This window comes from Tenacibaculum adriaticum, from assembly GCF_008124875.1.
Classification (GTDB): Bacteria; Bacteroidota; Bacteroidia; order Flavobacteriales; family Flavobacteriaceae; genus Polaribacter; species Polaribacter adriaticus.
Window position 1 is genome coordinate 489,572 of the sequence record NZ_VNIA01000003.1, and the last position, 57,671, is coordinate 547,242.

Consider the following 57,671-nt stretch of genomic DNA (forward strand, 5'->3'; position numbering starts at 1 on the left):
CGTTAAGAAATATACCACTTCAAACTGAGTAGGATCTTGAGTTCCTAATACTTGTGGGGTAACATCGGCTTGTAGATCGAAACTGTTGAAACCGTCTCCGTCGGTATCACAGAAATTAATGTTTGCTGCAGGATTGGCTAGGGAAGGTTCATAAACTCCAATGTTAAAAGTACCTTCTAATTTTGTTTGATTTCCGCAATCATCTGTGAGTGTTACAGTAAGTAAGTATGTACCACTATCGGTTATGTTTAAATTATTAAGTATTAAATCTGATGTGTTTGATACTGAGATAACTGTTGTTCCATTATCAAAAGTCCAATCATAATTAATATTACTGCCAGTTACAGTCTCAGGGGAAATAGTAATAGATTCTCCTATGCAGTATTGTAAGTTTTGGTTGTTTATTACTTGATTAGTAGTTACGTCAATAATTTCTATGGGTAATAATAATGAAGATAAAAATGGAGGTAATCCTTGACTAGCAGTTGCAGAACCTAGATTAATACTTCTATGAGAATAATTACAGGCTGCCCCTAACTCTTCAGGGTTGTTAATTATACTAATATTATTAGAATTATCACTTGTCCAATATATTTTATTATCAGGGCCTAATTGTAATGCGCCTCTTGTATTGAAGTAATTATGGACTAAAAATCTAGAATTGTTAATCTGAAAAATAGATGGTAGAGTAACATCGAATTGAAATAAATTTTCATCAGAAGGTTCAAAAGATCCAGTTGAAATATATAATCTTTTACTAGAAGTTGAAAATTCAACACCATATGCATCACCATTAATTTCAAGTCGTCTAGAATTACTAACAATCCCTGTCTCATCATCAAAATCAAAAAGAAAAGTTCCCGACCCCATACTAGCTGAGACCAATTTTTTGCCATCTGGAGAAACTTTTAAATAACCTCTTGGATCAACAGTAGATAAACCTGAAATTGAACTTATGATTGGATTATCAATATCAACACCATTGTCATCTATTTTAAAAGCATAAAAAGTATTACTAACTAATGATATTACCCAAAAAGTATTGCATTCTTTAGCTCTAACTGCAGTTACTTTTTCAGTCCATATGGTTGCTTGAGATTTAGCAAGGTCTACAGGGCCTGAAATAATATCTCCTAATCCACCATTCTCTGTCATATCGATGGTATAGTACCAAAACCCTGAATTTCCACTAGATTGAGCTCCTACAACAAATAAATAATAAGTATTTGGCCGTCCTGGAGCAGGAACTGTTAAAGCCGATTGAGAACTTGATGCATCTCCTTTTAATAATTGCCCTCCGTTAGCCACATCCGAAAAAGGCATCGGTTGATTATTTCTATTCCATATTGTTAAATTTTGAGCATCAGGGTTTGGAGCTCCAACATAAAATAATAAGTTACCGTTTGCGTTAGAGAATGAAGAACATCCTTCAGTAGTGTTTAATTGACTTCCATTCACAGGTAAAGGATTGCCCGAATTAAAATCTAATGCGGCATTATGACCAAAATACCAGTAATTTGCTTCGTTTTGAGAATACAGTATAAATGAAGCAAATAGAAAAGTAGTAAATAATAATTTTTTCATTAAGCTTGGAGTTGTGAAAACCAAATTTAATGAAAAATACTACAAATCTCTCTTTTTTAGGATGCTATATGAGAGGAAAATAAAAATGAATGTCCAGATTAAGACAATAATTATATTTAAAAAACTTACCGAATAATCCTTAACTACTTGTTCGCCTATTTGCTTAGCTACTGATTGTACTGCGCCTAAACGTGTAAAGGGTTCTTTTATTAGATTTTGCATTGCTTCCAACGGAAAAAATTGCATAATATCCCCGACTTTCTCTGTAGCATCAAATTTAAGATGGCGAAAATTCCAATATAAAAAACCTTTAAAAAGACTTTCAATGATTAACCAGATAATCATTCCTGCTACAGCAAAAGCAGAGCGTTTAATTAAAATTCCTAAAAATAATCCGAAAGAAAAGAAACCAACTAATTTTACAAAAAAAGCTAATAAGTATTCTAAATCTGAAAATATAATTCCGAACTCATTAAAATCAGAATAAATCAATCCTAAAACTAAAGAAACAACCAACACAAAAACAGTAGAAATTGCCGCAAAAACTACTACGGTATAAAATTTTGATAAAATGAATTCTTTTTTACTTAATCCATCTATTAAGTTTTGCTTCAGTGTTTTGTAGCTGTATTCATTAGCCATCATAGATACAATAACTAAAAGTAGAAAAAATTTAAAAGAAGCTGCCATATAGGTGTTAAAATGCCAGATATAAGGAAAGTTAAAAATTCCTTGTTCTGCTAAATGAAATTTTATAGGACCAATGTCAAATTTTATAGCAGCAATTAAGGCTATGGAAGTTAATAGGCCGAAATAAACAATTGATAAAACTCTACTAGCACGGTTATGTTTTAATTTATGAAATTCTATACTTAGAAGTCGTAGCATGATGATTTGTTTTGAGAGGTTAGTTATTGTTTGTTAGTTGCAAAAATTGCTGTTCTAAGCTTAGTTTTCGTCTTACTAAATGAGACACGGATATACCATTTTTAAAAAGATAGGCGTTAATTTCAGAGGCTAAAATTTCGTTTTCTAGTCTTGCAATTACTAGGTCGTCATCAACATTAACGGCAGCAACATCAAAATGGTTCTTTAATACATTAACAAGCTTTTCTTTGTCTCCATCAGTTTTTACTTCTATAACCCCGTTAGAAGCAATCATATTGTCTACACGTCCGTCATATAACTTTACACCATTTCTAATTACGACTACGTGGCTACATACTCTTTCAACTTCATCAAGTAGGTGGGAAGCGAGTAAAATTGTAGTTCCGTTTTTAGCAATTTTTCTAATAATCTCTCTTATTTCATGAATTCCTTGAGGGTCTAATCCGTTGGTGGGTTCGTCAAGAATTAATACTTCAGGATCGTTTAATAAAGCAGAAGCAATTGCTAAACGCTGTTTCATCCCTAATGAATAGGTTTTGAATTTACTATCTCTACGCTCGTATAAGTTAACAAGTTTTAGTTTTTCTTCAATTTTATCGTAAGGAACATCTTTGATTTTACAAATCAGTTTTAGATTTTGAACAGCTGACATATATGGGTAAAAATTAGGACGCTCAATAATAGCCCCTACTTTTTTTAAAGCTTCATGAGTTGATAAACTTCCATCGAACCAAGAAAATTCACCAGAATTCTTATTAACTACATTTAAAATAATGCCTAATGTGGTTGATTTACCACTTCCATTGGGACCTAAAATTCCGTAAACATTTCCTTTTTTAATGTCAAAAGAAAGGTTATTAACCGCGTGTACCCGACTATATTTTTTGTCGAGATTTTTGATAGAGAGTATTGTTTCCAAAGATATACTTGTTTAGTCAATTTTATATTCGACGAACAAGATACCAAAATGTTACGGGAATTTATTAAAAGGTTAAAAAGTAGATTTATTTATAGATAAATAATCTTAATAAGTATCAAAATCAATATCATCCAAATTCTCAAAGTCGTTAAATTTATCATCGAACTCATCATCAAATTCGTCGTCAAAATCATTTTCTAATTTGTCTGCCGTAAATTCTTTTTTTGGAGCTTCATCAGGAATATTTCCTATAGATAGTAAGATTTTAGCTTCTGAAGTAATTTCATCAGATTGTTCTAATACTTCAACATAGAACGTCCACATTTGTAAGAAATCATAAACGTAAATTAACTTATCGCTTTCATTAGGAAGTGTTTCGTTTAGGGTACAGGTAGCCATAGAAACACCTTCTCCAGCTTCAGCCATATTAAATAACGGAATTTCTTCTCCTTGATTCCATTCGTTATCTGATCGGTAAAAAGAAGCCATTTCTTGTCCGTTAAAGCCAAAAGCTTTGGCAATAGTAAAGTGTAAATCTTCTAACGATTGCTTTTCATCAACCAAAAGGGTTCTAATAACGTCTTCTTTTGTATCTAAAATTACGCGGACTTTGTACATTTTGTGGTTTTTTAGAGAGGACAAAAATACGATAAATATTATGTATTTTTACTTTTGTAAAATACTTCTAATGAATAAAATTGAAACACTCAAAAAACTAAATAGTTACAATAAAAATACCTTAATGGAAACGCTAGAAATTGTGTTTACAGATGTTGGAGATGATTTTTTGACAGCAAAAATGCCTGTAAATTCAAGAGTATATCAGCCATATGGAATTTTACATGGCGGAGCAACGGCAGCTTTAGCAGAAACAGTAGGAAGTTCGGCTTCGGCAATGTTTGTAGATGCTAGTAAAAAAGTTGTAAAAGGGTTGGAGTTGAGTATTAATCATTTGAAGAGCAAAAAAGAAGGATTTATTTTTGCAACTGCTCGTCAAATTCATAAAGGAAGAACTACACATTTATGGGAAATTAAAATTATTGATGAAGAAGGGAATTTAATTTCTATTTGTAAGTTAACAAACATTGTTTTAGATAAAAAATAATGCGGTTTGTAAGAAAATCTCTGAAAATATTTTTGTGGATCTTTATTTTGGCAATTACCTTTTTGTATTGGTTTTTTGTAACTTTTTCAACACCTAAATCAACTTTAGAGATTCTTAAAGATTATAATAAAAGTGGTGTTAGTCCCATAGTTACCCAAGAAAATTTTAGAGGATTTGAATACAGAAAATTAACGATTCAAAAAGATACAACTTTACCTATATTAGTTTTTGTTCATGGAGCTATTGGTTCTATTCGAGATTTTGAACAATATATTTTAGATTCTGCTATTAGAGCAAAAGCTAATATTATTGCATATGATAGAGTTGGGTATAATTATCAAGATAAAAATACAGTACAAGAAAGTATTGCTTTTGAACGTGATATGTTGTTGGATATTATTAATCCGTTAAAAAAAGAAAAAGTGATTTTGGTTGGATACTCTTATGGAGGGCCTATTGTGTTAGCGGTTAAAGAAAAAGTTAAAGAAGTTATATTACTAGCACCAGCAATTTATAGTTCTGAAGAAACTATGCCTTGGTTGTTAAATTTTTATAAGTGGAATTTAACAAAATGGTTAGTTCCTGATATTTGGAAAGAAGCTTCCAAAGAAAAAATATCACATAAAAAAGATTTGCAAAATTTTGAAGTAGATTGGCAAAATAATCCAAATTCAATTGTAAGTGTTCACGGAACTAAAGATTGGATTGTCCCTTTTTCAAATTCGAAAAAGTTACAAGAAAAATATGATGAAGATCGATTCAAATTACTGGAAATAGATGGTGTTGGACATGGTTTTGTGTGGACGAATTATAATGAAATAAAAGAACAAATTTTAAAGAGTTTAAATTGAAAATTTTTAAAAGAATAAAAACGTCAGTAGAAGAGAAATTGCCGTGCGTGGCTTATAGAAAGCCAAATGAAATGGTTATTTCAGCTTTCTTTCAGAAGGATAATAAGCTGCATACAACGGAGAACTATGTAGAAAGCGGTTTTGTTTTTGCTCCGTTTAATGATGAAGATTCTTCAATTCTAATTCCTACTGATTTTTCAGAATTTATTAAAGAAGAGATTAATTTTGAAATTAATTTGAAGCAAAAAAAGATTTTTCCTTCGGATGAAGTTTCGAGAGATTTTCATATTAAATTGGTTAAAAAAGGAGTTGCAGCGATTAAAGATAATCAGTTTGTAAAAGTTGTTTTATCGAGAAAGGAAGTTGTCGACTTGGAAAATTTTGATGCTATTAAAACTTTTCAAAAATTATTGAAAACTTATAATAACGCTTTTGTTTATATGTGGTTTCATCCTAAAGTTGGACTTTGGTTAGGAGCTACACCAGAAACCTTAGTTAAAATTAATGAACAGTTTTTTGAAACGATGTCTTTGGCAGGTACGCAAGAATATAAAGGAGATGAAAATGTAACTTGGCAGCCTAAAGAAATAGATGAGCAGCAGGTTGTAACAGATTATGTATTGGAAAAATTAAAGCCTATTTGTAAATCGGTTTCTGCTTCAGAAGTAGAGACGGTTAAAGCTGGAAATTTATTACATCTTAAAACGGGTATTTCGGGTAGGTTTGAAGGGAATCCATCAAAATTAATAACGATGCTACATCCTACACCCGCAGTTTGTGGTTTTCCAAAGGAAATAGCTAAAACCTTCATAATTGAAAACGAAGGGTATAATCGCGGTTTTTACACGGGTTTTTTAGGGGAATTGAACCTGTTTAATTCACAGTTGTTTGTCAATCTTCGTTGTATGGAAATTAAAAATAATTCCGCAAATATTTATGTGGGTGGTGGAATTACAAAAGAGAGTAATCCACAAAAAGAGTGGGAAGAAACAGTTGTAAAAGCACAAACGATGAAAATAGTTTTATAGGGGAAAACACTTTTTTTTATCTAATTGCTTTGTTGTTAGCTTTTTATTACTATTTTTATAAAAAGAAGAGAAATTGAGTTAAAATAATTGTTAAAAATCTATTTGCTATGCTATTTAATGAAAAAAAAAGAGAAACTGTGGTGTTGGACGACAAACTTAACAGTAGAGTAGGGCGTGTATTTGCGGCTACAAAACCTGGGTATGAAAGCTCAGATAATAAAGAATTTGAAACTTATAATTGCCAAGATTAGTTTGGTTGTTAAAAGATTGTATCAGTAGTATTAAAAAAACCACTAACTATATATAGTCAGCGGCTTTTCTTTGTGTAAATTGAATTTGAATTGAAAATGTAAGGTGTAAATTTTACGAGTTAACTCGTAAAATTTATGCCGAATGCTGTTACTTATTTTAAATATCTTCGAAAGAAACGTCTGTAAAACTTTCTGTAGACGTGTTTTCATTTACAGTTTCTTCTTTTTTGTAATCTTTTTGATGACGCTCACTGATAACTTCTCTTCCTTTTTCGTCAAGAATGTATTCAGTTGCTTTATTTAACATTTCTTGAAAATCTGCGAAATCTTCTTTGTATAAATAAATTTTATGTTTTTGATAATGGAAAGATCCATCATCATGTGTAAATTTTTTACTCTCAGTTACTGTTAAATAATAATCATCTGCTTTCGTAGATCTAACGTCAAAAAAATATGTTCTTCTTCCTGCTCTTAAAACCTGTGAAAAGATTTCTTCTTGTTCAACTCTCTCGCTCATAATTCGTTTCTTAAAATAGGGGTTGTTATGTTAAATTCTTCGAACAAATCTAACAAAATATTTTACGTGGCAATGTTAAAGCTTAAATTTCTTTTTCTAAAAGTTGTTGTTCGTACAACTCTTTATAGTATCCTTTAAGGGTTATTAGTTGATTATGAGTTCCTTGTTGAATGATTTTACCATCATCTAAAACGATAATTTTATCAGCGTTTTTAGCAGAAGAAACCCTGTGACTAATAATAAACGTAGTTTTGTTTTTAGAAACTCGTTCTAAATTAGATAATATTTTCTCTTCAGTTTCGGTGTCTACTGCAGATAAACAATCGTCAAAAATTAAAATCTCAGGGTTTTTAATAATGGCTCTAGCAATAGAGGTTCTTTGTTTTTGCCCTCCAGATAAAGTAACACCTCTTTCGCCTAAAATAGTTTTATAGCCATCTTTAAACTCTATTATATTATCATGTATAACAGCATTTTTTGCAGCAGTAATAATTTCTTCTTCTGTAGCGTCTTCTTTTCCGAATTTAATATTGTTTTCAATAGTATCTGAAAATAAAAACGGATCTTGTGGTACAAAGCCTATTTGATTTCTAAGGTCGTTTAAGTTGCACTCTTTTATCGGTATATTATCAATTAAAATAGTTCCTTCAGTGGTATCATATAAACGAGAAATTAAGTTTACTATAGATGATTTCCCGCTTCCTGTATTCCCTAAAATAGCAAGCGTTTCTCCTTTTTCTACAGTAAAATTTAAATTTTTTAATGCTGTTATATTGGTGTCATCATAGGTTAAAGAAACATTTTTAAAGTCTATTTTTCCTTTGATTTTTGTTGGATGGGTAACTTTATTTTCAATATCTGGTACATGTTGCAAAAATTCATTAATTCTTTGCTGCGAAGCTTCAGCCTGCTGAATAATTGAAGTTACCCAACCCACGATGGCAACTGGCCATGTAAGAATGTTTACATATAAAATAAATTCAGCAATTACTCCAATTTGAATTTCTCCAGCGATGTATTGTTGACCTCCAACATATAAAACGATAATATTGCTGATGCCAATTAGTAATACCATTAGCGGAAAAAATAGTGCTTGGATTTTAGATAAATCGATATTCTTTTCTTTAGCCTCGTCAGATAAATCATCAAAACCATCGATAACAACATTTTCTATAGCATATGATTTTACAACATTAATTCCTGAAAAAAATTCTTGATTAAACGTAGTTAACTTCGATAAATATTGTTGAACAATCGTGGTTTTTTTGTTAATTTGACGACTTAGGTAAAATATAGATACAGATAAAATAGGAAAAGGCAGTAAGGTGTACATGGTTAACTTTGGGTCGATTTGTATCATTTGAGTAAAACCAACCACAAATAATACAATCATATTTACCGTATACATAATGGCAGGCCCAAAATACATACGAACTTTAGAAACATCTTCAGAAATTCGATTCATTAAATCTCCTGTACGATTCTTTTTGTAAAAATTAAGTGATAGTTTTTGGTACTGCTGATAAATTTCATTTTTTAAATCAAATTCAATTAAACGAGAAGTAACAATAATTAATTGTCGCATCCAAAATGTAAAGACGCCTCCTAGTAAGGTTACCCCAACGATAAACAAAATATTGTATAGTAGTGTTTCTTTAACATCTGCCAAATCGGTAAGTTTTCCCGTTTGATAATCTTCTACAGCGTTCACAGAGTTTCGAATTATTTCAGGAATTTTTAATGCCAGTAATTTTGATAAAACGGTTATAAATAACCCTAATAATAAACGCCATTTATATTTTAGGAAGTATTTATTTAGGTATTGTAATGCTTTCAATGTTAAACTTTTATTTAAAGTAATGGTTATTTTTAATTATTAAATGTTCTAAATCAAACGATTTTATTTTCAATTGTTATAAATATTACAATTGAGGTGTCTTTTTTTGTTTGGTAATTACGAATTTCGTATTTTTGCCCTTGAAATTTTGAGGAAATACAAATTTCGCAATTTTAAAACAAATAATTTATGACATCAGAAATCATTGATACTAAAGACCTTAAGAACGATCCTGTTTTCGGGCAGTTATCTTTTAACGGTCACGAACAAATCGTTTTTTGCAACGACGAAGATACAGGATTAAAGGCAATAATTGGTATTCATAACACAACTTTAGGACCTGCCTTAGGAGGTACAAGAATGTGGCAATATAAAAGTGAATGGGATGCATTAAATGATGTATTACGTTTATCTCGTGGAATGACTTATAAGTCGGCAGTTACAGGTTTAAATCTTGGAGGTGGTAAGGCTGTAATTATAGGAGATGCAAAAACTCAAAAAAATGATGCGTTAATGCGTAAGTTTGGTGAGTTTGTTAATTCTTTAAGTGGAAAATATATCACTGCTGAAGATGTTGGTATGGAAACTCGTGATATGGATGTTATTCGCGAAGTAACTCCTCATGTTACAGGAGTGTCTGAAGCTATTGGTGGTTCAGGAAATCCATCACCAGTAACGGCTTATGGTGTTTATATGGGGATGAAAGCAGCTGCTAAATACAAATTCGGAACTGAAAATTTAGCAGGAAAGAAAGTATTAGTACAAGGTGTTGGGCATGTAGGTGAAACTTTAGTAAAACATATTACGGATGAAGGTGCTCAAGTTATCTTAAATGATATTAATGAAGCAAGTTTAGAAGAATTAAGTAAAAAGTACAATGCAAATGTTGCATTAGGTAATGATATTTACGATTTAGATATCGATATTTATGCACCATGTGCTTTAGGAGCAACTATTAATGATGCTACAATAGGGCAGTTAAACGCTCAAGTTATAGCAGGTGCTGCTAACAATCAGTTAGCTGATGAATTAAAGCATGGAAGATTGTTACGTGAAAGAGGAATTGCTTATGCGCCAGACTTCTTAATTAACGCTGGAGGAATTATTAATGTGTATGCAGAGTTAGAAGGGTATAGTAAAGAGGAAAGTTTACGTAAAACTGAAAATATTTACAATACTACGTTAGAAATTTTCAATTTATCAGAAAAAGAGAATATCACAACACATCAAGCCGCCTTTAATATTGCGCAAGCAAGAATTGATGCTCGTAAAAAAGAGCAAAATAGCTAGATAAAAAACAATAAATATTATATTTTTGCAGAGCGTTAGAAATTCATCTATCGCTCTTTTTTTTAAAGTTCTTTTATAATGATTAACAGAAGACATATTCGTGTTAAAGTAATGCAGTCTGTATATGCTATGCAGCAATCGCATAATGACGATTTAGTTAAAGAAGGAAAATTCTTGAAGCATAGTATTCAAAAGATGTTTGATTTATATGTGCTTAACCTCCAATTATTGGTAGAGGTACAAAAATTAGCGCGCAAAAGAATGGAATTATCTAAGAAGAAAATTCTTGCGACTAAAGAAGATTTACAGCCGAACACTAAATTTATTGACAATAAACTTATTAATCTGATTAGCGAAAGTGTTAGTTTAGAAGGATATGTTGAGTTGAATAAGTTAAATAATTGGGAATTAGACGATGAATATGTAAAGATCATTTGGGAAGAATTACAACAAAGTGAACTGTATAAAAAATACATGTCATCTTCTGAGGATAATTATAACACAGATAAAGATTTTGTTGTGGAATTTTTCAAAGAAATCATTGCACCTAACGAAAAATTAGATGATTATTACGAAGATAAAATGATCTCTTGGGTAGATGATATTCCGTTTGTAAATACATGGGTAGTAAAATCATTAAATAAACAGAGTCCTAAAAAAACTTTTATTTTAGGAAGTTTATATAAAGATAACGACGATAAAGAATTTGTATCTGATTTGTTTAACAAAACAATGTTGAATCAACATAAATATGAAGAAGATATTCGAGAAAAAACACCCAATTGGGAAGCAGATAGAATTGCAGATATTGACATGATTTTAATTAAAATGGCAATAACAGAATTTTTGCATTTTCCATCGATACCAAGTCGAGTAACTATTAATGAATACATTGAGTTGGCAAAAGATTATTCAACCAATAAAAGTGGATATTTTATTAATGGAGTTTTAGATAAACTATCTAAAGATTATACAGATTCTAATAAGATGATTAAAATAGGTAGAGGATTAATCTAATATTTTTACATAAATCTTACTTCAATTAAGAAATAGATTTAAATTATTTATTTTATTTTTACGAAAATTAAAAATCATTTTAAAATGAAAAAAATATCAGTAATAGCCACTTTTGCGGTAGTGGTAGGAATGTTGGTTTCTTGTGGTCAAGAAAATGCTTCTTCTAAAATTAAAAAAGAGAACGTTTTAAACGCTCAAAAAAGGGATAACGATATTAGCAAAGGTGCACCAGTGATTTCTTTCGATAGAGAAGAACATGATTTTGGTACCGTTAATGAAGGAGATATAGTTGAAACTTCTTTTATGGTAACGAATACAGGAAAATCTAATTTAGTAATTACAAATGCAAAAGCAACTTGTGGTTGTACAGTTCCTACGTGGCCAAAAGAACCTGTAGCCCCTGGTGAATCTGCAGAAATTAAAGTGAAATTTAATACTTCAGGTAAACGAAATAAACAAAGCAAAACAGTAACATTATATACGAATACAGCTAAAGGAACAGAAGCAGTAAAAATATCTGGTATGGTTACACCTAAAAAAGGAACCCCAACTAAACAGCTGAAAGAACCTAAAGATTTTAAATTAGTTAAATAAATGTTACAAGCAATTTTTTTACAAGCTGAGACTGGAGGTATTTTAAGTATGTTACCTTTTATAGCTATGATTGGTGTGTTATATTTTTTTATGATACGTCCGCAAATGGCACGACAAAAGAAAGAAAAATTATTTCAAGCAGAAATTAAGCAAGGAGCTCAAATTGTTACAACTAGTGGTATTCATGGAAGGATTTCTGAAATCAACGAAAAAAATGGAACTGTGGTTATTGAAACAGGAGCAGGAAAAATTAGATTTGAAAGATCTTCTATTTCTATGGAGTTGAGTAAAAAGCACGCAGAGAAATAAAACTAAAATACATTAATAAAAAGTGAGCAATTTTGCTCACTTTTTTGTTTTTAATTAGATTGCAGTAAAATATATTTCCTTTGGATAAAAAAATAAACATACCAAAAGTCTTTTTCGGGTTTTTATTAGCTTCTTTTTTCATGTGGTTGCTTATCAACTTGTCAAAAGAATATACAACAACAATTAGTTACGAAGTAGCTTATGTTAAATTAGCACAGAACAAAATTTTACAAGAAGATCCTGTTAAAGAAATAAACTTAAAAGTAAAAGGAAGCGGATTCAAGCTTATTTCTGCTAATTTTTCTAGAAGAAGATTAAAGCTTTTTGCAGATAAACTTAAATATGCATCCAAAGGACATTATTATTTTATTCCAGAAAATCAAGAAACAAGCATACAAGAACAATTGTATTCAGGTCTAATGTTAGAGAAAGTATTGCAAGATACAATTCATTTAAAATTAGGTAGTTTACAATCTAAAAAAGTACCTGTTGTTGCCGATGTAAACATCAATTATCAATTAGGATATGATTTAGCCACTCCAATTACTATGATTCCTGAAAGTATTACCATTTCAGGACCAGAGCTACAGTTAGCAAAAATAAATAGTGTAACGACAGAAAAGTTAGAATTGCAAGATCTTTCTAAAAACACTGAAAAAGAATTATTAATTAAATTGCCTTCAGATATAGAAAAAGTAAATATCAGTGACAAAGTCGTTAAAGTTAAAATAGAAGTTGATAAGTTTACTGAAGGTGAGTTTTTTGTCCCTTTTGAAGTAGAAAATGTTCCTTATGGTACTACTATAAATACGTTTCCAAAAAACGTAAAAGTAATTTTTAAAGTAGGCTTGAATAATTTTAATAAGATTTCGCCTAGTTCTTTTAAAGTTGTTTGTGATTATAGAACTTCTAAGGAAAGTGAATTATCTTATTTATTGCCAATACTAAAAACAAAGCCTGATTTAGTTTCATCGGTAAGAATCGTGCCAGATAAGATTGATTTTTTAACTCATAATTAATGGTTGTAGGTTTAACAGGAGGAATTGGTAGTGGTAAAACTACAGTAGCTAAAATGTTTTCTAAATTTGAAAATGTTGTGGTTTATTTTGCAGATGATGAGGCTAAAAAGCTAATGAATACTTCATTAGAAATAAAAACAAAGTTGACTGCTGCGTTTACAGAAGAAGTGTATAAAGAAGGTGTGCTTAACAGACCTTTTTTAGCAAATATAGTTTTTAAAAACAAAGAAAAGCTGGCTGTTTTAAACGGAATTGTACACCCAGTTGTTTATCAGCATTTACAAAGTTTTATTGCAGCAAATAAAAAGAAAGAATATATTCTTTATGAAAACGCAATTCTTTTTGAAAATGGAAGTAATCGTATGTGTGATAAAATAATAACAGTTACAGCCCCTAAAAGCATTAAAATACAAAGGGTAATTTCTCGTGATACTATTTCGAAAGAAGAAGTAGAAAATAGAATGAAAAATCAATGGTCAGATGCTAAAAAAATATTGCAATCTCATTATGTAATTGACAATCAATTGTTAAAGGATACCGAGCTACAGGTTTTAAATATTCATAATAAATTAACAAAAAGGTATTAATTTTTTAGAGGTATAATAGCTTAAATCTTAAATTTATCTTAAAATTACATTATCTTTGTTAATCTAAGGTTAAAACCGTTTCCCCCTAATTTTTATTGAATTACTTTTGAGTAATGGGTAAGAAAATTTTTATTCTTATTGTGGTGTTGATGAGCATTTCTTTAATCGGAATTATTGCAGTACAAGTGTATTGGATTAAAGACGCAATTAAAAGTAAGCAACAACAATTTGAAAGTAATGTTACTATTGCTTTAGCAGGAACATCAGAAAGAATTAAAGAGAGAGAATACAATGATTTTATGCAAAAGCATAAAAAGTTCTTTGAAAATAATCAGTTTAGAACCAATGCAGAATTTAAAAACTTTCTTTTTCAGCAAATAGATACAACAAGTAAGCAGAAATTTACTTTTGCTGCTAGTATTTTAGAAGAAAATTTTAAAATCCCTGTAGATTTTGTAAACAATGATTCTGTTATAATAAAACGTTTTTCAGGAAAAGAAGATATTTTTTTCTCAAAAGTGATAACTTCTAGTAATAAAGATTTTAGAGACTTTACAGATGAAAATAGTTTCACGACTTTTAAAACCTATCCGAGTTGGAATAAACAACAATTTGAAGATATGTTTACTCAAAGTAAAATGTTTACACCAATTCATAAACGAGTGAGTAGTCGAGAATTAAAAAAAACGCTTAAAGAAGAACTCGTTAAAAGAAATATTCATCAAGATTTTAAGTTTGGTGTTTATGAAGGAGGATTAGCAACGCCAATAAAATCAGGTTACTTTAAAGTGAACCTTAATGAAGATTATACGTATCCATTGTTGGAAGATGAAAATGGAAATAGTAAGTATAAGCTGCATGTATCGTTCCCAGATGAGCGTAAAAGCTTACTTTCGGGTATGATGAAGATTTTACTATTGTCGTTGTTTTTTATCGGTATTATTATTGCGGCATTTTCAACATCGTTGTATCAGTTGGTTCGTCAAAAGAAAATATCTGAAATAAAAACGGATTTTATTAATAACATGACGCACGAGTTTAAAACGCCAATTGCGACCATTAATTTAGCATTAGATGCTATCAAAAATCCAAAAATAATTCATGATGAAGAAAAAGTAAAACGTTATGTGCAAATGATACGTGAAGAAAACAAACGTATGCATGGGCAAGTAGAAAACGTTTTAAGAATATCAAGATTAGAAAAGAATCAAATTGATATTAGTAAGGAAGCGGTAGATCTTCACGATGTAGTCGAAGAAGCTATTGAGCATATAGAGTTATTAGTTTCAGATAAAAAAGGAAGTGTAACTACGCATTTTGAAGCGATTTCTATAGAAGTATTAGGAAATCAATTTCATTTAACAAACGTAGTCGTAAATATATTAGAAAATGCTATAAAATACTCTGAAGGCGCGCCAAAAATAGATGTGTTTACAGAGAGCACAAATAAATACTTTATTTTAAAGATTAAAGATGAAGGTATCGGAATGAGTAAAAATGCTCAGAAATATGTTTTCGATAAGTTTTATAGAGAACATAAAGGAAATATACATAACGTTAAAGGTCATGGACTAGGACTAGCGTATGTAAAGGAAATAATTGATAACCACAATGGTACTGTTTTTGTAGAGAGCGAAAAAGGAAAAGGGAGCACTTTTACTATAAAACTACCACTAATATAAATAGAAGGGAAAAAAATGGGAAGTAAAAAAATACTATTAGTAGAGGACGATCCAAACTTCGGAACAGTTCTAAAAGATTATTTAGCATTAAACGATTATAATGTAACACATGCTAAAGACGGTGTCGAAGGTTTAATTATGTTTAAAAATGCCGATTATGATTTGTGCATTTTAGATGTTATGATGCCTCGTAAAGATGGTTTTTCTTTAGCACAAGATATTCGTGTTACCAATAAACAGGTGCCGATTATTTTTTTAACAGCAAAAACAATGAAGGAGGATGTTTTAAAAGGATATCAAGCAGGAGCAGATGATTATTTAAATAAGCCTTTCGATTCTGAAGTGTTACTACATAAAATAAAAGCAATTTTACAACGTAAAGAGAGTGAAAAGTCTACAGATGATGACCAGTTTGAATTTACCATAGGGAAATTTTCATTTAACTCAAAGTTACGTCATTTATCATATGATGGAGGAGAGCCTCAAAAATTATCTCCAAAAGAAAGTAAATTATTACGTATGTTAACAATTCATAAAAATGATTTAATGCCACGTGAATTAGCGTTAACAAAAATATGGAGAGATGATAATTATTTTACATCAAGAAGTATGGATGTGTATATTGCTAAATTGCGTAAATATTTAAAATTAGATGAAGAGGTTGAGATTTTGAATATTCATGGAGAAGGTTTTAGACTTATTGATAAAGAATAGTCTTTCAAAAAAATAATTTTTTATTAAAGCTTCCAATTTGTTTTACAAGTTGGAAGTTTTTACTTTTAACTAAATTCTAAAAAGATTAAAATGGCGCAATTCATTAAAATATACAATGAAAATCCGAATTCAAAGGAGATCGAAAAAGTGGTAAAGGTGTTGCAAAATGGAGGATTGGTCATTTATCCTACAGATACGGTTTATGGTTTAGGATGTGACATTACAAATTCGAAGGCGATGGAAAAAGTGGCTAAAATTAGAGGGGTAAAACTCGATAAGGCAAATTTCTCGTTTGTTTGTAATGACTTAAGTCATTTGTCAGATTATGTAAAGCAAATTGATACAGCAACCTATAAGATTTTAAAAAGAGCTTTACCAGGTCCGTATACATTTGTATTACCTGGAAGTAATAATTTGCCTAAGGCCTTTAAAAAAAGAAAAACAGTAGGTATTCGTGTTCCTGATAATAATATTGCCCGTGCGATAGTGGAAAAGCTAGGAAATCCAATTGTGTCGACATCTATTCACGATGAAGATGAGGTGATTGAATATACAACAGATCCTGAATTGATATTTGAAAAATGGCAAAATATCGTAGATGTAGTTATTGATGGTGGTTACGGAGATAATCAGGCATCTACAGTAATTGATTTAACGGATGATGAGCCAGTTGTAATTAGAGAAGGTAAAGGAAGTTTAGATGTTTTATAATCTTTTAAATATAAAATTCCCAAACGATAGCGGACCTATTTATCAAGAAACGATACAAGGACGCTTACCTGTTGAGCCTTTTAATACGTTTAGCAATCTTATTTTTATTCTGATTTTAATGTATTTCGGAAGAAAAATTTATAAGAATCCAAAACAGCATCCGTTTTTCTTATTTGCTATTCCTGTAATTTTTATTAGTTGGATTGGTGGTACGATGTTTCATGGTACGCGAAGTCATGAATTTTGGTTGGTACTCGATTGGTTACCAATTATGATTGTTTGTTTAGGAGGAATCTTCTACTTCATCACTAAAGTTAAAAAGAAATGGTGGCAACGAATTTTATTGTTTTTAGGGTTGTTGTTTTTGTCTATTTTCCCAAGAAGAATTCCCTTGCCAGAAGGATTCAGAATTTCCTTCGGATATGTACTTACAGCAATTACAGTATTAACTCCGTTTGTTTGGTATGCTTATAAAACGAATTGGAAGAATGTACAATTTATTCTTTACGGAATTTTGTTCTTCGGATTAGCAATTGCTTTTAGAACACTCGATAATAAGTTGATGATTTTACCTATGGGAACACACTGGTTGTGGCATACCTTTGGCGGAGTAGCCGTTTTCTTTTTGCTATTGTATATTTATAAAGACAAGGAAGAATTAACGTAAATCTTCAAACTTTTTTCTACCTAAAACAAAATACTGCCAAACTACAGAAGTGTGTTTGTTGTAATCTGGTTTTCGTTGTAAAGCACGTCGTTTTTTTATAAACTTAAACAGGTTTTTATAAAAACTTAAATGTGCTTTTAAGATAGACCATGTATGTATAGGTCGTAGTTCTAAAAAGAACTTAATTCCTGCAATACCATCTAAAACTAGGCGAGAAAATACTGTTTGAAATAAGTATCTACTTGGTACATTTTTTAAAACAGTGAGTAAGCTGTTTCTAAAGTTTAAATAGGTTTTATGCGGATTTGTTTCTTGCAATGTTGCTCCACCCACATGATAAACCGTTGAGGTTCCTACATATTTTACATTATGCCCTTCATTATGAGCTCGCCAACACAAATCAATCTCTTCTTGATGTGCAAAATAATCTTCATCAAAACCACCTAATTGATGAAAAACGTCACTTCTAATGAAAAAACAAGCACCCGATGCCCAAAAAATATCTGTTATATCGTTAAACTGACCTTCGTCGGTTTCTAAATGATTAAAAACACGTCCGCGGCAATACGGATATCCGAAGAAATCAACAAAACCACCACCAGCACCAGCATATTCAAACTTTGTTTTGTCTTTAAAATCTAACAATTTTGGTTGAATAATTGCAGTATTCGGGTTTTCTTTAAAAACGTTCAGAATTGGCGGAAGCCAGTTGTGAGTAACTTCAATGTCAGAATTTATCAAACAATAAATATCTGCATCAATATGTTGCAAAGCGTCATTATACCCTTTTGCATAACCACCATTTTCTGGGTTTACAACAATTTTTACGGTCGGAAAATGTTCTTTAAGAAAAGCAATAGAATTATCTGTTGAAGCATTGTCTGCTACATAGATTTCTGCAGTATCGGAATTGTGCTTTACGATAGACGGTAAAAACTCTTCTAGTAGTTTTTTCCCGTTCCAGTTTAATATGACGATTGCTGTTTTCAAGACCGCAAACTTACGGTTTTAATGTAGATTTTTGATTAAAAAAAACTTAATTTAAAGATGTTCTCAAGTCGAGTGCAGTTGAGAACTCATTATAACTTTTCACTTTTATAAGAAGTAATAGAAAAATATTTTCTTCCGCCATTACGAACGTAGGTACGAAGTGAAGTGATCTGTCTATCGAGTAAAAAAATTACGTAGGTCGTTGCACTTTTTCACAAGGACATTTTTTATTTATAAGATGGAATTTCTTCTAAAAAGATATACGTTTCATTTTCGATATCTAGTTTGCAAAAAAAGTGTTGTAAACCGTTAGTTACAATTAAAAAATTAGCGTTGAGTTTTAAATTATAACGCGCAATCTGGTCAAAAGTATCTTGTGTAATTTTTATATGTGGAGCCTTACACTCTACAATAATATTTGGTAATCCATTAGAAGAAAACACTAAAATATCACTTCGCTTTTTTAAGTTGTTAACGATAAGTTGTTTTTCTACAGCAATTAAGGAAGTAGGATAGTTTTTTTCTTGAATTAAAAACTGTACAAAATGTTGTCGTACCCATTCTTCTGGTGTTAACACCACATATTTTTTTCGTATTTCACCAAAAATAAGCGTATGTTTTTCGTTACTTTTGAGCTTGAAAGGATACGCAGGAAGATTGAGTTTTTGCATTATTCAAAGATATTAAAATTAACCGTCATTGCGAGCATAGCGAAGCAATCTCTGTATAAGGATTACTTCGTCACAAACTAAGTTTGGGTATTTTCAATTAAAATATATTTTAATTTTAATAATCCTCGTAATGACGAATAAAGAAATATGAACGAAATAAATAACATAGTAGCAGATATAAAAAGTGGAAACATTAAACCTATTTATTTTTTAATGGGGGATGAACCGTATTATATTGATAAAATCTCCAATTATATTGAAGAAAACGTGCTAGATGAATCTGAAAAAGGGTTTAATCAAGTAGTGATGTATGGAAGAGATGTTTCTATTGATGAAATTATTTCGTCGGCAAAAAGATATCCGATGATGGCCGAAAGGCAAGTGCTCATTGTAAAAGAAGCGCAAGATCTAAGTCGTACGATAGAGAAGTTAGAAAGTTATGCCGAAAATCCGCAACCAACCACGGTTCTGGTTGTTAACTACAAGTATAAAAAACTTGATAAACGTAAAAAAGCCTACAAAGCTATTGCGAAAAACGGACTGATTTACGAGAGTAAAAAACTGTATGAAAATCAAGTAGCAGATTGGATTCGTCGTGTGTTAAGCGGAAAAAAATATAATATTGAGCCCAAAGCTTCGCAATTATTAGTAGAGTTTTTAGGAACCGATCTAAGTAAAATTAGTAATGAGCTAGATAAGTTAACTACAGTGTTGCCTGCAGAAACCATTATTAATGCTTCGCATATCGAAGAAAACATTGGTATTTCTAAAGACTTTAACAACTTTGAGTTACGAAAAGCAATAGGAGAGAAGAATGTAGTAAAAGCCAACAGAATTATTAACTATTTTGCGCAAAATCCGAAGAACAACCCGTTGGTAATGACCATTTCTTTACTGAATAGTTTTTTTACTCAATTATTGATGTTTCATGGTTTAAAAGACAAGTCGAAAGGCTCTGTAGCAAAAGCATTAGGGGTAAACCCATATTTTGTGGACGATTATGTAACTGGAGCGCGAAATTACCCCATGCGAAAAGTATCGCAAATTATAGGTTTGTTACGGGAAGCCGATGTAAAAAGCAAAGGGGTTGGCGCTAATCAATCTCACGAAGATATTTTAAAAGAATTGTTGTTTAAGATTTTGCATTAACGGTCTCGTATAACCGTCAGTTACGGTTTTAAAGTTAATAATTTTCGATTAAGAACTGACGTTAGCAATTCCGAGTGGATTCGGACGTAGTCGAATCCGCCGTAATTGTGGTTATACATTGTTATATAGTACTATCACTCATTTTTATTAAATTGCCTTTAAACCCTTTATTTATAAGGGTTTTGTATTTTTAGCTAATGCAAAATAATGCAATAAAATGCTACCAAAAGTTAGGTTTGTTGTACCTATTGTTGTACCTTCGTATTGCGTTGCACCCATTTGCACCGCCTATTAATCAGGGTTTTATGTCTTCAATTAAAGTAGTATTAAGAAACAACAAGATAGATAAAGCTGGACTTGCACCTCTTTATTTACGAGTAATCAAAAACAGAAAAACTAAATTCATTTCATTAAGTGTAAAATTACAGCCTAATGAATGGGATGAAGATAAGCAAAAAGTAAAGAAGAATCATAAATCTTCAACAAGGTTAAACGCATACATTTCTCGAAAGATAGCAGATGCAGAAGGCGAGATTGCAGACCTTGAAAGAAGAAATCAATCTACATCAGCAAGAAGAATAAAAGAAGCCATTAAGGGTAAACCCTTAATTAACTTTTTTGAGTTCGCCTATGATAGATGCGAGAAGTTAAAAGATACTGTTACGCTATCTACTTACAGAAGTTATAAAAACAACATAGAAAAATTTGAAAGGTTTGTTGGACACCGTGAAATAATGTTTGATGATATTACAGCTACAACCTTAAAAGATTATGCATCACATTGCAGTTCTAAATTAGGTAACAATAACACTACTATAAATTATGCGTTTAGAATCCTAAACTTAATGTTTAGAGAAGCTAAAAAAGAAGATTTAATATCCAATGAGCTTGTACCCTTTACCAAGTTTAAAGTAAAGAAAAATAAGACTACAAAGCGTTATTTAAACGAAGAACAGTTTGAAGCCTTTATAAATTTAGATGTTCCGCAAGAGCATAAAGCACAAGTTATTAAAGATATGTTTATCTTTTCTGTTTTTTCTGGTGGGTTACGTTTTGGAGATGTTATCGAATTACAATGGAAGCATTACGATAGCAAAAATCACAGAATTACAAAGACGATAAGAAAAACGAAAAGACAGCATAGTATTAGGATAGGTCAAAAAGCGGTTGATATTTTAGAGAAATACAGAACCCAAGACCAAAAGCAAAACGATATAATTTTTCCATTTGCAAAAGTTGATGAGTTATATTTTAAAGACAGAGGACATAGAAGTTTAATAACCAATAGAGCAATTTCATTAAGTAATATGTATTTGAGCAGAATGGGAGAAGAATTAGAATTACCCTTTAATTTATCCTTTCATATTAGCCGACATACATTTGCGACAAGAGCATTAAATAATGGTATGCGTATAGAACACGTTTCTAAACTTATGGACCATTCAGATATTGGCATTACTCAAGTGTATGCCAAAATTATTAGTAGTGAGTTGGATAATGCAGTAGATAAATACATCAATTAAAGTATGAAAGTTAAAGAACTGATAGATTCTATTTTAAAAAATGAAATGTCATTTTTTGAAATTGTTCAATACATAGAAACAAATTCAACAGACAGCTCAAGAGATCTACTGTTAAATGAAATTTATTCAGCTTTTAAAATGAAATCTTTGGATTTTATGTTTGAAGTAAAAGACGAGGACATAAAAGATGCTATTAATCAATTTGACCATAATTTGGAATACTTGTATTTAAGTGATGAGGATAAACTTAAAGTCCAACATTTCATTAAAGAGATAGACAATAAGTTAACTATTTTCAATGTAGGTGGATTTTCTAAAGTAGCAGACCCAAAAAAGACTAAAGTTATCTACTTAAATAATTTAATGATTGAGTATCACGATGGCTTTTTTCAGCACGAAATAAAAGGCTTTGAAAATTTAAATCATTTTAAATCAATATGTGAATCTCTAAAAGAACATTTCGATAAACCAAAAGAGAAAATAGAGCCTCAACCAATTCAAATGAATTACGCCAACTACCAAAACGACGAGCCTACAGATGTTTTTATTGTTGAAGAATTAGAAAAACGTTTAGCAATAGAAGCAGTAGAATACAAACGTAAACTTGATGATGAATGGGAAAAATACACTTTTGACCCTATGTATTTTGATAATTTCATTTCTGGCGACTTATACAATGAGTTTTTAAAATCCTTATATGAAAGAATCAAGCCATTAAACGACTTTGAAATTAATAAATACCTCACATTATCAGTAAATCAATTTAAAACCCATACACCAGAAAAAAGAGCAGAAGCATTTAAACGACTATATCACGATACCTATTGGTTTCCAAATTATATGGAATACAAAGAAGAAACCTATTTATCTAAATACGCATTGCACGTTTGGAAACATTATGCAAATCATTTTGAAGTATTTAAGGAAGCTGCAATAAATGCCTTAAATGATTTTAAAAGCGGTATCACATCTACAACTAAAACAACAGTAAAAGAATTAAAAAAAGATTTTTCTACCCTTATACCACAAACTAACAAACAAGATTATATTTTACAGTTACTTGAAGATTTAAGTATAACGCTAAATGGCACTAGTATTTTAACACCAAGAAAAAAAGGTGCATTAAGGGGTGTGATTGAAGCATTAAGAGAAAAAATGATAATTCCGAATATTGGTTTATCAACCTTATGCAATGTTTTTGCCGATAAAATAAATTTAGAATTGAAGTCAGAATTGGATGCATCTACAACATCAGAGAAGTACAAAAAGGAAGCATTACAGTACATTAAAAACAATCCAATACATTAAAATACACCTGTTATAAGGGTATTATAAGGGTGACCCTATAGCTACCTATGTTAAGGGCAATATTGCGGTATAATTTTAAAAATATATCGTAATGGAAGCAATCATTTTAAGCACCCAACAGTACAAAGAGTTAGTTAATCGTTTAGACGATTTAAACAAACAATTAGAGGAAAAACAAAAGAAGCCTCAAGACACTTTTTTAGACAATCAAGAATTTCTTCAGCTAATGAATATTAGCAAACGTACAGCGCAAACTTGGAGGGATGAAGGTGTTATTTCATTTTCTCAAATAGGTTCAAAAATCTATTATCGTATGAGTGACGTGCAAAAGTTATTAGACAATAACTATCGTAAAGCATTCACAACAAAAAGAAATAATTACTAATCCCTAAATCTTAAAGTTATGCAAGTTGCCGTATCAGTCTTTAACGACTTCATTTATAAGGTTGAGGATAAGCCTTTAGAAAAAATCCTTAACGCTATTAAATCAGGTACTTATAAAGCCAAAATAAGCGATATAAGAAATCTAATATCCAATGACAATAAAAAGGAAGCAGACCAATTAAAAAAGCAATTACAGGCGTTTACAGTATCAGGTACTTTTAGTAAAGGTAGAAGTATAGATAAAATAGATACATATAGCCAATATGTAATTTTGGATATTGATAAACTTTCAAAATCTCAATTAAAAGAGGTTAAACAAATCACACGTTTAGCACCTTACACTTATGCGTCATTTATTAGTCCTAGTGGTAAAGGTTTAAAAATTATTGTAAAAGTTAGTTCTACTAAAGAGCATCACAAAGAAGCCTACAACCAAGTTGTGGCCTATTATGAACAAGCATTGAATATAGGTATTGATACCTCTGGGAGTGATATTTGTCGCTTATGTTTTATGTCTTATGACGAAGACTGTTTTATTAATTCAAATGCAGATATTTTCGAAGTCAGTATAAAATTAGACGAAGAAAAACCAATTCCAATAAAACACAATAATTCAATAAGCAATGATATTGAAGCCTATATATCGGAAATAGAGAAAACAGCAACAGATATTACAGGTAATTATGAAACTTGGCGAAATTTAGGTTTTGCAATTTCAGAAGAATATGGAGAAGCTGGAAGAGATTACTATCACAGAATAAGCAGATTTTATATAAACTACAACTATCAAGAATGCGATAAACAATACACCAACTGTCTAAAAGCAAAAGGTACAGGTATAAGTATTTCTACGTTTTACTATATGGCACATCAAAATAATATAAAGCCATACAAAGAACCTATTGAAGAAGAAATATTAATACGAAAAGAAGAAACCAATTCAGAAGATTATTCAGATAGTCCAACATTCTCAAATTCCTTAATTCCTCAACTTCCGCAATTCCTTCAACAAGTAGTTAAGTATACAAAAACAGACCAGGAAAAGGATATTATGATATTAGGTGCAATAACAGCTATAAGTGCTTGTTTACCTAAAATATACGGTATCTATGATGGCGATAAAGTATATTCTAATTTGTACTTGTTTGTAACAGCGGCAGCAGCTTCAGGAAAAGGTAAGTTAAAATTTTGTAAAAGATTGGTTTATAAAATTCACAAAACAATGCGTGAGGAAGCTAAACTAATGGAAGCGGAATATGATGCAGAATTAGCGCAATACAACAAGAATAAGGCGAAAGATGAAAACTTAAAGAAACCTCAAAAACCACCTATTAGAATGTTATTTATACCAGCAAATAACAGTTCAACAGGTATGTTTCAATTATTGTATGATAGTAAAGGTAGAGGACTAATTTTTGAAACCGAAGCAGATACATTAGCAAAAAACTTTAAAACAGATTATGGCGATTATTCCGATGGTTTTAGAAATGCCTTTCATCACGAAACCATAAAATATTTTCGTAGAACAGATAGAGAATATGTAGAGATTGAAGAGCCTTGTTTATCGTGTGCATTAACAGGAACACCAAAACAAGTTTTGGCGTTAATGCCAAATGCTGAAAATGGTTTGTTTAGTCGCTTTATGTTTTATCAAATGCCAACAAGTACGACTTGGAAGAACGTTTTTGCTATTAACACTAAAAAAGGCTTAAATGAGTATTATGATCAATTAGGTAATGAATTTTATGAGTTATACAGACAACTAATCACAAATACTGAAATTCAGTTTTCATATACAGAGGAACAGCAAGAAGTATTTAATCAATTTTTTTCAAAAATTAATCTATACTATCTAAACGTAAACCCTTTAGAATACAATTCTTCAATTAAAAGAATGGGTATAATAGCGTTTAGAATTAGTATGATTTTAACTGTTTTAAGGATACTAGAAACAGGCGATGTTTCAAATCCTTTGTACTGTTCTGATGAAGATTTTCAATCTACATTAACTATCGTAAAAGCCTTAATTAAACATAGTAGTAAAGTGTATTCTAGTTTACCGGTTGATAAAACTGCTATAAACTACAAGAACAAAAAAGAACAGTTTATAGATAGTTTACCATTGCGTTTTTCTACACAAGATTATATCAGCTATGCATCTAAATTAGATATTACTCAAAAAACAGCTGAACGATATATCACAAATCTTTGCAAAACCAACTTTTTGTTAAGAGAGTCTCAAGGCAACTACTACAACCCATCAAAAGAAGAAAGTGAGGAAAACGAGGGAACAGCGGAAGTTTAGTATTATTTCCCTCACTTTCCTCATTTTCCTAACACTACTATTTAGATAGAAAATAAAAACGCTAAACTTATTCAATCTTTATTCTTTACTATGGATATATTTTTTAGATTTGTCAAAAAACGTCAAATTATGTTGGACACATTAGTTTCAATCGGCAGCACATTAAAAGAAATTCGTGAAACAAAGGGTTTTCATCTTCAAGAGGTAGCAGAAGAGACTTCTATAAATTTTACAATATTAAGCAGGATTGAGACAGGCAAAAGATTACCTACCAAAAATCAAGTTCAAAGTCTTGCTAGTTTTTATAATTATAGTGAAGAAGAATTGATTAAACATTTGATTAGTGATAAAATAATTTCAGAGATTCAAAATGAAGATTTAGGTATTGAAGGGTTTAATTTGGCAGAAAAAAAAATAAAACTAGGTTCTGAACTTTTTAATAGCTATAAAAATCTAGAAAAATTTGAACTTCAAAGCAGAAGATATATAGGTAATAAAGCAAAATTAACTGATTGGATAATTGACATCTTAAAAAAGGAGACAAAAGGACGTAATACTTTCATTGATATATTTGCTGGCACTTCTATTGTTGCTAAATCAGCAATGGAAATGTATGACGTTGTAATTTTAAATGATATTTTATATTCAAACAATATAACATATGAGGCTTTTTACAGTACTTCTAATTGGGATTCTCAAAAACTGGTTGAAATAGTAAACAAATATAATTCTCTTAAAGCCACTTCTGTAAGAGAAAATTATTTTTCGAAAAATTTTGGAGGTAAGTTTTATGAAAAGAATATTTCAAAAATAATAGGATATATTCGTCAAGATATAGAGAATAAAAGAAAAAAAGATTTTATTAATTATAGAGAATATGCTATCCTATTAACGTCTCTTATTTATACTATTGATAGATTAGCAAATACTGTAGGGCATTTTGATGCTTACATAAAAAAGCCTATCGCTGCAAAACCCTTAAACTTTAAATTAATTCAAACTTTTGACTTTAATGGTGCTAAAATTTATCAAGAGGACGCTAATATTTTAGCTAAAAAAGTTAAGGGTGATATAGCTTATATTGATCCGCCATATAATTCTAGACAATACAGTAGGTTTTATCATATTTATGAAAATTTAATTCAATGGAAAAAACCTAAACTTTATGGTGTCGCTCTAAAACCTGAACCTGAAAATATGAGTAAATATTGTACTGTTAAGGCTAAAGAAGCATTTAAGGACTTAATTACAAACCTTGATGTAAAGTATTTAGCTGTTTCTTACAATAACACCTATAAATCTAAAAGTAAATCATCTGCTAATAAAATTAAGTTTGAGGAAATAGTTGAAATTCTAGAAAAAGTAGGTGAAACAAAAGTATTTGAGCAATCTCATCAGTTTTTTAATACTGGTAAAACAGAGTTCAATAATCACAAAGAATTTTTATTCCTTACCAAAAAATATGATAGATAAAAACAAAATATTTCGTTCACCATTATTTTATGTGGGTGATAAGTATAAATTATACCCAAAAATTAGCAAGTATTTTCCAAGCAATATAAATCGCTTTATTGAGCCATTCACAGGAGGTGGTTCTGTATTTCTAAATATAAAAGCTAATGAATATTTATTGAATGATATAGATTCTAATGTTATAAACATTCATAACTTCTTGAAAGAGCAATCAAAAAATCCCGAATTGTTTTTTCAAAACGTTTTCGAAATTATTCAAGAATACAATTTATCACATTCATATATAAAAGATATTGTACCTAAAACTATTAAAGATAAATATAAGAAAACGTATTATGCTAAATTTAATAAAGAAGGATATAATAAGTTAAAGAATGACTATAATTCAGGTAAAGCTTCTACAATTTTACACTTGTATATTTTATTAATTTTCGGTTTTAATAGAATGTTACGTTTCAATTCAAAGGGGCTGTTTAATTTACCTGTTGGTAATGTTGATTTCAATAAAAATACTCAAAATGCCTTAAACGATTATTTCAACTTAATAAGCAAAAAAAACACCTTATTTAGTAATCTTGATTTTATAGACTTCTTTAATAGTTTGACTTTCAAAGAAAATGATTTCATATACCTTGACCCACCATACTTAATCACATTTAGTGAGTATAATAAACTATGGAATGAAGATGAAGAAAATAAGTTATTGGATATGCTTTTATATTTGGATGAAAAAGGTGTAAATTTTGCTATTTCTAATGTAACTCACTATAAAGGGAGAGTAAATGAAAGGTTTTTAGAATGGTGCAATGATTACTATTGTTACGAGGTAAAAAGTAATTATATAAGTTATCACGACAATTCAAATAAGACTTTTAGAGAAGTTTTAGTCACTAATTATCAAAGTAAAGATTTGATTAAACAATCCTCTTCTTTAAAATATGAAAAAGTATAAAAACATAATAGATTGTATTCAATATGACTCGGCAACTTCTAGGAATATCCCATTTGAAGTTGCTAAATATGTTTTTAATTATCAAACCGATTCAAAAGACAAACAAATTATAGATAATTTAGTTAAACAAGGTATGGTTTTAGCTGAAAAGGTTAATCCTGGTGCAGCAAATTATGGCAAAAGTTCAAGGGCAAAATCAACAATTATTAAAAACTCTATATCCGGTTTACTAGCAGAATTTGTTTGGTTAGATTTTATTAGTCATCATAAGATTGGCTGTTCATCTACTGATTTTACTGAAGCTAAAAAACAGATTGATATAGTCATACTGGATAATAATAAAAAAATTGAAGTACGCTCATCTTTTCCACGAAATGGTTTAAAATTTGCTCTTTGTCATAATAAGTACCAATTCGATGTAATAGGTCCTTACGTTAATGATTATAAGCCTGGTGAAATAATAAAAGACTTCTATGTAAGAACACTATTTCCTTTTTCAAGTAATCAATTACTAGAAAGAATAAAACAGGATAATTTTCAAGTGTTTCTTACAGGTGGTGCAACTTGGTCAATGATGTTAGATGATTCAGTTTCATTTAAAAAGGATTTTATTCCAGAAGATGAATTAGATCCGACAAGATTAGAGTCAGCTTCAATTTATAGAGTAGTGCCATTTAGCAAGGCATTAGATTCATTTGAAATAATAAACGCATTAAGTTGAATATGTCAAAAAAAAGAATAAAAAGAAAGCCAACTTTTAAACAAATGGCATTTGAAACAGCAGTTAGAAACCCTGAAAGGTATATCGAAATATTAAAGGCTGTTTCAGAGTTTGAAAATGTAGTTTTAAACGAAAAAAACTTACTAAAAATTGTTGTTAAATTATATCTTGATGGTGTAGTTTCTAGTAATGAAATAGAAATACTTGAAGAAACTAAACCTGCTGATATAGAACAATTGGTTATTGATGTTAATAGTACTCGTAGAGCAGATGGCGGTTTTCCTTCTGGTTATTCTTCTCGTTTTTGGACTTATATGCGAACACCTTCTGAATTAGGGTTTGTATATGCTCGTTATGGTGAACCCTTTAAGCTTTCAGATATTTGTAAAAAATTAATTTCAGGTGAAATTGATGAACAAGAAGCTTTTTCTATACAAGCTGTTAAATACAATAGAAGAAACCCATATAGAAACGTTAGTAATGATTTCAACTTTTTTACATTTATTATTAAAGTTTTGATGGCCTTAAGGGAAAAGGGTAAATCTTTAAGCTATGAGCAATTTATTGTCGCAATGTTTAGTCAAAACGGTAATGTGCAAGAGTTTTTAAAATTGCTTGAAAACAAGAAATTTAATGATAATGAGGATGCTTTTAACTTTGTAAAACAAGAGTACAAGGTTAATACTAAATTTAAAACAATTACTCAAGATTATCCTGATGTTGTTCGTAGAGTATTTATAATTTCTGGTTTTATTTCAATAAGGTTTACTGGCAAAAAATTAATCCAGATTAATGAAAGTAAACTAAAATACATAGAAGCACTTTTAAAGTTTGATTTTAATTTAAGCGATGTTGAAAAAACTACAGCAATTGAATATTTTAATAAACTTAATTCTAAAAGTAATGAGCTGTATCTCATTATTGACTCTTTCCGTAAAGATGATGTTATCGATGGAGAGCAATACGTAAATAAAATTTACAATATCATAAATGACTACAATATAACAGAAGACATAATCATTGAAAGTATTGAAAAAATAGGTACAAGAAGAACAGTTATTGATGAGTTTAAAGAAATACCTGAACCTTTAAAATTAGAGTTTTTTATATCCATTTTTATAGCTCTTAAATATGGTAAAGAATATGCAATTCGTCCAAATTATAAAGCAGACCACATAGGTAAACCTTACTCTCACGCACCAGGTAATAAAGGAGATATTGAAATTTTCACAAAAGAGTTCTATTGGTTAATTGAGGTAACATTGATAAGAAATAAAACTCAACAACTTAATAATGAAACAGCAAATGTTATTAGACACTTATATTCAAATGAAGAATTTGAAGATAGGCTTGTAAAATATTTATCTTTTGTAGCACCAACTATACATCAAGATGTTCGTGAGTTTTTTGATTTTTCAATAGTTAAGAGTATTTCTAATGGCTATGACGTGAGTATAAAGCCATATGATTTAAATGATTTTATTGAAGTAACATCAGTTAGTGAAAACTTTAATGATATGAAAAATTACACAAAAGGAGTGATTAATGAATTTAAAAATAATCTTAATTAGTACATACCTAATATGCAATTATTTAATCTAAACAAAAATTCAAAACTTGTAAACGTAAAGGAAAAGCCTTTTAAATTAGAAAAAGACATTCAAAATATATTTGAATTTAATCTTCAAGACATTTTAGGGTTGGTATTAGTTAAATCAGAATTTACAATTAAAAATAAACGTATTGATACTTTAGCCTATGATAAGCAATCAAATGCTTTTATAATCATAGAATATAAAAGAAATAAAAATATAAGTGTAATAGATCAAGGTTTCACATATTTGAGTTTAATGCTTGAGAACAAAGCTGATTTTATTATTGAATACAACGAAACTTTAAAATCCAATCTAAAACGTCAAGATGTAGACTGGAGTCAATCAAGAGTTATTTTTGTGTCTACAAGTTTTACTGAAAATCAAAAAACAGCAACTAATTTCAAAGATATTGCAATTGAATTATGGGAAATAAAAAAATATGATAATGATTTAATTAGTATCAATCAAATAAAAAAGAGCAGTTCAGCCGAAAGCATAAAACCTATTACATCATCAAACTCAAAACTAGCTTCAGTTTCAAAAGAAATAAAAGTCTACACCGAAGATGAGCATTTAGAAGGTAAACCTGAAGAAGTAATTGAATTATATGAAAATTATAAACAAGCTATTTTAAATCTCGCTGATGATATTGAAGTAAAAGCTAATAAACAATATATAGCCTTTAAAAAAGATAAAAACTTGTCTGATATAGTTATTCTAAAAAAAGGCTTAAAGATTTTTATTAATATTTCAAAAGGAAATCTTGATGACCCAAAAGGCTTAATGCGCGACGTGTCAGATACTGGTCATTGGGGTAATGGTGATTATGAGACAATCGTTAAGAACGATGCAAATTTAGAATATATAATGAGTTTAATTAAGCAAGCCATTTAGGTATTAATTTATTGTAAATATAATCACATTTTTAGGCTTTCTATTATTTACAGATTTACATTTATAATGTCAAAAATTAAAGCTAATTAATATTTAAAAAAACTCATTTTTACAAATAGTGATATTTAGTTTACAACATATTTTTAAATAATATTATGACAATAGCAGGAATTAGATGTACACCTAAAAAAATTTATTATAGCATTATTGTGTTTAAAGAAAACGATACATTTACTCTAATAAACCAAAAGTTAATTATTCCAGTATCATTTAATATTCCAGACAAATTAAAATATGTCCGTAAGACAATTCTGGATATTTTTTTAGAATATAATGTAATAAGAGCAGGAATAAGGGTAACAGAAAATAATGCTCAATCACCCGATAGGTTTAGGTTAATGCTAGAAGCAATTGTTCAAGAACTTATTGCAAGTAGTTATGTAGAAGCCTATTTTACTGGTTTAAAAGGTTCCATAAGTAAAAGATTAGATATTCCAAATGATGGCACTATAACTGAAGTTATAGAGGGTAGGTCGGTCTTTAATGGCATTACGGATTGGTCGTCATTTTCAACTGAACATAGAGAAAGCATTTTAGTAGGTTTTGCCTCGTCAACTTTATAATTAATATATGTTAGATTACACGAAAACAGATTTACACTTTAAAATCTTGAAAGATATTGGTCAAGAAGGTAAAAACTCAACAGTTCATATTGCACACGATTATCAATTAGATACAGAAATTGTAGTTAAAAAAATAAGTAAATCAGACTTTAAAAATGATTCTGAATTTTTTGATGAAGCCAAAAAGCTATATAGCTCAAATCATCCAAATATTGCACCAATACAGTATTCTTGCCAAGACAAAGATTTTATTTATATAACAATGCCTTTTTATCAAAAGGGTTCATTAAATAGTTTAATAAACAAAAGACCTTTAAGAGTTAGCGAAATAGTTAAATATAGTATTGATTTTTTAAGTGGGTTACATCATATTCATACTAAACAACTATTACACTGTGATATTAAGCCGACTAACATTTTAATATCAGATAGTAATGATGCGATTCTTACAGACTTTGGTTTGGCAAAATATTTAAATAATGATGGCTTAACATTGCTTGGTAAATTCTATGATTTACACAGGGCGCCCGAAACATTACAAACAGAAATCATTAGTAATCATAGTGATATTTTTCAAGCAGGTTTAACAATTTATCGCTTATGTAATGGTAATGTCTTTTTTAAAAGACAGTTAGATAGATTCGTAAATAAAGATAATTCGTTTAATTATGATAGTTTTCTAAAATCTGTTTTTGAAGGTAAATTTCCTAATAGAAGTGCTTATTTAGAACACATTCCACAAACTTTAAGAAACTACATAAGAAAGGCATTGCATCCTAATCCAGCTGATCGTTATCAATCTGTTTTAGAGTTTTTAAATGATTTATCTAAAATAGAGATTACCCACGATTGGCAAATGCTTCCTAATGGTAACGGTTGTACTTGGCAATGTTTTAAAGACAACAAAGAGTATATAGTTTCAGTGTTAAATAAAGATGCAAAAACAGCAGAGGTAAAATCGACAAAAAGGGTACAAACAAAGGCTAAAGAAACAAGAATAACGAAATATTGCGAAAAAAGCACTACTTTTGATAAGGCTTATGCGCTTGTTAAAAAGGCTTTAAACAACAATTCTATTTAATTGTCGTTTTAATAATAATGAAAAAGCATTTTAAATATAATCCTAAATCATTACAAACTAGAGAAGCAAAATCAACTTCAATTAGTGGTTCGGATTATGCAAAAAAAGTTAGTTTGTCTAAAACGTATAATTCAAAGCTAATATTAAAATCCAAAGATTTAGGTAATGGCTTTCATACGTTTGAACTTTAGTAATCATAAAGGTTATTTAATTCCCCACAAAATAAAACCCAGTTTTTTTCGTTCCTCAAAATCCTCTGTCTTTTATTTTGTTCCGCTCGCCAATGCGCTTGTAGTTTTTGGTTGCCAACCCTCACACAGCACATTACTTGTTTTATTTAAACGTTTATATTTTAATAAAAAGGTACAATAAAAAAGTAAAGAGCTGTTGCCAACGCTCACACCAAAAACTACCCAAAGCTATGTTTACATAATACAAGTTATAGTAGCAAACGGCACTTTTCAAAGGTTTGCTATCGCAGTTGTAATGCATTTTGTAGCTATAACTGGTATTATGTAAAATATCCGCTATTCCAACGCGCAATTCCGAGCATTAAACCACATTTTAAACAAACATTAAACACCCGAATATTTTAAGGATTACGTTTATTGTTAATAATATTCGTTATCTCATTCAAGCTGCACAAAACCATCGTTAAGTCCAAGTTTTCCTTACCTCAAGTCTTTGTTTGTTTCATTTCGTTAACAAATATAGTTAGTTGGTTTTTTTCTAAATATTATTATTTTGGCACGTCTTTCGCAGTTGTAAATGAAATAGATAGAGATATTTATTGTATATTTGCAACCATTTTCATAATTTTATAATTGTTATTGATAAACCAATGTTAGAAAAAGAATTTAAATATTATCTTGATAATCAAGAGAAATTCGTTTCTCAATACGAAGGCAAGTATCTAGTTATAGTTGGCGAAGAAATCGTTGGTGTATATAGTTCTGATGAAGAAGCTTATTTTGAATCAGAAAAAAAATATGAAGCTGGTACATTTTTAATACAATTTTGCGAAGCAGGTGACAATTCTTACACTCAATCATTCCACTCACGTGTAAGTTTTGTTTAATTTATGGAAAGTGCTTCAAAATCCTTTACTCTTAAATCAAACGGTACTTTACGTGTTTTAAAAACACCTTGCGGTGTATGTCAGGCGTTTGACCCATTAAGTGGTGGTAAACATCCCAAAGTTGAGCAATTTACAGGTTTATGGGATACAGGTGCTACTGGTACTGTAATTAGTAAAGATTGTGCTTTAAAGCTAGGTTTAAAACCTATAAGTAAAGCTAAAGTTTATCACGCTAACGGTGAGGCTATTGTTAATGTCTATGCTATAAATTTATTTTTACCTAATCAAGTAGCATTTCAATTTATAAAAGTTACAGAAGGTGTATTAAATGGTACAGATTTACTTATAGGTATGGATATTATTTCACGTGGTGATTTTGCAATAACCAATTTAGGTGGTCAAACTGTATTTAGCTTTCGTGTTCCTTCAGAGGGTAAACTTGATTTTGTTGAAGAGTCTAAACCTAAACAAGTAATTAATACACGCAAAAAAATAGGCAGAAATGATTCCTGTCATTGTGGTAGCGGCAAAAAATTCAAACATTGTCACGGTAAAAACCATTAGTATTTTATTTCCTCTTTTCCCCACCACCCAAGTTAGCGGTTATAAAAAAATAGGTTTATAAAGTTTAGTGCTACGCCATAGCATATTACTTTTTATCGTACCTCAAAAAAGCAATAAGCTATTGTCTAAAAGTCCTGTATAAGTAGCTTGTTTAAATGCTGTTTTTATCAAACAACTATTTAAAACGCTACCCATACAAACGCTTCATCCAACGCGCAATACGGTACTAAAACCTATTTTTTTAAGTGTTAATTCCCCAGAAAAGTTATATTTATAGTATGAAACAAATAATTGAAAATTTATTTGATTTATTCTTTCCTCACGATATTGATGCAAACGGTAATAAAATCGAAAATCCTGAAGGTGATGATTCTTTTGGCACTAAACTTTTCACAATCATTATGCTTGTTATAATAGTTATATTGGCAGGAATAACATTAAATTAATAAAAGATAGCAAATATATGTGGCTTCCTACAGCCCACGCTTTAAGGCTATAAAGCTCAAGCCTACGGTTTTTTTAAAAACTTTTTATTACTACTTCAAAGCAATTTTTCGTTTTGCTTTTAGCTTTTTCTATTTCATTAAAATTCCTAAAAAACTTTTTTAAAAAAAGCTTGACAGCCTTACCCACGCCACAAAGCGGAAGGCTTTCTTTTTTTAATTTTTTTCTTTTTCATTTTCAAAAAAAATATGTGTGAGCGTAGCGAACTTTTAATTGGATAGCTATGTCTTATTTTGAACTGAAAACACACCAAATCGGAAGAACCTACTCGAACCCTCATTTTTTTATCCTAAACAAAGGACTTAACAGCGGAAAACCGCTTTCAAATCCTTGTCCTAACTGTTTTGTAGTAATCACAAAAACGGAAGCAGAGAAAAACACCCTTTTTCATTTATCTATGATGTTACAAATAGGCGGTTTTTACGCTTATTATTTAAAAGGTAGTGTTATTCCGTTTATTTCTGTAGATGATTGCAGAAACACGCTTAAAAAAGCCGTCAAATCCTCTCATAATGTCAGCGACCAGATGCAAAAACACATAAAAGCGGTTGAGGTTATAAGCAAAAAAGAAAAAGAGCTACAAAATGTCATTGATAAAATGTCAGTTTTAAAGGTTGCATATATCCGTAATTGTTTCAAACTAATGCAAACAAAAGAAGTATAATGCAAAGGCATCAGACAAGCCTAAAACAGTAACAGAATGGCATAATTCTCGTTATATTAGTAACGAAAACAAGGTTTAAAAGCAATATCAAGTCCGTACCAAGTCCGAACAAGTATTAATTTTAAATTGTTATAAAAATGGGAAAAATTCCACAGGGTATTCTAGGAAGCTTATCGGGTAAGGTAGGTAGTATTATTGGCGGTAGTTGGAAAGGTATTGACTACATCAGAATTAAGCCAGCGAGCGTGGCGAATCCACGAACAGAAGGACAGGTAAATCAGCGTAATAAATTTACTATTACATTGGAGTATCTTCAAGCGACAAGCGATTTTATTAAAGTTGGATATAAGGCTTTTGCTGTTAAGAAAACAGAATTTAATGCTGCAATGTCTTATGTGTTAAATAATGCAGTAGGAGGCATCGCACCTAACTTTACAATCGATTATTCTTTAGCTTTATTAAGTAGAGGTTCTTTGTCAAGTGTTTTAAATGGTTCAACCGATTTAGCAACACCAGGACAAGTAACTTTTGATTGGGATGATAACTCGGCAGAAGGTAATGCAAATGCAACTGATAAAGCGATGGTATTAGTTTACAATCCAAGTAAAAAAGAATCTGTATCAATTCTTGATGGTGCTGATAGAACTGTAGGTTCTCAAGTAATTACTATACCAAATACCTATGCAGGAGATACTGTAGAGCTATTTATGGCGTTTGTTTCTGCTGATGGTACACAAGTATCGAATAGTGTGTATTTAGGCTCTGGTACGGCAGCTTAATAACTTTAAGTTTAAATACATATTTAAAACCGTTTCTATTAATTTAGAAGCGGTTTTTTTATATTTTTAGATCACTTCAAATGATAGGTTAAAATGTTATACCTATGTTGTACCCTTTTTTAATTAATCTTTTAAAACCCTTTATTTATAAGGGTTTATTTAGTTAATTAATATAATACATTGTTACCCAGCGTACTTATGTCCAAGTTATCTCTTTTTTGACTAATCCGTATAGATTAGTAATAAAGAAAAATAACAGTCCAAAATTTAATCCAATTAGAGCTTTTGTCAATACTGTTTTCAATTCCGACTCTTCTAATATGAAGTAAACAAAGAATGGCAACAAAACTCCGAATATTAAACTCGCAATTAGAATCGAAAATATCAATAAATTGAAATTTGACAAACCTTTTCTTAAGTCAAGAAGCAATTGATAAAGTTCCTTAAAATAATGTTCATTCATGTCGTCACAAAGCTCTGCCATTAATTTGTTGTTCAGCTCCATTTCTTCATATTTTTGGTCAATCCTGCCACAGGCATTTAGAATATATTCTTTTGAATCTTGTGAAAGTGCATTATAATTTATGACTTGATAATCTTTGCTGAACCAATACCAAAGTGAGCTTGCATAGTCACAAGCAACACATCTTTCAATATACTCTAAATTATAAATCCTTTTTTTCTGAAAATCCTTGTAAAGCTCACTCGGTCTTCTAATATCTCGACTTTTTCTGTTTCTAACTAAACTAATCATTCCAAGAAATAAGTCCGAAAGCCCTTCTTTATATCTATCGTCTTTTCTTAATCTTTCAATTATCTCTAATTTTTTTTTATTCGGTTTATAATCATCCCTATAGAATCCTTTATATTGAATGTAATCTACGTGTTTGTATTCGTTATGTTCCAAAAGACTTTTAGTGGCTTTGTCATCAACCCAAACGTTATAATATTGAGTCAGTTTATCACATACTCGTCTAAATTCGGTTATTTTTTGTGAGAATTTGACAGCCTCATTGTAGGTATCTTTTTTGAAATCCAAAACGAAAGTTATTCTGTTAAAAAAGTAAGTGACTAAAATCGCTGAAAAAAGTCCGTTGATTGTTAAAATCAATTCAAGACTACTGTTTGAAAACCCAAGTTCTGAAGTTTTATTTTTTAACGATATAAACAGAAGAGTGGCAAGTTCGATGGAAATTATTCCCAAGCAAATCATTGTCCAATTCCAGTTTTTCAACTCGTAAATTAATCGATAATAATAATTGATAATCGTTTTTCTCAATGTTCGTCTTGTATGTTGGGTAACTAGTTATATGCAGAACTTTATTTGGGATATCCCTAGATTTTAGTGGGATATTATAAGGTTCTAGCAATTTTTCACTAAGATAGTGAAAATGAAAAGGTAAGGAAATTTGGTTAAAAATAAGTTTTTCACAATGTTTTCCACTTTTTGGGTGAAATAAAAAATCCCGAGCAATTTGCTCGGGATTTTGGTTTTTTATTCTTCGTCTATTTCGGTTCGGGTTTCTTTAGGTTTTTCACCTTTTTCAATTTTTATTGTGAGCTTATTGTCTTTCTCATCTAAATCCATAAAAATTGTGTCCCCTTCATCTAATTTAGCGCTTACGATCTCTTCGGCTAAAGCATCTTCTATATACTTTTGTATGGCACGTTTTAAAGGACGTGCACCATATTGCTTGTCAAAACCTTTGTCTGCAATATAGTCTTTTGCTTTTTCGCTTAAATTTAAATGGTACCCTAAATCTGAAATACGCGCTAATAATTTTTTCAACTCAATATCGATAATCTTATGAATATCTTCACGTTCTAGAGAATTAAAGATAATTACATCGTCGATACGGTTTAAAAACTCAGGAGCAAACGATTTCTTTAAAGCGCCTTCTATAATGCTTTTTGTATGCGCGTCTTCTTGTTCTTTTTTAGAAGCAGTACCAAAACCAACACCCGCACCAAAGTCTTTTACTTTACGAGCACCAATGTTAGATGTCATGATAATAATCGTATTTCTAAAATCGATTTTACGACCTAAACTATCGGTAATATGTCCGTCATCTAAGATTTGTAACAACATGTTAAATACATCTGGATGCGCTTTTTCAATCTCATCTAAAAGAATAACAGAGTATGGTTTGCGACGTACCTTTTCGGTTAATTGTCCGCCTTCTTCGTAACCCACATATCCTGGAGGTGCACCAATTAAACGAGAAATCGCAAATTTTTCCATGTATTCACTCATGTCGATTCTAATTAAAGAATCGTCAGAATCAAACAATTCACGGGCCAAAACTTTAGCCAATTGTGTTTTACCAACCCCAGTAGAACCTAAGAAAATAAACGACCCTATTGGTTTGTTAGGATCTTTTAATCCTACACGGTTTCGTTGAATAGCTTTTACTACTTTGGTAACAGCATCATCTTGACCAATTACTTTTCCTTTAATTAGGTTTGGTAAATCTGCTAAACGATGGCTTTCTGCTTCAGCAACACGATTTACAGGAATTCCTGTCATCATCGAAACTACTTCAGCAACATTGTCTTCAGTTACAACTTGACGATGTAATTTAGAATCTTCTTCCCATTGGTTTTGAGCAGATTCTAAAGCAGATTCAATATTCTTTTCATCATCACGAAGCTTTGCAGCCTCTTCATATTTTTGCCCGCTAACGGCTTTGGTTTTACGATCGCGAATTTCAGCTAATTTTGCTTCTAACTCTAATACTTGTTGAGGTACTATGATGTTCGTAATATGAATACGAGAACCCGCTTCATCTAAAGCATCAATAGCTTTGTCTGGTAAAAAACGGTCCGTCATGTAACGGTTGGTTAATTTTACACAGGCTTCAATAGCTTCGTCAGTAAAATCTACATGATGATGTGCCTCATATTTTCCTTTAATGTTGTGTAAAATTTGTATGGTTTCTTCAACGCTTGTTGGATCTACAATTACTTTTTGAAAACGACGCTCTAAAGCCCCGTCTTTTTCAATATTAGTTCTGTATTCATCTAAGGTTGTGGCTCCAATACATTGAATTTCTCCACGAGCTAACGCAGGTTTAAGCATGTTAGAAGCATCTAATGATCCTGTTGCACCACCAGCACCAACAATAGTATGAATTTCATCAATAAATAAAATAATATCGTCGTTTTTTTCAAGCTCATTCATTAAGGCCTTCATGCGTTCTTCGAACTGTCCACGGTATTTTGTGCCAGCAACTAAGCTTGCTAAATCTAAAGAAACAATGCGTTTGTCAAATAGAATTCTTGATACTTTTCTGTTCACAATTCGCAAGGCTAAACCTTCGGCGATGGCAGATTTACCAACACCAGGTTCTCCAATTAACATTGGATTGTTCTTTTTGCGACGGCTCAAAATTTGAGAAACACGCTCTATTTCCTTTAAACGGCCCACAACAGGGTCAAGCTTTCCAGCTTCAGCAAGTTCTGTTAAATCGCGTCCAAAATTATCGAGAACAGGTGTTTTCGATTTCTTTGCAGGCTTTCCTTTTTGAGATTGTTGCCCGTAAGGATTTGCTTTTTCTTCAGAAAAATCGTCATCACTTGGAGTTTCTGCAATTGGATTAATAGGTAAATCTTCATCAGCAACATGTAATTCTTTATACAATGCTTTTGCTTGATCGTAATCTACGTCATATTTCTGCAATAATTTTGTTGTAGGGTCATTTTCGTTACGTAAAATACATAACAATAAATGAGCTGTATCGATAGCTTCGCTATGATATAATTTTGCTTCTAAAAACGTTGTTTTTATAGCTTTCTCTGCTTGTCTAGTTAAGTGTAAACTCTTTTTTTGACTTTCTTCAAAAGAAGGAGTAGATGGGTTTAGTCTTTCTAATTTATTGCGTACCAAGTTTAAATCTACATCGAAGGTAGTTAAAATCTCGATTGCTTTTCCGTCTCCTTTTCTAATCAAACCTAACAAAAGGTGTTCGGTTCCGATAAAATCATGTCCTAAGCGTAATGCTTCTTCTTTACTAAAAGTGATTACATCTCTAACTTCGGGTGAAAAATTTTCGTCCATAAATCTAAATTTCTATCTGTTGTAAAGTTAGTGAGAATTTTTTATTGAAAAACACAAAAAGGATGCCAGTTGTTTTTTGCTGTCATATTGGCGTAAAAAAGAGTCGTTTTTAAGCGTGTTTTTTTAGTGAAAAAAAATGTTAAAAAATCAATTAATTTGTTAATAACTCCCTTTAAATAATTACCAATAAACCTTGGGCGTTCCTACTAAAAAGTATATCTTGCAATGTTTTAAGAAAAGATGCTTTTAGGGGCATGTTTTAAAGTGAATTTTATCTTGAATAGAATTCACTTTTTTAACGAAAATGAGTACTAATATTTTAAAAAGAGATATATGGCAGACGGCGAAAAGTTGATTCCAATTAACATTGAAGAGCAAATGAAATCAGCTTACATCGATTACTCGATGTCGGTGATTGTATCAAGAGCCTTACCAGATGTTCGTGATGGTTTAAAACCCGTGCATCGTAGAGTGTTATTTGGTATGCACGAATTAGGAATTAAAGCTACTGGAGCGTATAAAAAATCAGCAAGAATTGTTGGGGAAGTGTTAGGTAAGTATCACCCACATGGAGATACTTCTGTTTACGATTCAATGGTGCGTATGGCGCAAGATTGGAGTGTTCGTTACATGATGGTAGACGGGCAAGGGAACTTTGGTTCTGTTGATGGTGATAGTCCTGCAGCAATGCGTTATACTGAGGTGCGTATGCAAAAAATATCAGAAGATATGTTGGCTGATATTGAAAAAGATACTGTAGATCATAAGTTAAACTTTGATGATACTTTACAAGAACCTACCGTTTTACCAACACGTATCCCTAACTTATTAGTAAACGGAGCTTCAGGTATTGCGGTTGGTATGGCTACCAATATGGCACCTCACAACTTAACAGAAGTTGTAAATGGTACTATCGCTTATATCGAGAATAGAGATATAGAGATCGACGAGTTAATGCAACACGTAAAGGCTCCAGATTTCCCAACAGGTGGAATTATTTATGGGTACGATGGTGTTCGTGATGCATTTCATACCGGTCGTGGTCGTATTGTTATGCGTGCTAAAGCTACTATTGAAGAAGTAAAAGGCCGTGAGTGTATTATAGTTACTGAAATTCCTTATCAGGTTAACAAAGCAGAAATGATTAAAAAAACTGCAGATTTAGTTAACGACAAAAAATTAGAAGGAATTGCAAGTATTCGTGATGAATCTGATAGAAAAGGAATGCGTGTTGTATACGTATTAAAACGTGATGCGATTCCGAATATCGTTCTTAATAAATTATTTAAGTATACACAATTACAAACATCGTTTAGTGTAAATAATATTGCGTTAGTAAATGGTCGTCCAGAGCAATTAAACTTAAAGCAATTAATTCATTATTTTGTAGAGCATCGTCATGAAGTTGTTGTTCGTAGAACAGAATTTGAATTGAAAAAAGCTGAAGCTCGTGCACATATTTTAGAAGGATTAATTATTGCTTCTGATAATATTGATGAAGTAATTGCTATTATTCGAGGATCTAGTAATGCAGATGAAGCACGTGAAAAGTTAATGGAACGCTTCGAATTAACTGAAATTCAAGCAAAAGCCATTGTAGAAATGCGTTTACGCCAGTTAACAGGACTAGAGCAAGATAAGTTACGTGCTGAATATGAGGAAATAATGGCTACAATTATAGACTTAAAAGATATTTTAGCAAACGAACCAAGACGTTATCAGATCATAACTGATGAATTGATTCAGATTAGAGATAAGTATGGTGACGATCGTCGCTCTGTAATAGAGTATGCTGGAGGAGACATGAGTATCGAAGATATGATTCCAGATTCTAAAGTAGTAGTAACTATTTCTCATGCAGGTTATGTTAAACGTACTAATTTAGATGAATACAAAGTTCAAAATAGAGGAGGACGTGGACAAAAAGGAGCTACGACGCGTAATGAGGATTTCTTAGAACATTTATTTGTTGGGACTAACCATCAACATATGTTATTCTTCACGCAAAAAGGAAAAGTATTTTGGATGCGCGTGTATGAAATACCTGAAGGAGGGAAAAATACAAAAGGGAGAGCGATTCAAAACCTTATCAATATTGAGCAAGATGATAAAGTAAAGGCATTCTTAGTTACAGGTGATTTAAAAGATGAAGATTACATCAATAACCACTATGTAATTATGGCTACTAAAAAAGGTCAAGTTAAGAAAACTCCTCTAGAACAATACTCTCGTCCAAGAGCAAATGGAATTAATGCAATTACCATTAAAGAAGGAGATGAGTTATTAGAAGCGAAGTTAACGACTGGAGATAGCCAAGTAATGTTAGCTTTAAAATCTGGTAAATCAATTCGTTTTGAAGAAGAGAAAACACGACCAATGGGAAGAACAGCATCTGGAGTTCGTGGTATTACTTTACAACATGAAAAAGATGAAGTTATCGGAATGGTGTCTGTAAATGATATGGAAAGTAACATTTTAGTAGTTTCAGAGAAAGGATACGGAAAACGATCTAAGCTAGAGGACTACCGAATTACGAATCGTGGAGGAAAAGGAGTTAAAACATTGAATATTTCAGAAAAAACAGGTAATTTAGTAGCAATCAAGAATGTAGATGACTCTAACGATTTAATGATTATTAATAAATCTGGAATTACTATTCGTATGGCTGTGGAAGATTTACGTGTTATGGGGCGTGCAACACAAGGTGTAAGGCTTATCAATATCAAAGGAGATGATAGTATTGCAGCGGTAGCTAAAGTAATGCGAGAAGAAGAAAGTGAAGAAGAGAGTGAAAATGGCATGGAAAATGAAAATGGAACAAACGAAAATCAAGAATAACAATAAATTAAACAATAACTAAAATGAAAAAACAAGTTTTAGCCCTTTCTTTAGGTTTACTAACCATTAGTTCTTTTGCGCAAAAAAAAGAATTGAAAGAAGCCGAAAAAGCAATTAAAAGCAATGATTTTGCAGGTGCTCTTTCGACTATCAATTCTGTAGAAGGATTAATAGCTAATGCAGATGATAAGTATAAATCTAAATTTTACTTTTTAAAAGGTAAAGCTTTATCAGGCCAAAAAAAATATACTGCTGCTGCTGATGCATTTAATCAGTTGTTAGCTTTTGAAAAGCAGTCTGGTAAGAATCTGTATTCTTCAAACGTAGCTGCAATTGTTGGCGTAATGACTCAAAATGTTTCTAACGAAGCAGTAGATTTATATAACAATAAAGAGGATTATAAAGGCGCAGCAGAAAAATTTTATCTAACTTATAAATTAAGTCCAAAAGATACTGCTTTTGCATTTAATGCAGCGGTAAGCGCAACACAAGCCAAAGATTATGATGCGGCATTAAAGTATTATAAAGAATTAAGAAAGATAGGATATACAGGAATAGAAACCCAATATGTAGCTACTAAGAAGTCTACAGGAGAAGTTGAAAATTTAGGTTCTAAATCTCAAAGAGATTTAATGGTTAAATCTGGAGAATATATTAAGCCAGATGTAATTGCAAGTGAGGGTAAATCAGCAACTATTGTTAAAAATATTGCTTTAATTTTAAAAGAGCAAGGAAAAACAGACGAAGCAATTGCAGCATTAGCTGAAGCTCGTAAAGCAAATCCAAAAGATTTAAACTTATTATTAAATGAAGCAGATATGTATATTAAGCTTAAAAAAATGGATAAGTTTGGAGAATTGATGAGCGAAGCTATTGCATTAGATCCTGAGAATCCTACTTTGTATTATAATCTTGGAGTGGTTAACTTTAACCAAGATAGAGTAGAGGAAGCAAAAGGCTATTACAGAAAAGCGATTGAGTTAAAACCAGATTATGCTGATGCATATATGAATTTAGCTGTAGCTACCTTAGATAAGGACAAAAAAATAGTTGAAGAAATGAATAAAAATTTATCTAACTTTAAAAAGTATGATGAATTAGCTGCTCAACAAAAACAAGTTTACAAAGAAGCTTTACCTTATTTAGAAAAAGCAGATAGTTTAAATAGAAATGCTGATTCTGTTAGAACGTTAATGAGTATTTATGAAGTTCTAGAAATGTCTGATAAGGCTAAAGAGTTTAGAGATTTGTACAAATCGATGCAATAGTTCTAAACAACAATGAATAAAAAAACCGAAACATTATGTTTCGGTTTTTTTATTTACACCATTTTTTTTATGACTCTCAGTTTATGAGAATGTTGTTGTGTGTCTACATTATAAATTCCACTATGATCTAATTTGTCAATACGGACTTTACCATGAGCGTGAATAATATTATAATCATTCATAATAATGCCTACATGCGTAATATTTCCTTCTTCATTATCGAAAAAAGCTAAATCACCAGGTTCGCTTTCTTCAATAAAACTTAAAACTTCCCCTTGAGAAGCTTGTTGTTTAGCATCACGAAGTAAATTATGACCGCAAAGTTTATAGACAGTTTGTGTAAAACCTGAGCAGTCAATTCCAAAAGGAGTTTTACCACCCCATAAATAGGGAACGTTTAAAAATAAATAAGCTTTTTCTATGATAGCCGGTTTAGGTAAAATTTCATTACAAACTTTGCCATCGTATAAAAAAGTTGTAGTATTAATTTTAAAGGAATTTTGATCATAAAAAGGAAGATGTGCACCTAACGGAATAGTTGTTAGGTTGTTTCTATCATCAGTGATAAAATCTATCAAATTACCTGCATAATTCTTTTTCTCGGTAGATAATTGTTGATAAACTTCACGTGATATTTCTTCGTATTGTTTATTATCAATAAAACCTTCGTAACTATCAAAAGCTAAACGAATTTTACTCCACTTTTTATCTTTCTCTAATACTTCAAAATGTTCACCAAAAACAACTTGATTAACCATTTCCGAAGCATCCGAAGCTAATAAACGCATCGGCACAATACTTAAATTACAAATTCCGAACAATACAGAAGTTTTAATAAAATTAAATTCTTTCAATAACCATTGCACTGGCACCACCACCACCATTACAAATACCGGCAGCACCAATTTTAGCGTTATTTTGTTTTAAGATAGAGGTTAAAGCAATTATAATTCTTGCTCCAGAAACTCCTAATGGATGTCCCAAAGAAACAGCTCCACCGTTCACATTTACTTTATTGGTAGACAATCCTAAAATTTTCATATTAGCTAAACCAACAACAGCAAATGCTTCATTTAATTCAAAATAATCAACATCATCAATAGCAAGACCAGCTTTTGATAATGCTTTTGGTAGTGCTTTTGCTGGCGCAGTTGTAAACCATTTTGGTTCTTGCGCAGCATCTGCATAGCTTCTAATTTTTGCTAAGGGAGTAATACCTAATTCTTTTGCTTTATCGGCAGACATTAGTACTAACGCAGCTCCACCATCATTAATGGTAGAAGCATTAGCCGCCGTAACGGTTCCTTCTTTTGTAAATGCGGGACGTAAACTAGGGATTTTATCCATTTTCACGTTCTTATATTCTTCATCTTCAGCAAAAATTAAAGGCTCCCCACGACGTTGAGGCACTTCTACAGGCACAATTTCATCTGCATATTTTCCTTCACTCCATGCTTTTGCAGAACGATGGTAAGATTCTACAGCAAAAGCATCTTGATCTTCTCTAGAAAACTTATATTCAGTAGCACATTCATCTGCGCAAACACCCATTGCTACTTGTTCGTATGCGTCAACTAAACCGTCTTTTTGCATTCCGTCTTCCATTTTTATTGGTCCGAATTTAGAACCCATTCTAGCGTGTTGATAATGTGGAATTAAACTCATATTTTCCATACCACCAGCTACTACGATTTCTGCATCGCCTAAAGCAATTGTTTGCGCTGCTAACATAATCGATTTCATACCAGATGAACATACTTTATTTACGGTAGTACAAGGCACAGTATTTGGAATTCCAGCATAAATAGCTGCTTGACGCGCTGGTGCTTGGCCTAACCCAGCAGATACCACATTTCCCATAAAAACTTCTTCGACCATTTCTGGTTTTAGGTTAATTTTATCTAAAGCACCTTTTATAGCGATTGCGCCTAATTTTGGGGCTGGTATAGTAGATAAAGTACCTAAAAAGCTTCCAATTGGGGTTCTTGCAACTGATGCGATAACTACTTCTTTCATATTTGTGTGTTTGTATTTAAAAATTGTCTTGCGAAAATAACCATTTTATAGCAAGTACTCAAATAATTCCAAAAGGTTATATTTACATCCCCAAACATAAATAATGGATAAATTAATTAATATATTATATAAAAATAACGCATCCTTTTATAAAGCTTTGTTGTTTTTAATTACAGCAGTTGCTATTGTATACTTATTTCCAAAAGGAGGTCAATTTAAGTATGATTATTCTCAAGGTAAACCTTGGCAGTATGATAATTTATACGCTCCATTTGATTTTGCTATTCAGAAAACAGATGCAGAAATAGCTGTTGAAAAAGAAGAAATAGAATCAAATTCAAACCAGTATTTTGTTTTCAATACAGCTACTAAAGAAGAGGTTGCAAAAGAGTTTGTTTCTCAAATGAATTTATTAATTCCTTCGGATAGTTTATCTACGAGAGATATTAATAAACTTACAAAATATGGAAAAGATATTATAGAGGATATTTATAAATATGGATTTATAGATGAAGCAAGTAAAGGTAAAATCATATCTGAAAATTCCATAATTAATATTCGAAAAGGAAATGCAATAGAGAATATTGCTTTTTCAAGAATGGTACAATCTAATCAAGTATTGCCAATTATAACAAAAGGAGTAGAGAGTTTTCCAAAATTCTACGGAAGAAATTATACGTTTAATATATTATCAGAAATATTAAAACCCAATGTAACTTTCGATTCTGATTTTACTCAGAAAGAATTAAACGAAGCACTGAAAGGAATTTCATACACGAAGGGTAAAATTTCTAAAGGAGAGCTAATAATACTTAAAGGAGATATTGTAGAAGGAAAAAGCTTTAGTGTGTTAAAATCATTTGAAGTAGCGTCAAAATCTCAAATTTGGACAAAGTCTAATTATAATTGGATTGTTTTTGGGTATACTGTCTTAGTCTCGTTAGCTTTGTTAATGTTGTTGTTGTTTTTGAAAAAATACAGACTTGAAATATTTAACGATAACAATAAAGTAACCTTCATCTTTTTCAATGTTTTCTTGCTAATCTTCATTCAAACATTAGTGATTAAGTACAATTCTGACTATGTATATGTAGTTCCGTTAAGTATTTTACCCATAGTATTAAAAGCTTTTTTTGATGCGCGTTTAGGACTGTTTACACATGTGTTAACAGTTTTGTTACTTGGTTTTATTGTACCAAACAGTTTCGAGTTTATTTATTTACATATCATTGCAGGAATTGTAACTATTTTAACCGTCTCAGAGCTTTATAAAAGAGCAAACTTATTTATTTCAATTGGTCAAATTACGTTAATCTATATGTTAACCTATTTTGCTTTTTCGATAATTAAAGAAGGAAACGCAAACAATTTAAATTGGACGTATTTTATCTTATTTGCAGCTAATGGATTGTTGTCTTTCTTAGCAGTATTCTTTATTTATTTTTATGAAAAAGTCTTCGGATTAGTTTCTGATGTTACCCTTTTGGAATTATCGAATACAAACTCAAAATTACTGCGAGATTTAAATGAAAAAGCACCAGGAACGTTTCAACATTCTATGCAAGTAGCCAATTTAGCAGAAGCAGCAGCAAATGAAATAGGAGCAAACTCTATGTTGGTACGTACAGGGGCATTATACCATGATATTGGTAAAATGACAAACCCTATGTATTTTACAGAGAATCAGTCAACAGGAGTAAATCCACATAATGATTTGTCGCCAAAAGATAGTGCTCGTATCATTTTAGATCATGTCATAAAAGGAATAGAAATTGCTAAGAAGAATAATGTTCCTGATAGAATTATTGATTTTATTAGAACCCATCATGGTACAAGCTTAGTGTATTATTTTTATAAGCAAGAAGAAAATAACAATCCTGATGAAAAAATAGATGTTAGAAAGTTTCAATATCAAGGACCTATTCCTTTTTCAAAGGAGACAGCTATTTTAATGATATGCGATGCAGCAGAAGCAGCGTCAAAGAGTTTGAAAAATCCAACAGCACATTCCATAGATTCTTTAATAGATAAAATTGTAGAGAAGCAAAAAGGAGACAATCAATTCATAAATTCGGATATTACGTTTAGAGAAATTGAAAAAATTAAAAAAGTTATAAAGAATAAACTAATGAATATCTATCACTTACGTGTAGAGTACCCAGATTAAGTGTTTTTTTTATAAAAAATATTTGCGAGATTGTATTTCTACCCTTACATTTGCACTCGCAATTTTTAACTCTTTAAGAGTTGAGGAGAGTTGCCAGAGTGGTTAATGGAGCAGTTTGCTAAACTGTCGACGGGTAACTGTCGCGTGGGTTCGAATCCCACACTCTCCGCAAAGAAAAAAGATAACCATCGGGGTGTAGCGTAGCCCGGTTATCGCGCCGCGTTTGGGACGCGGAGGTCGCAGGTTCGAATCCTGCCACCCCGACACTGTTTTCGTAGAAACATAAAAACTACGGGCTCGTAGCTCAGCTGGATAGAGCACCTCCCTTCTAAGGAGGCGGTCATAGGTTCGAATCCTATCGGGCTCACTTAAAGCTTCACTAGAAATAGTGAGGCTTTTTTGTTTTCAGTAGGATATTAAAAAGGAATTAGAAAATTATTAAGAATTGAATGCTGTTATTTTTATTGTGTAAATAATTAAAATATCATGCTGTTTTTTTGTAGATAGTAGTTCATTTAGTAAGTATAATCTCTCCTTGCTTCATGATTTTTATCTAAAATTAATTTAATTGCCGATAAACACTTGGCGACAATCCAGTCTTTCTTTTGAATACTTTAGTAAAATGTTGCGGATATTCATATCCGAAAGCATATGCTATTTGACTAAGTGGTTCTGAAGTACCCAGTAATAAGTCCTTAGCTTTGTCCACTACAAAATCTCGGATAAACTCTTGAGAATTTTTACCTATTTCCTTTCTCAATAAATCACTTAAATAATTTGGAGACATATGTAGATAAGTGGCACATGAAGCAACAGTGGGAATTCCATCATTTAAAGGCTTTTTCGTTTGATAATATTCAGCTAAAAAGCTCTGTAATTTTGTAACTACATCTTGATTATGATTTGTTCTAGTATAAAATTGGCGATCGTAAAATCGTAGACAATACCCCAAAAACAGTTCTAGGTTTGAGTTAATCAAACTCTGACTATGTTTATCAATATTCTGATTAATTTCAATAGTAATGTTGTTAATAATTTCAGTCAATGTTATTTTTTCTGAATCAGAAACGTGAAGGGCTTCTGTTGTTTCATAATCGAAAAAGGCATATTGATTTATCGATTTACCAATAGGCGATTTCCTAATTAAATCTGGATGAATTAAAATTAAAAAGCCTTTTGATTCGGTACTATTTTGTGCATCTAGAGAAGTAAGTACTTGCCCAGGTTTTAAAAAAGCTAATGTACCATCAGTAAAATCATAAATACTGCGACCATATCCCAATTGACAATTGACACCTTCTTTCATCCAAATTTGATACAAATCAATACGAGCCCTCATTCCATCTGCGAATTGATTAAATTCAATTTCTTCAAATTTCAATATAGAGAGAAGTGGATGTTTTGACTTTGTAACTTTTATTACTGAATGTACCTCAGATATTGTATTTATAACTTGTAAATCTTTCATTAAAATCAATTTCCTATTATTTTGCTATCTATTAAATACTGAAAAGCATCGATCATAGTTTCTTCCAAAGGTCGATACTTCATATTTAATTCTCGAATACTTTTTGAGTTGTTTGCTTTCCAATCTACATTCACATTATTTCTAACCCACTTCCTTGATATTTGATTATCTATTAAAGGACCAATAATCATGATCAGCCATTTTGGTAATATTTTGGTAGGTATTTTATAGGAATCTCCAAATTTTTTGTATAAAATTTGAGACATTTCAAGAAAACTGGTATTTGTACCTGCCACAATATATCTACCAGATGCAGATGGTATAAAACCAGCATTGTAATGGGCTTGTGCTACATCACGAATATCTACAACTCCGGTTCCGCTGTTTGGAACGCCATTTTTTAAAGTACCATCGCCAAACATTTTTAATATACTAATACTTGTAGAGGTATTTGCCACGCCATTTAGCGCTGGACCCATAACTAAGCATGGATTTATTACTACCAGATCCCACTTGTTCTGTGATTTAAATATTTCCCAAGCTTCTTTCTCTGCTAACATTTTTGAATAAGCATAAGGTTGATATGAAAGTGATGCTGTTTCCTCCCAATTTTCTTCGGTTAATTCCTGATTTTTAGACTTTAGACGTGCACTGGCATCATGGCCTATTGCAGAGCAACTGCTTGTAAGTACTATGCGTTTTACGCTGTCATGTTTGTTTGCTTCTCCTAAAACATTGATCGTTCCCAGTAATGCTGGATCAATTAATTCTTTTTGTGGGTCTTTTATTTTTGTTTTAAATGGTGAAGCTGTGTGAAATATCAACTCACATCCTTTCATTGCCTCATTATAACTTCCTTTAACTAAAAGATTGGTTTTAAAATATTTTATTTTACCTTTTGTATTAGCAGCAAGCTTGTTAAGAGGTTTCGTTTTTGTATCATTATTTGGATTACGAACTGCTGCATGCACCGTTAAACCTTCATCTAAAAGTTTTTTTACTAACCAACTAGCAATATATCCAGTAGCTCCTGTTACTAAAATAGGTTTTGTTTTATCTATTGTTTTCATTTTTTGTAATTTAATTGCTACAAAAATATCTTAGTTAAAAACCATAAACTTATACCTATTATTATTTTACTTATAAATATCCCTGATCTAGATTATTTGTATAGGTATTAGGTACTTTTTTTGTATGGATCTAATAGGTTACATGTGTTATTCTTTTATGTTTTCATTTTCAACAATGTTCCCTTTTGTATTGAAATTGCTTACATGTTAATCTTTAAACCCCTATATAGATGATAAAATGAGGGCTAGAAAGTAATTAAAAATTGAGTTTTATTGTTTTTAGATACAAAATCAATACGTCCATTATGAGCTTCAATAATACTTTTTGATAATGTTAAACCAATACCCGAACCATTCTTACGAGTAGTGAAATAAGGAATAAAAATATTCTCTTTTATGTCTTCAGGAATTCCAATTCCGTTATCTGTTATAGACAAATGTGTACGTGTTTTTTCTTGAGAAATGTCAATAATTATTTTTGGTTTACAAGTTTTTTCAAGTGCATATAAACAATTAGAAAGTAAATTGATAACTACTTGTTCAATTTGCTGTTTATCGGCTTTTATATAATAGTTTTTATCAACATTGAATTCTACTTGAATATTTTTTGAAGTAAATTCTTGTTGAAATAAGCCTAAGGTATTTGTAACTAATTCTGTTAAATTAAATTTGTTTTTTTGAGGTAACGGAAGTTCTGCCAACTTTCTATAAGTGTCTACAAATGATGTTAGATGGTATGAACGTTTTTTTATGATTTTTAAACCTTGAGAAAGTTCTTCAATTGTATCTTCATCAGTTTCTTCTTGTAGTAAATCGTCTAAGTTTTCTGCTAAACTACTAATTGGTGTAATTGTGTTAATAATCTCGTGAGACATCACATTCATTAATTTATACCAAGCCTCTTTTTCTTTCTTGTCAATCAATTGTTGGATAGTTTCTAAAGACACAATTAAATATTGATATTCATTTGTTTGTGTCATTGAGGTTTTTAAGAAAAAACTCTCTTTTTCATCGTTGATGTTTAGTGAAATTGTATGTTTTATGGATTTCCAATCCAAAATTAAATCAGTTAATAATCCTAATTTCGATTGCAATAAATTCCAATTATAAAATTTGGGTATTTTTAAAAAATCAACAAAAGCTTTATTTAATTGAAAAACTTCGATCTGTTCATTTTGATCTTTCCGAAGAATAAGAATTCCAATACTTAAACTCTCAATTATATTTGTAAAAATAAGTTCTTCAGAAGTTTGTTGTAAACTTTTCTTTCGATGCTTTTCTAACAATAACGCTGTTTTATTATGTAATGAATTTTTCCTTTTCTCGGCAGAAATTGTGTTCGAATAATCGTCGTATAACAAACAATCTATCGATTTTTCGATATCAGCAAATGATTTTTTTAAATATTCCATTAATGAAAAAACTTGAAATATTAATAGAAGAGAGAAACCAATTGTATTCATTATGTAGCTATTTTGGTAGCTGTAGAAGACAATTACGCTATTTATGGAGATTAATAAAATTCTAATTATTAATTTAAAATACTGCGATTTTCCCATTTATAGTTGATGTTTTTCTAATCTTCTATATAGTGCAGCACGTGTTAAACCCAAGTCTTTTGCTGCTCTTGAAATATTACCTTGGTGTTTTTGTAAAGCTTGTTGAATGAGTAATTTTTCAGTTTCTTCCAAATTGAGATTTTTGCCTAAAGTTACGTCTAATTTCTGGCTAGAAAAATGTAATTCATGTGATTGAATCTCAGTATTCTCAGTTATAATCACAGCACGTTCAACAACATGTTCAATTTCTCGAATGTTCCCGGGCCATTTGTAATTTTTAAGTGCTTTTTTGGCTTCAGAAGAAAATCCGGTGATATTTTTTCGGTATTTATTATTGAGTTTGTTCAAAAAATGATTCGCTAATAAATCGACATCTTCAATACGATCACGAAGAGGAGGCAAGTTTAATTCAATTGTATTAATTCGAAATAATAAATCTTGTCGAAAAGTTTGTTCCTCCACCATTTGATGTACAGGAGCATTTGTTGCACAAACAATTCGAGCATCAATTTTACGTTCACTTCCTTCTCCTAAACGTGTTATTTTTCTATTCTGAATAACAGTCAACAGTTTTGATTGCAAATGCAGTGGTAGGTTTCCAATTTCATCTAAAAAAATGGTTCCGCCTTTAGCAAGTTCAAAACGACCAATAGTATCTTTTTGCGCGTCGGTAAACGCACCTTTAATATACCCGAAAAGTTCACTTTCAAATAAATTTTCATTTAATGCTCCTAAATCTACATGAATAAAAGGATGGTTTTTTCTATTTGATTGTAAATGAATTTCTTTTGCAAACACATATTTACCTGTTCCGTTTTCACCTAAAATCAACACATTTGCGTCTGTTGGTGCAACTTTATGAACTAATTTGATAGCAGCTTGCATAGCAGAAGAGTTACCAATAATATGTTCGGTTTGTTGATGAAAATCTTTGTCTTGTTGCTGTTGAACAGTTTCTAATTGTGATGTTTTTCGTTTTGAACGCGCTAATTCTACACCTGCATTTACAACTCCATATAGCTTTTCAGTATTCCAAGGTTTAAGAATAAAATCAGTAGCACCTTGTTTAATGGCATCCACAGCTAAATTAACACTACCAAAAGCGGTCATTAAAATAACAGTAGTTTCCGGACTGATTTCTTTGATGTGTTTTAACCAATACAAACCTTCTTTTCCGTCCTCAAAACCGATACGATAATTCATGTCTAAAAGCGCTACATCTACAGTTTTTTCAGTTAAAATATTACTGATTTTCTTAGGGCTATTCACCGTAATAATATCTGTGAAATACTTTTTTAAACTAATTCGAGCAGAAAACAGAATGTCATCGTCGTCATCGGCAATTAAAATGGTAGCTTCTTTTTTTCTCATACTACATAGTTACAATGTTGTTTGATAATGAACAAAAAAATGTTCGTTTTTGAACACTATAATTTTAAATTTTAAATTTAAATAACTAAAAAACAATGTTTTATAATTTTGTTTTTGGCTGGCATATAAATGGCATTAGCTAAATCAAATAAAAATAATAATGGACAAAATAATTCAACCTAAAAACAAAAAAACTAAAAAGATGTTAGTCTGGGGAATTCCAACTATAGTTTTATTAGGTGTTATCCTGATGAACTTAACACGAAAAAAACAGGTGAATTTAGAACGGAATAATGTTACTATTCGTGAAGTTTCTCGCGGAGACTTTGAAGATGTTGTATTGTTTAATAGTACTGTTGAGCCAAAAACATCTGTATTTGTGAATGTAATTCAAGGAGGTTCGGTTGCTGAAGTTTTTGTAGAAAGCGGACAAACGGTTAAAAAGGGAACTCCGTTGTTGCGTGTGTATAATCCGAATGCAGAATTAAATTATTTAACTCAAGAAACGGCTATTGTTGAACAGATAAATAATTTGAGAAATATTAGAATGAATATCAAAAATCAACAATTAAGTTTAGATCAACAATTGTTGAGTATTAATAATGATTTTAAAAATGCTGAACGACAATATGTGTTAGACACAACTTTGTATAGTAAAGAGGTAATTGCAAAAAATGATTATCAAAAATCTACACAAGCATATCAATTTCAAAAGAAAAGAAATGGTGTAATTAAAAAGAGTGTTTCAGAAGAAAAAAAGAGTAGAGATACACAATTATCACACATAAATATATCTATTAATAACATGCAAAAAAGCTTGGAGTTACTGCGTAGAAATAAAGAGAATTTTACAGTAAAAGCTCCAGTAACAGGTCAATTATCTTCGTTTAATCCGATTTTAGGGGAGAGTTATAATCAAGGTCAATCTGTTGGGAAAATAAATGTTTTAGACGGATATAAATTGGTTGCAAGTGTTGACGAATATTATATTTCTAAATTACGTGAAGATGTTAATGGTAGAGTAGCAGTGAATTCAAAAAACTATGATATTGTTCTTAATAAAATCTTTCCAGAAGTAGTAAATGGACAGTTTAGAGTAGAGTTAAAATTTAAACAAGACACTATTCCAGCAGGAATTAAACGAGGAATGAGTTTAAACACTAAGGTGTTTTTATCAGGAAATAGTAAAGCTTTATTATTATCAAAAGGATTGTTTTATCAAAGCTCAAATGGAAAATGGGTTTTTGTTTTAAATTCTGAGAATAAAGCGGTTAAAAGAAAAGTGAGAATTGGACGTGAAAATCCTTTTTATTACGAGGTTTTAGAAGGTTTGCAAGAAGGGGATAAGGTAATTACATCAAATTATGATGACTTTAAAGAAGTTGAAGAGATTAATATTAAATAATAAAAGCGATTGAAATAATAAAAATAAGAATATTAAAAAATATAATAGAATGATAAAAATAACAGACATCGTAAAAGTATACAGAACGGAAGAAGTAGAAACAACAGCATTAAACAATTTAAGTTTAGAAGTAAAAGAAGGTGAGTTTGTGTCGATAATGGGAGCTTCTGGTTGTGGGAAATCAACCTTATTAAATATCATTGGATTGCTAGATGCACCCAATAACGGTAGTTATTTGTTTGATGGAACTGAAGTTGCAAAAAAAATGGAAAAAGAACGAGCTGGTTTGCGTAAAGCCAACATCGGATTTGTGTTTCAGAACTTTAATTTAATTGATGAACTAACGGTTTTTGAAAATGTAGAATTACCCTTGATCTATAACAAAGTGAAATCATCTGAACGCAAAAAACGCGTTAACGAAATTTTAGAGCGTATTGGTATCGCGCATAGAGCAAAACACTTTCCGTTACAATTATCTGGTGGACAACAACAACGTGTTGCTGTAGCAAGAGCTTTGGTAACCAATCCGAAATTAATTTTAGCAGATGAGCCAACAGGAAACTTAGATAGTAAAAGTGGTAATGATGTGATGGAACTATTATCAGAACTACATGCTACAGGGTCAACCATTGTAATGGTAACTCACTCAGGATATGATGCTCAATTTTCCTCGAGAATTATTACCCTGAAAGATGGAGAAATTGTTGCAGAAAAAGTGAACGATCGTAAAGTAGATTTATTAGTTCAATAATAATATTTAGTAATTCAAAAACGAAAAAGAAATGCTACAAACATGGTTTAAAATATTTTTTAGAAATCTACAAAAAAACTGGTTAAACTCTCTCGTAAATATTAGCGGATTAACCCTTGGTTTGGCTGGACTCATCATAGTTTTATTATACATAAATGAGGAAAAGAGTTACAATAAATGGAACCCAAATAAAGATGATGTTTATCGTATTTACAATCATACAGATCGTAACGGAACATGGTCTGTGGGAACACCAGCACAAGCTGTAGTGTTTAAATCCGATATACCGGAGGTAGAAGATGTTTTAATGGTAGATCATTTTTACAGAGATTTCATTGTTGATCATGATGGGAATAAAATGTATTCAGAGAAAATTGCAGTTTCAGAGCCTAATTTCTTTGCTTTTTTCCCTTTTAAAATAAAGGCTGGTTCTTATAGTAGTTTTGAAAAAACTAGAAATCAAGTAGCATTGTCTAAAGAGTTTTCTAATAAACTATTTGGAAATGAAAGTGGAGTAGGCCAAACAGTAACCATCAATAACAGAGAATGTATTGTTGCTGTTGTTTATACAATTTCTGGTAAATCACATTACCAACCAGAGGTTGTGTTACAATTTGAAAATCCATTACCGAAAAATCATTGGGGAAATTTCATGTATGCTATGTTCTGTAAACTTACACCAGATACAGATATAAAAGAGGTGTCTAAAAAAATGAACAATGTAATTATTGAAAGAAGACACAAGCCTCATGCTAAAGAAGGAGGAATTACGATAGAAGAATACGAAAAAAGACTGGGTTTTATGACGGTTCGTTATGCAAAATTAGCAGATCTACGATTGCAAACGGTTTTGCTAGATGGAGGTCCTGAAGG

At 30.8% G+C, this 57,671-nt stretch carries 53 protein-coding genes, 3 tRNA genes and 1 pseudogene (1 of these 57 cut by a window edge); 41 read left to right on the top strand and 16 right to left on the bottom strand.

Annotated features, from left to right (window positions below; all coding sequences use genetic code 11):
• The 4 genes and pseudogenes from C7447_RS14815 to C7447_RS11255 form a co-directional block, all read right to left on the bottom strand.
• Positions 1-1,584 (bottom strand): annotated as a pseudogene (locus C7447_RS14815) (hypothetical protein); the annotation flags it as partial.
• Between the two features lie 39 nt (positions 1,585-1,623).
• The gene (locus tag C7447_RS11245) at positions 1,624-2,472 is read right to left on the bottom strand and encodes an ABC transporter permease (protein ID WP_148870601.1); all 849 of its coding nucleotides are present in this window, start codon (positions 2,470-2,472) and stop codon (positions 1,624-1,626) included.
• A gap of 19 nt (positions 2,473-2,491) precedes the next feature.
• Positions 2,492-3,391, bottom strand: a complete 900-nt coding sequence (locus C7447_RS11250) for an ABC transporter ATP-binding protein (protein WP_148870602.1) — start codon at positions 3,389-3,391, stop codon at positions 2,492-2,494.
• Between the two features lie 105 nt (positions 3,392-3,496).
• A complete protein-coding gene (locus C7447_RS11255; protein ID WP_148870603.1) occupies positions 3,497-4,009 on the bottom strand; it encodes an IS1096 element passenger TnpR family protein in 513 nt (170 codons plus the stop codon).
• Positions 4,010-4,079: 70 nt separating this feature from the next.
• Between C7447_RS11255 and C7447_RS11260 the strand changes: the two genes are divergently transcribed.
• From C7447_RS11260 to C7447_RS14820, 4 genes are all read left to right on the top strand, one after another.
• Positions 4,080-4,496 (top strand): PaaI family thioesterase, encoded by a 417-nt coding sequence (locus C7447_RS11260; protein WP_148870604.1) that lies wholly within the window; start codon positions 4,080-4,082, stop codon positions 4,494-4,496.
• Positions 4,497-4,543: 47 nt separating this feature from the next.
• On the top strand, positions 4,544-5,347 hold the full coding sequence (locus C7447_RS11265) for an alpha/beta fold hydrolase (protein ID WP_170245995.1): 804 nt from the start codon (positions 4,544-4,546) through the stop codon (positions 5,345-5,347).
• Entirely contained in the window at positions 5,344-6,375 is a 1,032-nt protein-coding gene (locus C7447_RS11270; RefSeq protein WP_246143065.1) for an isochorismate synthase, read from the top strand. The genes C7447_RS11265 and C7447_RS11270 overlap by 4 nt, the downstream gene beginning before the upstream one ends.
• Before the next feature lie 107 nt (positions 6,376-6,482).
• Complete coding sequence (locus tag C7447_RS14820; protein ID WP_170245997.1) at positions 6,483-6,626, top strand: hypothetical protein; 144 nt, start codon at positions 6,483-6,485, stop codon at positions 6,624-6,626.
• Between the two features lie 157 nt (positions 6,627-6,783).
• Here C7447_RS14820 and C7447_RS11275 read toward each other — a convergent pair whose 3' ends face one another.
• Together C7447_RS11275 and C7447_RS11280 are read right to left on the bottom strand one after the other, a co-directional pair.
• Entirely contained in the window at positions 6,784-7,143 is a 360-nt protein-coding gene (locus C7447_RS11275) for a PUR family DNA/RNA-binding protein (RefSeq protein WP_148870606.1), read from the bottom strand.
• Positions 7,144-7,225: 82 nt separating this feature from the next.
• Complete coding sequence (locus C7447_RS11280; protein WP_148870607.1) at positions 7,226-8,980, bottom strand: ABC transporter ATP-binding protein; 1,755 nt, start codon at positions 8,978-8,980, stop codon at positions 7,226-7,228.
• A gap of 189 nt (positions 8,981-9,169) precedes the next feature.
• Here C7447_RS11280 and C7447_RS11285 point away from each other — a divergent pair, with 189 nt between their 5' ends.
• The 10 genes from C7447_RS11285 (at position 9,170) to C7447_RS11330 (ending at position 17,570) form a co-directional block, all read left to right on the top strand.
• Positions 9,170-10,270: a Glu/Leu/Phe/Val family dehydrogenase gene (locus C7447_RS11285; protein ID WP_148870608.1), complete on the top strand. Its 1,101-nt coding sequence runs from the start codon at positions 9,170-9,172 to the stop codon at positions 10,268-10,270.
• Between the two features lie 78 nt (positions 10,271-10,348).
• Positions 10,349-11,287, top strand: coding sequence for a transcription antitermination factor NusB (gene nusB, locus C7447_RS11290; RefSeq protein WP_148870609.1), 939 nt, complete (start codon positions 10,349-10,351; stop codon positions 11,285-11,287).
• A gap of 84 nt (positions 11,288-11,371) precedes the next feature.
• Positions 11,372-11,881 (top strand): DUF1573 domain-containing protein, encoded by a 510-nt coding sequence (locus C7447_RS11295; RefSeq protein ID WP_148870610.1) that lies wholly within the window; start codon positions 11,372-11,374, stop codon positions 11,879-11,881.
• A complete protein-coding gene (gene yajC / locus C7447_RS11300) occupies positions 11,882-12,190 on the top strand; it encodes a preprotein translocase subunit YajC (RefSeq protein WP_148870611.1) in 309 nt (102 codons plus the stop codon).
• A gap of 80 nt (positions 12,191-12,270) precedes the next feature.
• Positions 12,271-13,209, top strand: coding sequence for a CdaR family protein (locus tag C7447_RS11305; protein ID WP_148870612.1), 939 nt, complete (start codon positions 12,271-12,273; stop codon positions 13,207-13,209).
• Complete coding sequence (coaE, locus tag C7447_RS11310; RefSeq protein WP_148870613.1) at positions 13,209-13,796, top strand: dephospho-CoA kinase; 588 nt, start codon at positions 13,209-13,211, stop codon at positions 13,794-13,796. Before C7447_RS11305 ends, coaE begins: the two co-directional genes overlap by 1 nt.
• A gap of 113 nt (positions 13,797-13,909) precedes the next feature.
• Positions 13,910-15,478 (top strand): sensor histidine kinase, encoded by a 1,569-nt coding sequence (locus C7447_RS11315; RefSeq protein ID WP_148870614.1) that lies wholly within the window; start codon positions 13,910-13,912, stop codon positions 15,476-15,478.
• A 15-nt stretch (positions 15,479-15,493) separates the two neighbouring features.
• Positions 15,494-16,192, top strand: a complete 699-nt coding sequence (locus C7447_RS11320; protein ID WP_148870615.1) for a response regulator transcription factor — start codon at positions 15,494-15,496, stop codon at positions 16,190-16,192.
• A 90-nt stretch (positions 16,193-16,282) separates the two neighbouring features.
• A complete protein-coding gene (locus C7447_RS11325) occupies positions 16,283-16,903 on the top strand; it encodes an L-threonylcarbamoyladenylate synthase (protein WP_148870616.1) in 621 nt (206 codons plus the stop codon).
• On the top strand, positions 16,893-17,570 hold the full coding sequence (locus tag C7447_RS11330; protein ID WP_148870617.1) for a ceramidase domain-containing protein: 678 nt from the start codon (positions 16,893-16,895) through the stop codon (positions 17,568-17,570). Before C7447_RS11325 ends, C7447_RS11330 begins: the two co-directional genes overlap by 11 nt.
• Here C7447_RS11330 and C7447_RS11335 read toward each other — a convergent pair.
• Positions 17,562-18,560 (bottom strand): glycosyltransferase family 2 protein, encoded by a 999-nt coding sequence (locus C7447_RS11335; RefSeq protein ID WP_148870618.1) that lies wholly within the window; start codon positions 18,558-18,560, stop codon positions 17,562-17,564. The two genes, C7447_RS11330 and C7447_RS11335, sit on opposite strands and share 9 nt — an antisense overlap.
• Positions 18,561-18,787: 227 nt before the next feature.
• Positions 18,788-19,231 carry a type I restriction enzyme HsdR N-terminal domain-containing protein gene (locus C7447_RS11340; RefSeq protein WP_148870619.1) on the bottom strand — a complete coding sequence of 148 codons (444 nt, stop codon included), beginning with the start codon at positions 19,229-19,231 and terminating at the stop codon, positions 18,788-18,790.
• Between the two features lie 147 nt (positions 19,232-19,378).
• On the opposite strand from C7447_RS11340, the gene holA reads away from it, so the two are divergent.
• The 18 genes from holA (at position 19,379) to C7447_RS11420 (ending at position 36,828) form a co-directional block, all read left to right on the top strand.
• The gene (gene holA, locus C7447_RS11345) at positions 19,379-20,380 is read left to right on the top strand and encodes a DNA polymerase III subunit delta (RefSeq protein ID WP_148870620.1); all 1,002 of its coding nucleotides are present in this window, start codon (positions 19,379-19,381) and stop codon (positions 20,378-20,380) included.
• A 305-nt stretch (positions 20,381-20,685) separates the two neighbouring features.
• On the top strand, positions 20,686-21,903 hold the full coding sequence (locus C7447_RS11350; protein WP_148870621.1) for a site-specific integrase: 1,218 nt from the start codon (positions 20,686-20,688) through the stop codon (positions 21,901-21,903).
• Between the two features lie 3 nt (positions 21,904-21,906).
• Positions 21,907-23,211 (top strand): hypothetical protein, encoded by a 1,305-nt coding sequence (locus C7447_RS11355; protein WP_148870622.1) that lies wholly within the window; start codon positions 21,907-21,909, stop codon positions 23,209-23,211.
• 91 nt (positions 23,212-23,302) lie between these two features.
• Complete coding sequence (locus C7447_RS11360; RefSeq protein ID WP_148870623.1) at positions 23,303-23,596, top strand: helix-turn-helix domain-containing protein; 294 nt, start codon at positions 23,303-23,305, stop codon at positions 23,594-23,596.
• An 18-nt stretch (positions 23,597-23,614) separates the two neighbouring features.
• Positions 23,615-25,900: a DUF3987 domain-containing protein gene (locus C7447_RS11365; protein ID WP_148870624.1), complete on the top strand. Its 2,286-nt coding sequence runs from the start codon at positions 23,615-23,617 to the stop codon at positions 25,898-25,900.
• Positions 25,901-26,029: 129 nt separating this feature from the next.
• On the top strand, positions 26,030-27,373 hold the full coding sequence (locus C7447_RS11370; protein ID WP_211354918.1) for a DNA adenine methylase: 1,344 nt from the start codon (positions 26,030-26,032) through the stop codon (positions 27,371-27,373).
• Positions 27,363-28,325 (top strand): DNA adenine methylase, encoded by a 963-nt coding sequence (locus C7447_RS11375; protein WP_148870625.1) that lies wholly within the window; start codon positions 27,363-27,365, stop codon positions 28,323-28,325. The genes C7447_RS11370 and C7447_RS11375 overlap by 11 nt, the downstream gene beginning before the upstream one ends.
• Positions 28,312-29,046, top strand: coding sequence for a hypothetical protein (locus C7447_RS11380; protein WP_148870626.1), 735 nt, complete (start codon positions 28,312-28,314; stop codon positions 29,044-29,046). Before C7447_RS11375 ends, C7447_RS11380 begins: the two co-directional genes overlap by 14 nt.
• Before the next feature lie 44 nt (positions 29,047-29,090).
• Positions 29,091-30,617 carry an AlwI family type II restriction endonuclease gene (locus C7447_RS11385; protein WP_211354919.1) on the top strand — a complete coding sequence of 509 codons (1,527 nt, stop codon included), beginning with the start codon at positions 29,091-29,093 and terminating at the stop codon, positions 30,615-30,617.
• A 12-nt stretch (positions 30,618-30,629) separates the two neighbouring features.
• Positions 30,630-31,535: a DUF5655 domain-containing protein gene (locus tag C7447_RS11390; RefSeq protein ID WP_148870628.1), complete on the top strand. Its 906-nt coding sequence runs from the start codon at positions 30,630-30,632 to the stop codon at positions 31,533-31,535.
• A gap of 155 nt (positions 31,536-31,690) precedes the next feature.
• On the top strand, positions 31,691-32,158 hold the full coding sequence (locus C7447_RS11395; RefSeq protein ID WP_148870629.1) for a hypothetical protein: 468 nt from the start codon (positions 31,691-31,693) through the stop codon (positions 32,156-32,158).
• 7 nt (positions 32,159-32,165) lie between these two features.
• Positions 32,166-33,239, top strand: coding sequence for a serine/threonine-protein kinase (locus tag C7447_RS11400; RefSeq protein ID WP_148870630.1), 1,074 nt, complete (start codon positions 32,166-32,168; stop codon positions 33,237-33,239).
• 17 nt (positions 33,240-33,256) lie between these two features.
• Positions 33,257-33,430, top strand: a complete 174-nt coding sequence (locus C7447_RS14825) for a hypothetical protein (RefSeq protein ID WP_170245999.1) — start codon at positions 33,257-33,259, stop codon at positions 33,428-33,430.
• Positions 33,431-34,080: 650 nt separating this feature from the next.
• Complete coding sequence (locus tag C7447_RS11405; RefSeq protein ID WP_148870631.1) at positions 34,081-34,317, top strand: hypothetical protein; 237 nt, start codon at positions 34,081-34,083, stop codon at positions 34,315-34,317.
• A 3-nt stretch (positions 34,318-34,320) separates the two neighbouring features.
• A complete protein-coding gene (locus tag C7447_RS14925) occupies positions 34,321-34,881 on the top strand; it encodes a retropepsin-like aspartic protease (protein ID WP_211354923.1) in 561 nt (186 codons plus the stop codon).
• A gap of 278 nt (positions 34,882-35,159) precedes the next feature.
• Positions 35,160-35,327, top strand: coding sequence for a hypothetical protein (locus tag C7447_RS14830; RefSeq protein WP_170246001.1), 168 nt, complete (start codon positions 35,160-35,162; stop codon positions 35,325-35,327).
• Positions 35,328-35,608: 281 nt separating this feature from the next.
• Positions 35,609-36,049 carry a DUF6943 family protein gene (locus tag C7447_RS11415; protein WP_148870632.1) on the top strand — a complete coding sequence of 147 codons (441 nt, stop codon included), beginning with the start codon at positions 35,609-35,611 and terminating at the stop codon, positions 36,047-36,049.
• 137 nt (positions 36,050-36,186) lie between these two features.
• A complete protein-coding gene (locus tag C7447_RS11420) occupies positions 36,187-36,828 on the top strand; it encodes a DUF6266 family protein (RefSeq protein WP_148870633.1) in 642 nt (213 codons plus the stop codon).
• Positions 36,829-37,024: 196 nt separating this feature from the next.
• Here C7447_RS11420 and C7447_RS11425 read toward each other — a convergent pair whose 3' ends face one another.
• Both C7447_RS11425 and C7447_RS11430 read right to left on the bottom strand, forming a co-directional pair.
• A complete protein-coding gene (locus C7447_RS11425) occupies positions 37,025-38,107 on the bottom strand; it encodes a hypothetical protein (protein ID WP_170246003.1) in 1,083 nt (360 codons plus the stop codon).
• 216 nt (positions 38,108-38,323) lie between these two features.
• Entirely contained in the window at positions 38,324-40,885 is a 2,562-nt protein-coding gene (locus C7447_RS11430; RefSeq protein WP_148870635.1) for an ATP-dependent Clp protease ATP-binding subunit, read from the bottom strand.
• 333 nt (positions 40,886-41,218) lie between these two features.
• Here C7447_RS11430 and gyrA point away from each other — a divergent pair, with 333 nt between their 5' ends.
• Both gyrA and C7447_RS11440 read left to right on the top strand, forming a co-directional pair.
• Positions 41,219-43,723, top strand: coding sequence for a DNA gyrase subunit A (gyrA, locus tag C7447_RS11435; protein ID WP_148870636.1), 2,505 nt, complete (start codon positions 41,219-41,221; stop codon positions 43,721-43,723).
• Positions 43,724-43,746: 23 nt separating this feature from the next.
• Entirely contained in the window at positions 43,747-44,991 is a 1,245-nt protein-coding gene (locus C7447_RS11440) for a tetratricopeptide repeat protein (RefSeq protein WP_148870637.1), read from the top strand.
• Between the two features lie 53 nt (positions 44,992-45,044).
• Here C7447_RS11440 and C7447_RS11445 read toward each other — a convergent pair whose 3' ends face one another.
• Complete coding sequence (locus C7447_RS11445) at positions 45,045-45,779, bottom strand: C40 family peptidase (RefSeq protein WP_246143067.1); 735 nt, start codon at positions 45,777-45,779, stop codon at positions 45,045-45,047.
• A 52-nt stretch (positions 45,780-45,831) separates the two neighbouring features.
• Complete coding sequence (locus C7447_RS11450) at positions 45,832-47,007, bottom strand: acetyl-CoA C-acyltransferase (RefSeq protein WP_148870638.1); 1,176 nt, start codon at positions 47,005-47,007, stop codon at positions 45,832-45,834.
• A gap of 103 nt (positions 47,008-47,110) precedes the next feature.
• Between C7447_RS11450 and C7447_RS11455 the strand changes: the two genes are divergently transcribed.
• The 4 genes from C7447_RS11455 (at position 47,111) to C7447_RS11470 (ending at position 49,541) form a co-directional block, all read left to right on the top strand.
• On the top strand, positions 47,111-49,174 hold the full coding sequence (locus C7447_RS11455) for an HD family phosphohydrolase (RefSeq protein ID WP_148870639.1): 2,064 nt from the start codon (positions 47,111-47,113) through the stop codon (positions 49,172-49,174).
• 84 nt (positions 49,175-49,258) lie between these two features.
• A tRNA-Ser gene (locus tag C7447_RS11460) sits at positions 49,259-49,343 on the top strand.
• 20 nt (positions 49,344-49,363) lie between these two features.
• Positions 49,364-49,438 (top strand) — tRNA-Pro (locus tag C7447_RS11465).
• A gap of 29 nt (positions 49,439-49,467) precedes the next feature.
• A tRNA-Arg gene (locus C7447_RS11470) sits at positions 49,468-49,541 on the top strand.
• A gap of 192 nt (positions 49,542-49,733) precedes the next feature.
• Here C7447_RS11470 and C7447_RS11475 read toward each other — a convergent pair.
• The 4 genes from C7447_RS11475 to C7447_RS11490 form a co-directional block, all read right to left on the bottom strand.
• Positions 49,734-50,642 carry a helix-turn-helix domain-containing protein gene (locus C7447_RS11475; protein WP_148870640.1) on the bottom strand — a complete coding sequence of 303 codons (909 nt, stop codon included), beginning with the start codon at positions 50,640-50,642 and terminating at the stop codon, positions 49,734-49,736.
• Between the two features lie 5 nt (positions 50,643-50,647).
• Entirely contained in the window at positions 50,648-51,712 is a 1,065-nt protein-coding gene (locus C7447_RS11480; protein WP_148870641.1) for an NAD-dependent epimerase/dehydratase family protein, read from the bottom strand.
• A 245-nt stretch (positions 51,713-51,957) separates the two neighbouring features.
• Complete coding sequence (locus tag C7447_RS11485; protein WP_170246005.1) at positions 51,958-53,175, bottom strand: sensor histidine kinase; 1,218 nt, start codon at positions 53,173-53,175, stop codon at positions 51,958-51,960.
• Between the two features lie 96 nt (positions 53,176-53,271).
• Positions 53,272-54,642, bottom strand: coding sequence for a sigma-54-dependent transcriptional regulator (locus C7447_RS11490; protein ID WP_148870643.1), 1,371 nt, complete (start codon positions 54,640-54,642; stop codon positions 53,272-53,274).
• 160 nt (positions 54,643-54,802) lie between these two features.
• On the opposite strand from C7447_RS11490, the gene C7447_RS11495 reads away from it, so the two are divergent.
• The 3 genes in view from C7447_RS11495 to C7447_RS11505 are tightly spaced (at most 49 nt apart) and all read left to right on the top strand, a layout consistent with a single transcriptional unit that may run on beyond the window.
• The gene (locus C7447_RS11495; protein ID WP_148870644.1) at positions 54,803-56,047 is read left to right on the top strand and encodes an efflux RND transporter periplasmic adaptor subunit; all 1,245 of its coding nucleotides are present in this window, start codon (positions 54,803-54,805) and stop codon (positions 56,045-56,047) included.
• A gap of 49 nt (positions 56,048-56,096) precedes the next feature.
• A complete protein-coding gene (locus tag C7447_RS11500; RefSeq protein ID WP_148870645.1) occupies positions 56,097-56,798 on the top strand; it encodes an ABC transporter ATP-binding protein in 702 nt (233 codons plus the stop codon).
• A 31-nt stretch (positions 56,799-56,829) separates the two neighbouring features.
• A protein-coding gene (locus C7447_RS11505) for an ABC transporter permease (protein ID WP_148870646.1) crosses the window boundary here: on the top strand, positions 56,830-57,671 show its 5' end (the start). It continues 1,570 nt past the right edge of the window; 842 of the gene's 2,412 nt are visible here — the first part of the coding sequence; its start codon is at positions 56,830-56,832; the stop codon falls past the right edge of the window.

Excerpts from the sequence above, each read along its gene's own strand:
- C7447_RS11315 (WP_148870614.1), top strand. The coding sequence starts at position 13,910 with ATGGGTAAGAAAATTTTTATTCTTATTGTGGTGTTGATGAGCATTTCT.
- C7447_RS11245 (WP_148870601.1), bottom strand. The coding sequence starts at position 2,472 with ATGCTACGACTTCTAAGTATAGAATTTCATAAATTAAAACATAACCGT.
- C7447_RS11445 (WP_246143067.1), bottom strand. The coding sequence starts at position 45,779 with ATGCGTTTATTAGCTTCGGATGCTTCGGAAATGGTTAATCAAGTTGTT.
- C7447_RS11420 (WP_148870633.1), top strand. The coding sequence starts at position 36,187 with ATGGGAAAAATTCCACAGGGTATTCTAGGAAGCTTATCGGGTAAGGTA.
- C7447_RS11360 (WP_148870623.1), top strand. The coding sequence starts at position 23,303 with ATGGAAGCAATCATTTTAAGCACCCAACAGTACAAAGAGTTAGTTAAT.
- C7447_RS14825 (WP_170245999.1), top strand. The coding sequence starts at position 33,257 with ATGAAAAAGCATTTTAAATATAATCCTAAATCATTACAAACTAGAGAA.
- C7447_RS11340 (WP_148870619.1), bottom strand. The coding sequence starts at position 19,231 with ATGCAAAAACTCAATCTTCCTGCGTATCCTTTCAAGCTCAAAAGTAAC.
- C7447_RS11395 (WP_148870629.1), top strand. The coding sequence starts at position 31,691 with ATGACAATAGCAGGAATTAGATGTACACCTAAAAAAATTTATTATAGC.
- C7447_RS11370 (WP_211354918.1), top strand. The coding sequence starts at position 26,030 with ATGTTGGACACATTAGTTTCAATCGGCAGCACATTAAAAGAAATTCGT.
- gyrA (WP_148870636.1), top strand. The coding sequence starts at position 41,219 with ATGGCAGACGGCGAAAAGTTGATTCCAATTAACATTGAAGAGCAAATG.
- C7447_RS11355 (WP_148870622.1), top strand. The coding sequence starts at position 21,907 with ATGAAAGTTAAAGAACTGATAGATTCTATTTTAAAAAATGAAATGTCA.
- C7447_RS11475 (WP_148870640.1), bottom strand. The coding sequence starts at position 50,642 with ATGAAAGATTTACAAGTTATAAATACAATATCTGAGGTACATTCAGTA.
- C7447_RS14830 (WP_170246001.1), top strand. The coding sequence starts at position 35,160 with ATGAAACAAATAATTGAAAATTTATTTGATTTATTCTTTCCTCACGAT.
- C7447_RS11350 (WP_148870621.1), top strand. The coding sequence starts at position 20,686 with ATGTCTTCAATTAAAGTAGTATTAAGAAACAACAAGATAGATAAAGCT.
- C7447_RS11450 (WP_148870638.1), bottom strand. The coding sequence starts at position 47,007 with ATGAAAGAAGTAGTTATCGCATCAGTTGCAAGAACCCCAATTGGAAGC.
- C7447_RS11285 (WP_148870608.1), top strand. The coding sequence starts at position 9,170 with ATGACATCAGAAATCATTGATACTAAAGACCTTAAGAACGATCCTGTT.
- holA (WP_148870620.1), top strand. The coding sequence starts at position 19,379 with ATGAACGAAATAAATAACATAGTAGCAGATATAAAAAGTGGAAACATT.
- C7447_RS11260 (WP_148870604.1), top strand. The coding sequence starts at position 4,080 with ATGAATAAAATTGAAACACTCAAAAAACTAAATAGTTACAATAAAAAT.
- yajC (WP_148870611.1), top strand. The coding sequence starts at position 11,882 with ATGTTACAAGCAATTTTTTTACAAGCTGAGACTGGAGGTATTTTAAGT.
- C7447_RS11320 (WP_148870615.1), top strand. The coding sequence starts at position 15,494 with ATGGGAAGTAAAAAAATACTATTAGTAGAGGACGATCCAAACTTCGGA.
- C7447_RS11485 (WP_170246005.1), bottom strand. The coding sequence starts at position 53,175 with ATGAATACAATTGGTTTCTCTCTTCTATTAATATTTCAAGTTTTTTCA.
- coaE (WP_148870613.1), top strand. The coding sequence starts at position 13,209 with ATGGTTGTAGGTTTAACAGGAGGAATTGGTAGTGGTAAAACTACAGTA.
- nusB (WP_148870609.1), top strand. The coding sequence starts at position 10,349 with ATGATTAACAGAAGACATATTCGTGTTAAAGTAATGCAGTCTGTATAT.
- C7447_RS11380 (WP_148870626.1), top strand. The coding sequence starts at position 28,312 with ATGAAAAAGTATAAAAACATAATAGATTGTATTCAATATGACTCGGCA.
- C7447_RS11275 (WP_148870606.1), bottom strand. The coding sequence starts at position 7,143 with ATGAGCGAGAGAGTTGAACAAGAAGAAATCTTTTCACAGGTTTTAAGA.
- C7447_RS11255 (WP_148870603.1), bottom strand. The coding sequence starts at position 4,009 with ATGTACAAAGTCCGCGTAATTTTAGATACAAAAGAAGACGTTATTAGA.
- C7447_RS11365 (WP_148870624.1), top strand. The coding sequence starts at position 23,615 with ATGCAAGTTGCCGTATCAGTCTTTAACGACTTCATTTATAAGGTTGAG.
- C7447_RS14820 (WP_170245997.1), top strand. The coding sequence starts at position 6,483 with ATGCTATTTAATGAAAAAAAAAGAGAAACTGTGGTGTTGGACGACAAA.
- C7447_RS11385 (WP_211354919.1), top strand. The coding sequence starts at position 29,091 with ATGGCATTTGAAACAGCAGTTAGAAACCCTGAAAGGTATATCGAAATA.
- C7447_RS11500 (WP_148870645.1), top strand. The coding sequence starts at position 56,097 with ATGATAAAAATAACAGACATCGTAAAAGTATACAGAACGGAAGAAGTA.
- C7447_RS11400 (WP_148870630.1), top strand. The coding sequence starts at position 32,166 with ATGTTAGATTACACGAAAACAGATTTACACTTTAAAATCTTGAAAGAT.
- C7447_RS11415 (WP_148870632.1), top strand. The coding sequence starts at position 35,609 with ATGTCTTATTTTGAACTGAAAACACACCAAATCGGAAGAACCTACTCG.
- C7447_RS14925 (WP_211354923.1), top strand. The coding sequence starts at position 34,321 with ATGGAAAGTGCTTCAAAATCCTTTACTCTTAAATCAAACGGTACTTTA.
- C7447_RS11390 (WP_148870628.1), top strand. The coding sequence starts at position 30,630 with ATGCAATTATTTAATCTAAACAAAAATTCAAAACTTGTAAACGTAAAG.
- C7447_RS11440 (WP_148870637.1), top strand. The coding sequence starts at position 43,747 with ATGAAAAAACAAGTTTTAGCCCTTTCTTTAGGTTTACTAACCATTAGT.
- C7447_RS11325 (WP_148870616.1), top strand. The coding sequence starts at position 16,283 with ATGGCGCAATTCATTAAAATATACAATGAAAATCCGAATTCAAAGGAG.
- C7447_RS11430 (WP_148870635.1), bottom strand. The coding sequence starts at position 40,885 with ATGGACGAAAATTTTTCACCCGAAGTTAGAGATGTAATCACTTTTAGT.
- C7447_RS11295 (WP_148870610.1), top strand. The coding sequence starts at position 11,372 with ATGAAAAAAATATCAGTAATAGCCACTTTTGCGGTAGTGGTAGGAATG.
- C7447_RS11375 (WP_148870625.1), top strand. The coding sequence starts at position 27,363 with ATGATAGATAAAAACAAAATATTTCGTTCACCATTATTTTATGTGGGT.
- C7447_RS11495 (WP_148870644.1), top strand. The coding sequence starts at position 54,803 with ATGGACAAAATAATTCAACCTAAAAACAAAAAAACTAAAAAGATGTTA.
- C7447_RS11405 (WP_148870631.1), top strand. The coding sequence starts at position 34,081 with ATGTTAGAAAAAGAATTTAAATATTATCTTGATAATCAAGAGAAATTC.
- C7447_RS11480 (WP_148870641.1), bottom strand. The coding sequence starts at position 51,712 with ATGAAAACAATAGATAAAACAAAACCTATTTTAGTAACAGGAGCTACT.
- C7447_RS11330 (WP_148870617.1), top strand. The coding sequence starts at position 16,893 with ATGTTTTATAATCTTTTAAATATAAAATTCCCAAACGATAGCGGACCT.
- C7447_RS11490 (WP_148870643.1), bottom strand. The coding sequence starts at position 54,642 with ATGAGAAAAAAAGAAGCTACCATTTTAATTGCCGATGACGACGATGAC.
- C7447_RS11455 (WP_148870639.1), top strand. The coding sequence starts at position 47,111 with ATGGATAAATTAATTAATATATTATATAAAAATAACGCATCCTTTTAT.